Genomic DNA, 54425 nt, shown 5'->3' with positions numbered 1-54425 from the left:
ATCATCGGCTACGGCGCGCCTGATCGGCAGGGCACGGAGAAAGCCCATGGTGCGCCGCTCGGCACCGAGCAGACCGCGGCCGCGCGCCGGACGCTGGGTTGGGATTATCAGCCCTTCGTGGTGCCTGTCACGATCCAGAAGGCGTGGCGGATGATCGGGCAACGCGGGCAGGTGGATCGACTCGCCTGGCTCGATCGCTACGAATGCGCGACGCCCGAGCAGCGCGACATGTTCGTCGAAGGCAAGGCGGTTGCCCTGCCGGCCGCCTATGCGCTGGCCGCGGCGAAATTGCGCGAACGCTTTGCGTCCGAGCGTCCGAAGCTCGCGACGCGGCAAGCCTCGCAACAGGTGCTCGACGGCATCGCCGGGACGATTGGCGGCCTGGTCGGCGGATCCGCGGACCTGACGCATTCGAACCTGACGCACGCCAAGGTGCAAGTCCCCGTCAAGCGCGGGACGTTCGCCGGCGACTACATCCACTACGGCATTCGCGAGCACGGCATGGCCGCCGCGATGAACGGCCTCGCTCTGCATGGCGGCTTCATCCCGTACGGCGGCACGTTCCTCGCGTTCTCCGATTACAGCCGGCCCGCGATCCGCCTTGCGGCGCTGATGCGGCTGCGCGTCATCCACGTGATGACCCACGATTCCATCGGCCTCGGCGAAGACGGCCCGACGCACCAGCCAGTCGAGCACCTTGCCGCGCTGCGGGTGATCCCGAACCTGCTGGTGTTCCGCCCCGCCGACGCGGTGGAGACGCTGGAGGCCTGGGATTGCGCACTCAATTCCGAAGATCGCCCCTCCGTGCTGTGCCTGTCGCGTCAGGCGCTGCCGACCTTCCGCAGCGATGCGCGCGGCAGAAACCGTGTCGCGCACGGCGCCTATCTCGTCGTCTCGCCGGACGGCGGCCGTGACGTCACGCTCGTTGCAACCGGCTCGGAAGTCTCGATTGCACTGGAAGCCGCCCGCCTGCTCGCGACCGAGCACATTCGTGCGGCCGTGGTGTCCGCGCCATGCTTCGCCCTGTTCGAGGAGCAGCCGGACGACTACCGCGCCACCGTGCTCGGTACCGCGCCGCGCGTCGGGATCGAGGCGGCCGTGCAGGGCGACTGGTCGCGTTGGATCGGCACCGAGGGCGAATTCGTCGGCATGCGCGGCTTCGGCGCCTCGGCGCCGGCGCCGGTGCTGTACCGCGAATTCGGCATCACACCGCAAAGCATTGCGGAAGCCGCCCGCCGGGCGATCGCTCGCAAGCGACAATAAGGAGGACTTCTCGTGGCCCGTATCACACTTCGCCAACTGCTCGACCACGCGGCCAGCCATGGCTATGCGGTGCCGGCGTTCAACATCAACAATATGGAGCAGGGTATCGCGATCATGCAGGCGGCGGCCGAGGTCGATGCGCCCGTGATCATCCAGGCCTCGCGCGGCGCGCGCAGCTACGCCGGCGATCTCATGCTCTCGCACATGATCGATGCGCTGGAGCGGACCTATCCGGACATCCCGCTTTGCATGCACCAGGACCACGGCAATGACGAAGCGACCTGCGCCTCCGCCATCGCTCATGGCTTCACCTCCGTCATGATGGACGGCTCGCTCAAGGCCGATGCCAAGACGGCGGCCGATTACGACTACAACGTCGCGATCACCCGCCGCGTCGTCGATCTCGCCCATTGGGTCGGCGCCTCCGTCGAAGGCGAGCTCGGCGTGCTCGGCTCGCTGGAACATGGCGGCGGGGAGCAGGAGGATGGCCACGGCGTCGAGGGCACGGTCAGCCACGACCAGCTCTTGACCGATCCCGATCAGGCGGTCGACTTCGTTCGAGCCACCAAGGTCGATGCGCTCGCCATCGCGATGGGCACCTCGCACGGCGCCTACAAGTTCAGCCGCAAGCCGGATGGCGACATTCTGGCGATGCGGGTTGTCGAGGAGATCCATCGCCGGCTGCCGAATACGCACCTGGTCATGCACGGCTCCTCGTCGGTGCCGCAGCCCCTGCAGGACATGTTCAACCAGTTCGGCGGCGAGATGCCCCAGACCTGGGGCGTGCCGGTCGAGGAGATCGTCCGCGGCATCAAGAGCGGCGTGCGCAAGGTCAATATCGACACCGACTGCCGCCTCGCGATGACGGCCGTGTTCCGCAAGGTCGCCGCTCAAACGCGTTCCGAGTTCGACCCGCGCAAATTCCTGAAGCCCGCAATGGACGCGATGCGCGAGCTCTGTCGCGATCGTTTCGAGCAGTTCGGAACCGCGGGCCATGCCAGCAAGATCAAGGTCATTCCCTTGAGCGAGATGGCGCGGCGCTATCGCGCCGGCGAGCTCGATCCGCGCATCGACGCCCGCGAACCCGTTGCGGCCTAGTCAATCGGAAACAACAGAGAAAACAACAGGAGAGAGACATGAACGCACATGCAGGCACGGTCCGCGGCAAAGAGCGCTATCGCTCCGGTGTGATGGAATACAAGCGCATGGGCTATTGGGAGCCCGACTACACGCCAAAGGACACCGACGTCATCGCGCTGTTCCGCGTGACGCCGCAAGAGGGCGTCGATCCGATCGAGGCCTCGGCCGCAGTCGCCGGTGAATCCTCGACCGCGACCTGGACCGTGGTGTGGACCGATCGCCTGACCGCGGCGGAGAAATATCGCGCGAAATGCTACCGCGTCGATCCGGTGCCGGGCACGCCGGGCTCGTATTTCGCCTACATTGCCTATGATCTCGACCTGTTCGAGCCGGGCTCGATCGCGAACCTCTCGGCCTCGATCATCGGCAACGTGTTCGGCTTCAAGCCGCTGAAGGCGCTGCGTCTGGAAGACATGCGCTTCCCCGTCGCCTATGTGAAGACCTTCCAGGGACCGGCGACCGGCATCGTGGTCGAGCGCGAGCGGCTCGACAAGTTCGGCCGGCCGCTGCTGGGCGCGACGGTGAAACCGAAGCTCGGGCTTTCGGGCCGCAACTACGGCCGCGTCGTCTATGAGGCGCTGAAGGGCGGGCTCGACTTCACCAAGGACGACGAGAACATCAACTCGCAGCCCTTCATGCACTGGCGCGACCGCTTCCTCTATTGCATGGAGGCGGTGAACCGCGCACAGGCGGCCTCCGGCGAAGTGAAGGGCACCTACCTGAACATCACCGCGGGCACGATGGAAGACATGTACGAGCGTGCCGAGTTCGCCAAGGAGCTCGGATCGTGCATCGTCATGATCGACCTCGTGATCGGCTACACCGCGATCCAGTCGATGGCCAAATGGGCGCGGCGCAACGATATGATCCTGCATCTGCATCGCGCCGGGCACTCGACCTATACGCGGCAGAAGAGCCATGGCGTGTCGTTCCGCGTCATCGCCAAATGGATGCGCCTTGCCGGCGTCGACCACATCCATGCCGGCACGGTGGTCGGCAAGCTGGAAGGCGACCCCAACACCACGCGCGGCTATTACGATGTCTGCCGCGAGGACTTCAATCCGACCAAGCTCGAGCACGGCCTGTTCTTCGACCAGAACTGGGCGAGCCTGAACAAGATGATGCCGGTCGCCTCCGGCGGCATCCATGCCGGCCAGATGCACCAGCTGCTCGATCTCCTGGGCGAAGACGTCGTGTTGCAGTTCGGCGGTGGCACCATCGGCCATCCCATGGGCATTGCGGCCGGCGCGATCGCCAACCGCGTGGCGCTGGAAGCGATGATCCTCGCCCGCAATGAGGGCCGCGACTACGTCCACGAGGGTCCGGAGATCCTGGCCAGGGCGGCCGAGACCTGCACACCGCTGAAAGCGGCGCTCGAGGTCTGGAAGGACGTGACGTTCAACTATCAATCCACCGACACGCCGGACTTCGTGCCGACCGCGCTCGAAACCGTCTAGGGAGACGCAGCATGAAACTCACTCAAGGTTGCTTTTCGTTCCTGCCCGATCTCACCGACGACCAGATCTATAAGCAGGTGCAATATTGCCTCGGCAACGGCTGGGCGGTGAATATCGAATTCACCGACGATCCTCATCCCCGCAACACCTATTGGGAGATGTGGGGCCTGCCGATGTTCGACCTCCAGGACGCCGCCGGCGTGATGATGGAGCTCGCGGAGTGCCGTAGGGTGTATGGCAACAAGTACATCCGCATCAGCGGCTTCGATTCAAGCCATGGCTGGGAATCGGTGCGGATCTCCTTCCTCGTCAATCGTCCTCCGCATGAGGCGGAGTTCGAGCTGGTGCGGCAGGAAGTCGGCGGCCGCGCGATCCGTTACACCACCGTGCGCCGGCCGGCGGCGCACGCGCCAACGTAAGTCATCCGCTTCCGCGCGGAGCTCTCCCTGCTCCGCTTCCTTGGCGGACCACTGCTTCGCCGCTGCCTCGCGGCGAAGCTCTTTTCTTCGAGGGTAGCCATGCTCGATGTTCCCCACGCAACCACGACTGAGCCCAACGAGACCCAATTCGATCTCCGCAAGGAAGCCGAAGCGGCCGGGATCACCGACACGCTGCAGCAGCTCGAGCAGGAGCTGATCGGATTGAAGCCGGTGAAGAACCGCGTGCGCCAGATCGCCTCGCTGCTGCTGATCGAGCGCATCAGGCAGCGCGCCGGCTTGGCATCGGCTCCGCCGACCCTGCACATGTCGTTCACCGGCAATCCCGGCACCGGCAAGACCACGGTGGCGCTGCGCATGGCCAAGATCCTGCACGGTCTCGGCTTCGTGCGGCGCGGGCAGGTGATCTCGGTCACGCGCGACGATCTCGTCGGCCAATATATCGGCCACACTGCGCCGAAGACCAAGGAGATCCTGAAGAAGGCGATGGGCGGCGTGCTGTTCATCGACGAAGCCTATTATCTGCATCGCCCCGACAACGAGCGTGACTACGGTCAGGAGGCCATCGAGATCCTGCTCCAGGTGATGGAGAACCAGCGCGAAGACCTCGTCGTGATCCTCGCCGGCTACGGCGAGCGCATGACGAGCTTTTTCGCGTCCAACCCCGGCTTCCGCTCGCGCATCGCCCACCACATCGAATTCCCTGATTATGCCGAAGCCGAGCTGCTCGTCATTGCCGAGCTGATGCTGAAGGAGCGGGGCTATCGCTTTTCGACCACGGCCCGCGAGGCGTTCGAGAAATACATCGCGCTGCGCCGGACCCAGCCGTTCTTCTCCAATGCGCGCTCGATCCGCAACGCCGTCGACCGCATCCGCCTGCGCCAGGCCGATCGGCTGGTGTCCGATCTCGACCGGATGCTCGATGTCGACGACCTCGAAACCATCGATCCCATGGACGTCCTGGCGAGCCGCGTCTTCAGCGGCGGCGCCGATGCGCGGAGTGCAAAGCCATGACCAGAGAAATCATTGTCGCTCCCTCGATCCTGGCCGCGGATTTCGCGTGCCTCGGCGAGGAGATCGCCGCAATCGACACGGCCGGCGCCGACTGGATCCATTGCGATGTCATGGACGGACACTTCGTGCCCAACATCAGCTTTGGTGCCGATGTCATCAAGGCGATCCGGCCGACGACGAAGAAGATCTTCGACGTGCATCTCATGATCGCGCCTGTCGATCCCTATCTCGAGGCGTTCGCGAAGGCCGGGGCTGACGTCATCACGATTCATGCCGAAGCCGGCCCGCATCTCGACCGCTCGCTGCAGGCGATCCGTGCGCTCGGCAAGAAGGCCGGTGTCAGCTTGTGTCCGGCGACCCCCGAGAGCGCGATCGAATATGTGCTCGATCGCATCGATCTCGTGCTGGTGATGACCGTCAATCCGGGATTCGGCGGCCAGTCCTTCCTCGAATCCCAGCTCGAGAAGATCCACCGGCTCAAAACCATGATCGGTGATCGGCCGATCCGGCTCGAGGTCGATGGCGGTGTCACGCGTGACAATGCCGCTGCCGTGGCCGCCGCGGGCGCCGATACGTTGGTGGCCGGTTCCGCGGTGTTTCGCGGCAAAAGCGTTGCCGAATATGCCGCAAATATCCAGGCCATTCGCATCGCCGCCGAGACGGGCCGGGTTCCAAAGCGGCAAGATAATTCTACGCAGCCGCTGCGCGTCAGCGAGGCAGGCCGTATCCGGTAGACTACGGAAGGCGCAAGCCGTGGAAGATCCGCCCGTGCCGGTTGTCCCACGGCGTGGCACTTATCTCCGGGGTTCCACGGAGGTTGCGGCAAAAAGCGATCGCGTCTTTCAGGTCGGGGTAACCAACGCATCCGAGGCGAAAATTCGATTAACGCCCACGCAATGCTGTACATCGCAACCTGCGTGCAGGAATGCCAAGAGAGCGCGGGGATGCGGATCAAGGCTATTGCCAGGCATGAGGCCTGCACGCGGCATGGGGCGATGGCGTGAGCATGCATCGCTTGTTCGCCGAGCAGCTTCGCTGCGCAACCGATGCGGCCGGACGGGTCGACGTCCTCAAGCTGGGGGAGCTCGTCAGCGCGGCCTATGACGCGAGCGATCGCGACCGCCAGCGGATGACCGACGCACGCGCTCACACGCACGATGAGGTCAAGCTTGATCTGCTGCGAACCCAGGAATTCCTCGACACCATCGTCGAAAACATCCCGATCGCCGTCTTCGCGAAATGCGCGAAGGATTCCCGCTACATCCTGCTCAACCGGGCCGGCGAGGACTATTACGGCATTCCGCGCGAACAGATGCTGGGCCGGACGCCGGAGGAGATCTTTCCGGCCGACGTCGCCCGCGTGGTCAAAGAGCAGGACCGCCGTGTCGTCGCCAGCGGCATGCCGATGTTCCTCGAAGAGCATCTGCTCGACATCGGCGTCAAGGGCCACGACCGCGTCGTCAATTCACGCAAGTTGCTGATCACGGATGACGCCGGCGACCCGCAATACCTGGTCGGGGTGATCGAGGACGTCACCGAGCGGCTCAACACCCAGCAACGCATCAGCCATCTTGCGCATCATGATGCGTTGACCGACCTGCCGAACCGCAGCGCCTTCAACGCCGTGTTCGGCGAACGGCTGGAGCGGGCGCAGGAGGCGGCGACCAGTTTTGCCGTGCTCAGCCTCGATCTCGACCGCTTCAAGGAAGTCAACGACGTGTTCGGCCACCCCGTCGGCGATCTGCTGATGCGGGCGGCGGCGGACCGGGGAAGCCGACAGCGCCTTCGTCGCCCGTATCGGCGGCGACGAGTTCATGATCCTGATGCCCGACGACATCAGCCGCGATGACGTTCTGGCGCTCGCCGAACGTCTCGTCGAGACCATCGGTCAGGAACTGGAGGTCGACGACTATCTCTCCCATGTCGGCCTCAGCGTTGGCATCGCGTTTTATCCGGACGACGGCGTGAATGCCGCGACGCTGCTCGCCAACGCCGACTCGGCGCTCTATCGTGCCAAGCGCGAGGGCAGGGGCCGGGTGCGCTTCTTCGAATCCGAGATGGACCAGGAGCTGCGCGACCGCAGGCTGTTGCAGCACGACCTGCGACAGGCGCTGGAGCAGAACCAGTTCCTGGTCTACTTCCAGCCGCAGGCGCGGGTGGATGGTGAGGTCATCGGGTTCGAGGCTCTGCTGCGCTGGGACCATCCGACGCGCGGCTTCGTGCCGCCGGACCAGTTCATTCCGCTCGCCGAGGAGAACGGGCTGATCGTCCAGATCGGCGAATGGGTCTTGCGCGAAGCGTGCCGCGAGGCGGCTTCCTGGCCGCGGCCGCTGCAGGTCGCCGTCAATCTGTCGCCGATCCAGTTCCAGGCCGGCGATCTCGAACGTTCGATCCACCAGATCCTGCTGGAGACGGGGCTGACGCCGACGCGGCTCGAGGTCGAGATCACCGAGGGCGTGCTGATCGGCGATTTCACCCGCGCGCTCAATCTGCTGCGGCGGCTGAAGGCGCTCGGCATCCGCATCGCGATGGACGATTTCGGCACCGGCTATTCGTCGCTGTCCTATCTCCAATCGTTCCCGTTCGACAAGATCAAGATCGATCGCAGCTTCATCTCCAATCTCGAGGCGACGCCGCAATCGGCCGAGATCGTCCGTGCGGTCCTGAGCCTCGCGCACGCCCTGCATATCCCGGTCATTGCCGAGGGGGTGGAGACGGAAGCGCAGCGTGCCTTCCTGGCGCGGGAGGCCTGCGAGGAGATGCAGGGCCATCTGGTCGGCCGGCCCGCCCTGATCGAGCGCTATCTCGACCTGGTCGGCGTGACCGTGGAGCGCCGGCTCTACGCCTAGCCTTCGGGTCCAAGGCGCGGTTCATTTGGAACTTTGGCCCGGACATATATTTCCTAACAACGAGCCGAGGCTAGGCGCGCGGTCGGCGCAGCAAATCTTTTGCACAATCGCCATCGGCCTGACGCAAATCGGGGCAATAAGCCTTGTGAGTGCGAGGGAGGGTCTCATGGAGAACGTACGTCGCTACCGGGCGCTGGCGTCCCTCTGTCGTCAGCAGGCGGCCTACCGGCCGCTACAGAACTGGGAACTCCTCGGCCAGGCCGAACATTTCGAATACCTCGCCGAGGTCGAGCTCAAGGCGCATTTCGACGCGTGTAATGCGCAGCACGACGAGGGCGCCGCTGCGCCCGCGACGTGGGAGACCCCGGTCGCGGCGTGACGGCGCCCGGCGGGCCCGGCTCAATGCGACATCAGCGTCGGGACCGTCATGGCTTCCAGCATGGCGCGGGTGACGCCGCCGAGAACGCGTTCCTGCAATCGCGAATGGCCATAGCCGCCCATCACCAGGAGATCGAGCCCCTCGTCGGCCGCCAGCGACAGGATGGTCGGCTGGATATTGGCGCGCGTCGCCGACAGGTTGACCGTGCGGGTCGACAGTCCACGCCGGCCGAGATGTCTTGCCAGACCGTTCGCTGAAGCTTCGTCGGACGTGGCTTTGGCTTCGTTGATCGTGATGATCACGATCTCATCGGCGCGGGCCAGGAACGGTGCTGCGTCGTGCACGGCGCGGGCGGCGACGCGGCTGCCGTCCCAGCAGATGCCGATCCGGCCCGCCTTGAACGCTCCATGGAAGGTGTAGGGCAGGAACAGCACCGGGCCGCCCGCCTGAAACAGGATCTCGCCCGGTACATCGTTGTCGAATGAACTTTGCGCCGGATCGGGCTGAAGCACGACGCTGAGGTCGTGCAGTCGTGCCATCTCGCCGATCGAGTCCGCCGCATCCACCGGGATCGCGCCGAGCGGACGGCAGCCGTAGGAGATGCCGGCGTTCGCCGCTTCGATGCCAAACACCGCGAGCGCGGCCTCGGCCCGCTCCACCGCGCGCTCGCGTTCCAGTTCGAACACGGCCGCCACCGCGGCGCCGCCCTCCATCACGTAAGCCGCACTGGTTGCGACATAGCCGATCGCGACTGCGTCGAGATGGGCGTTGAACTGCGCCGCGAGCGAAATCGAGCCCTCGATCGCGCAGCGCATGGGGCGTTCGGTGGGGATGTGGACGAGAATGTCTTTGTACATGGCGCGCCTCCGATGAACATCATTCGGTGGTCGCATTTTTTCACTGCCCATAGGGCCCGCGTTGAGCTGCATCAAATGCGCAGGGGACGACTTTCCCGGGGGGCCCCGCGCATTCTTTGCCAAGATTTAATCGGATGGACGGGACGTCGTAAGGTGACGATGGCCATGTTGGATGCAAGGCGACACCTTATCCAACATGGACATTTCGACATGAACGATCGCGTCAATTCCGACACCAAGACGTCCCGCAGGATCCTGAGGCCGCGCCGGCTTGCGTTGCTCGGCACCGTGGCCGCGCTCGGCGTGGCCGTGCTGGCGGCTGCTCCCAGCTCTTCGCCGTTCGGTCCGAGCTCCTTCATTACCCCGGCCCAGGCCGCCGAATCCGCCGCGACCCCGCCGGGCTTCGGTGACCTGGTCAGCAAGGTCAAACCTGCCGTCATCTCGGTGCGCGTCAAGATCGACCAGGACAACGACAAGAGCGCGATGCTGCAGCAGAACCGGATGGATCAGGACGAGGATACCCCGTTCGACCAGTTCTCGCGGCAGTTCGGCTTCCGTGGCCCGGGCGGGATGAACGGCATGCCGCGCCAGCGCCATCAGATGATCACGGGCGAAGGCTCCGGCTTTTTCATCTCGGCCGACGGCTATGCCGTGACCAACAACCACGTCGTCGACCACGCCGAGTCGGTGCAGGTGACCATGGATGACGGCACGAGCTACACCGCCAAGGTCGTCGGCACCGATCCGAAGACCGATCTCGCGCTGATCAAGGTCGACGGCAAGAAGGACTTCCCGTTCGTCAAATTCTCCGACCAGAAGCCGCGCATCGGCGACTGGGTGGTCGCGGTCGGCAATCCCTTCGGCCTCGGCGGCACCGTGACTGCCGGCATCGTCTCGGCCAGCGGCCGCGACATCGGCAACGGCCCTTATGACGACTTCATCCAGATCGATGCGCCCATCAACAAGGGCAATTCCGGCGGCCCGGCCTTCGACATGAGCGGCAACGTGATCGGCGTGAACACTGCGATCTTCTCGCCCTCCGGCGGTTCGGTCGGCATCGGCTTCGACATTCCGGCCTCGACCGCAAAGCTCGTCGTCGCGCAGCTGAAGGACAAGGGCGCCGTGACCCGCGGCTGGCTCGGCGTGCAAGTGCAGCCGGTCACCGCCGAGATTGCCGACAGCCTCGGCCTGAAGGAGGCGCGCGGTGCGATCGTCGACAATCCGCAGGATGGCAGCCCGGCGGCGAAGGCCGGCATCGAGGCGGGCGATGTCATCACCGCCGTCAACGGCACAGCGGTCAAGGATTCCCGCGACCTCGCCCGCACGATCGCGACCCTTGCGCCTGGCAGCTCAGTGAAGCTCGACGTCTTCCACAAGGGCGACAGCAAAACGGTGACGCTCGCGCTCGGCGAACTGCCGAACCAGCGGCAGGCCCAGGGAGACCTCAAGACGGGTGAGGGCAAGACGCAGTCGAACGCCGACACGCCGCGCCTCGGTCTTGCTTTGGCTCCGGCCGGTGACGTCCAGGGCGCTGGCCAGAAGGGCGTTGTCGTCACCGAAGTCGATCCGCAAGGGCCGGCGGCGCAGCGCGGCATCCAGACCGGCGACGTCATCCTCAATGTCGGCGGCAAGGCCGTCGCCAATGTCGGCGATGTCCGTTCCGAGCTGGCGCAGGCCAAATCGTCCGGCAAGCGCAGCGTGCTGTTGCAGGTCAGAAGCGCGCAGGCGACCCGCTTCGTCGCGGTACCACTCGCCTGAGGCGAACGTCGATCGGCATGGATCAAGAAAGGCGGCCCTCGAGGCCGCCTTTTTCGTTCGCCTTCAGGACTCCCGGGAGGCGATCGATAACATTCTCGTTAACGGCAGCGACGATGACGCGGTTCGTCCGAAAAAGCCGTGTTCGCTCATCAAAGTTCCGACTCGTGCAGGTCGCCGGCGGCAACGATGCCGCCGGGACCGTGCAAGCGTGGAACTTCGAACTTGCCGCCGGCTTCTGGAACTGGCCGCTGGTTCGCATTTGATCGGTGCCGACATGGATCGATTGAAGCTCTCGCTGAGGAGGGCGCTACTCGTGGCGCCAATCGTGCTCTGGGGCGGAAACGCTCTCGGGCGGGACGACGGCCGCTACGCGGACTCACCCCTGAAGCCATGGTTCGACAGCCTGCGCAGCCACCTTGGTCCGTGCTGCTCGGATGCGGATGGTTTTGCCGTCGCCGATCCCGACTGGGAGTCGCATAACGGGCATTATCGCGTGCGTCTCGACGGCGAATGGATCGAGGTGCCGGACGAAGCCGTCATCACCGAGCCGAACCGGGCCGGCCGCACCATGGTGTGGCCGGTGAAGACCGCGTTCGGGGTTTCGATCCGCTGCTTCATGCCGGGCAGCATGATCTGACACGGGCCAACGTCAGCGCTTGCTGGATTTGCGCTTCGACGATTTCTTGGTTGTCCTCTTCTTGGTCGTCCTCTTCTTGGACGTCTTCTTGGCAGCCTTCTTCGGGACCTTCTTGCCCTTCTTGCGCGCCTTCGACAGTCCGATCGCGATCGCCTGCTTGCGACTCTTCACGCGTCCGCCACGGCCTTTGCGACCGCTCTTTGCCGTGCCCTTCTTGTAGCGGCGCATCTCGCTTTCGACATCGCTGCCGGAGCTGCGTGAGTAGCGGCGCTTCTTTGCCTTGCGTGCCATGCATGTTCTCCCTTGGCCGGGGAGAACCATTCGACACGGGCATGGTTCCGAAGGACGCGGACAGCGTTCCAGGCGCAGCCTAGAAGGAATTCGCCAGCTCGATCTCCGCTTCCAGCACGTGAATGCGCCGTGCGGCCTCGGTGAAGGACAGATCGCGCGCATATTGTGCTGGCTGATACGCTTCTTCACTCAGCCGTTTCAGCCTCAGCCCCTGCGTCCGTGTCATCTGCTCGGCGAGGAAAACCCTGGCGTCGTATTTGCCTTGAACCTGCATGTCGCTTCTCCGTCCTGAAATCGTGACTTGACTATATGTTCTTATTTTGTTCTAACAAGCCATGGACAACAGAATTAACGAAATTCGGCGTAAAATCAGCGCCTTGAGGGTTGAGATGGCCGGCGTCGAGGCCTCCGTGCGCGATCTCATCAACGGCGACCGCGATTGCGTCCAGCAGGCCCTGGCGCAGATGGATCTGCGCCGGAAGGTCAATTTGCTGATCGGCGAATGGAAGGCTGCCGGCGGCCGCGATGTCCTGCCTGACGTTCGCGACCGGGTGCGCCTTCGTCTCGTGAAGACAGCCGGCAATCCCGAGCGCGCGAGCACGCGGCGCTGAAACCTTTTGGGGGCCGCCGTGGAGGAAGACCCGGACACTTACCGGATCTTGAGGTTGCGCGCCGAGATTCTCGAATTGGGCTCTGCCATCCGGCAATTGCAGCGTGCGGGGCTCGACGATGCTGCGGCCCAACTTCTGATCGGACGCAAGCGGGCGCAGCTCGAGCAACTCGTGAAGACGAATGCTGCGCTCAACTCTGAAACGCGTCGCCCGTAACGAGCTGACGCGGGCGCTCGACGATGTGGCGCTCGATTGCCGATCGGCATCAAGAAACAAGAAAAAAGCCCCGCGTCGCCGCGGGGTTTTTGATGTCATGTCGGCCTGAGCTCACTTGGTATTGCTCATGCCCTTGCTGCTCTTGTTCGTCATGGTGCCGCCCTGGTCCGAGCCGGGACCGGAGCCGCCCTGGCCGGAAGGATCCGCGCCCTTCGAGGCCTTGGTGTTGGCGCCCGTGGTCTGCGAGGACGACATCGATGATCCGTGTTTGGCCTTGTGCGACTTGGCCTGTGCGGCGAGCGGCGCGGCGGCGAGGCCGGTGGCCAACATTGCGGTGAGAACGAGCTTTGCCGTTGTCATGCGGGGAACTCCCTGAGTTAAATTGACGCAGGCAGCCAACCGCCATTTGCCGAAGGAGTTCCCGACAAACGCATCTGCCGCGCCGCACGCACGGTTCAAGATTGCTTGTCCTCTGCGAGGATGAACACGACGCCGGTGAGTGTCGCGCCGATCGCGAACGTCGTCACCAATGTGAGGGCGAAGACGATTGCGGCCTGGCTTCCGCCGTGATCGAGCAGCCTGGCGACGGCGGGATTGGACAGGATCAGCGTGAGGCTGAAGGCGAGGCCGAGGGCTGCCCCCATCATCGCATGCGTCATCAGCTTGATGAGGCCGGTGGGAGAGATCAAGTCCGACGACTTTTTTGCGCGCATGGGAACTGCATCCCGACTGGCATGCAAACGCGGGCGATATTCACCGGTTCCAAACGCATGAAGGAATTGTCATCACCGGCTTCATCCGACGTTCATGCCGGGCCTGCGAGGATAAGCGTCGGCAAAACGGGAACATTCGATATGGGTAAGGTAGTCTTTCTTTACCGCTCGCTGGCCTATCGCAACGCGGCTGCGGACATGCTGCGCAAGGCCCGCAAACTGCCGCGCGGTGCGGAGCGAAGTGCGGCCCGCCGCTACGCGAGGGCGCTACGCGATCTCGCTCAGACGGAAGCCTGGCTCGAAGGACGCCTCGCCGAGGAAGCGCGGCCGCCGCGGCAAACCAGGATGGCGGCGTCTGGCTAAAGCATGATCCGGAAAAGTGCGCAGCGATTCATCCTGATCGCATCGCGCTTTAGCCCGAGGCGCGTTGCAATTCGGCTAAGCTGGGGGCGTCGAATTTTCCGGGGGCGGTCGTCGCCGTCTTGCGTGTCAGCGGCACCTTGAGGCGACACAATAGTCCTTCGGCTCGCCAATCGAATTGCGCCTGTCCTCCGAGCTGGGACTCGACGCTCGCAAGCAGGCTTCGCGTGCCGAAGCCGCGAGATTTCGGCGTCATGACGAGCGGACCGCCGGATTCCTCCCAGCTCAGCGTCAGCAGCTGGTCCTCGACCTGCCAGCCGATCGTGAGCCGTCCCGACCTGGTCGAGAGTGCGCCATACTTGGCAGAGTTGGTGAAGAGCTCGTGCAACGCGAGCGCCAGCGTCTGAGCCGTCGCCGGCACCAACTGGACCTCGGGACCCGCCAATACGATCTGTCCGCCGAGCGAATAGGGCGCAAGCTCCTCGTCGATCAGCTTGGAGAGCTCCGCGCCCTGCCAGCTCGACAGCGACAGGATCGTGTGCACGCGCGCCAGCGCATTGATGCGCCCCTCGACGGCGTTGACATAGGCCTTGACCTCGTCGGCGCGGGTGAGGCGGACGATCGACTGCGCCAGCGCCAGCGCATTCTTGGCGCGGTGATCGACTTCCCGCGCCAGCAAATTCTGCCGTTCCTCGGCTCGCTTGCGTTCGGTGATGTCCACGGTGACACCGCTCACGCGCACGACGCGACTGCTATCGTCGACTGTCGCGGCCGCCGTACCGACGCACCAGCGCACCTCGCCGTCGGGCCGCACAATGCGGAACTCGGTCTCATAGGCCCGCGTGCCCTTGTTGAATTCGGCGATCGCCTTGCGCAACTGATCGACGTCGTCGGGATGCAACAGCGCCTGAACGTTGGCCGGATTGACCTCGAAGCTCTCCGGGCCGACGCCAAAGATGCGATATTGCCCCTCGTCCCACATCCAGTCGCCGCTGATCCAGTCCCAATCCCAGGAACCCATCTTGCCGGCGGCGATGGCCATGCTGCGCCGCTGCTCGCTTTCGCGCAGCTTCGCGGTGGAGTTCTCCAGTTCCGCCGTGCGCGCGCGGACGCGATCCTCGAGCTCCTGGTTCAGCCGTTCCAGCTCGCGGGTCTTGCGGTAGAGCTCGGCAAACACCTTGATCTTGGCGCGCAGCACCTCCGGCACGACCGGTACCGGCACGTAGTCGACCGCGCCCATCTCGTAGCCGCGCAACCGGTCGATGTCGCTGACCTGGATGGCGGAGATGAAGATCATCGCGGTCTTCTGGAAGCGCGGATGCTCGCGGATCATCGCGGCGAGCTCGAAGCCGTCGAGCTCGGGCATGCAGACGTCGACCAGGATCACCGCGATCTCGGTCTTGAGCAGCACCTCCAGCGCCTCGCGTCCGGACGAAGCGATCACGAGATTCTCGCCCAGTTCCTTCAGGATCACCTCATAGGCGAGCAGCTTGGCCGGCTGGTCGTCGACGAGCAGGATGTTGACCTTTTCGTGGTCCATTCGCGGGCCCAACTCAGCGGTGCAGCCACATGCGGATCGCAAGCAGCAATTGATCGGTGTTGACGGGTTTGGCGAGGTAATCGGACGCGCCGGCTTCGAGGCATTTCTCCCGGTCACCCTTCATCGCCTTGGCGGTCAGCGCGATGATCGGAAGGCGGGCGAAGGCCGGGTTTTCGCGAATGACGCCGATGGTCTGGTAGCCATCCATCTGCGGCATCATGATGTCCATCAGAACGATGGCGATCTCCGGATTGGATTCGACCAGGGTGACGGCTTCACGGCCGGTCGTGGCGGTCAGCACCTTCATGCCGCGCCGTTCCAGCACGCTCGACAGCGCGAAGATGTTGCGGGCGTCGTCGTCGACGAGAAGCGCAGTCTTGCCGATCAAATCCTCGTCGGAACTGTTCAGCTTCTCCAGCATGCGCTGCTTCTCGACGGGAAGCTCCGTGATCACGCGGTGCAGGAACAGCGCGGTCTCGTCGAGCAGGCGCTCCGGCGATTCCACGCCCTTGACCACGATACTGCGCGCCATGGTGTGGAGTTCCGCATCCTCCTCCGCTGAAAGCTCGCGGCCGGTGAAGACCACGACCGGAACGTTGGACAGCGCCTCGTCGTTGCGGATCTGGTCCAGCACCTCGAAGCCGCTCATGTCGGGCAGCCTGAGGTCGAGCACCACGCAGTCGCAGGGCGCCTCGCGCAGCGTCGAAAGCGCGCCGGCGCCGGTGTCGGTCGTCACGATCTCGATGTCGTCGTGGTGCAGCAGCTCGCGGATCGAAAGCTGCTCGGCCTCGTTGTCCTCGACGATCAGGAGCCGCTTGCGCCTGGGACGCGCATATTCCTTGATCTGCGTCAGCGCGGCCGAGACGCCTTCGGTCGTCGTCGGCTTGTTGACGAAGGAGAACGCACCACGGGCCAGCGCATGCTGGCGGTCCTCGTCGAGCGTGATGATCTGCACGGGGATGTGGCGGGTCAGCGGATTGTGCTTGAGCTGGCTCAGCACGGTCCAGCCGAGCATGTCGGGCAGGAACACGTCGAGCGAGACTGCTCTCGGCTGGTACTGCTTGGCAAGCTCCAGCGCCTCCGCACCGCGGGCGGCGACCAGAACCTTGAATCCCTTGTCGCGCGCGAGGTCGACCAGCACACGTGCATAATGCGGGTCGTCCTCGACGATCAGGAGGATGCTGTCGCCAGGCTCGAGGTTGAGCCGGTCGTCGGGAAGCTGCTCGATGACGCGCTGCTGCTCCGGCGCGGCCGGCTGCAGCGCTGGCGGCTGATTGTGTTGCTGCGGCGCAGGTGCGGCGCGCGGTGCGAGCGTCGGGCCGGAATATTTGAGCGGCAGATACAGCGTGAACGACGAGCCCTTGCCTGGCGAGCTGCGCAGATGAATCTCGCCGCCGAGCAGGCTTGCCAGTTCGCGGCTGATCGCAAGCCCAAGGCCGGTGCCGCCATATTTCCGGCTGGTGCCGGCATCGGCCTGCTGGAACGCCTCGAAGATCAGCTTCTGCTTCTCCACGGGAATGCCGATGCCGGTGTCGGACACTTCGAACGCGATCACGGCCGGCGCGGAGTTCAGCACCGGGTGATCCGTTCCCCAGCCGCCGACCGCGGCGGTGACATTCAGGCGCACCTCGCCTTCGGCGGTGAACTTGAAGGCGTTGGAGAGCAGGTTCTTCAGCACCTGTTGCAGGCGCTTGGAGTCGGTGACGATGCTGCGAGGGAGGGCCGGATCGACGTCGATCTTGAACGACAGATTGCGGTTGTCCGCCTCATGCCGGAACGGCCGTCCGACGGTCTCCAGCAGGTTCGCGGTCAGGATTTCCTCGGCGTCGACCGTCACCGTGCCGGATTCGATCTTGGACAGATCCAGAATGTCGCTGATGAGATTGAGCAGGTCGGTGCCGGCGCCGTGGATGGTGCGGGCGAATTCGACCTGCTTGGCCGAGAGGTTGCCGTCCGGATTGTCGGTGAGCTGCTGTCCCAGGATCAGGATCGAGTTCAGCGGCGTGCGCAGCTCGTGGCTCATATTGGCGAGGAATTCGGACTTGTACTTCGAGGTCAGGGCAAGCTCGGTCGCCTTTTCCTCGAGGGCGCGGCGGGCCTGCTCGATCTCCTGGTTCTTGCGCTCGACCTCGACGTTGCGCTCGGCGAGCTGCTGCGCCTTCTGCTCGAGCTGGTCGTTGGTCTGCTGCAATTCGCGCTGCTGGGTCTGCAGCTCGCCGGCGAGCTGCTGCGACTGCTTGAGCAGGCCCTCGGTCTGCATCGTCGCTTCGATCGAATTGAGAACGATGCCGATGGAGTCGGTGAGCTGCTCCAGGAAGGTCATCTGCGATGTCGTGAAGGAGACGAGCGAGGCAAGCTCGATCACGGCCTTGACCTGGCCTTCGAACAGCACCGGCAGCACGACGAGGTTCTTCGGCGCGACGCGGAACAGCGCCGAGTTGATCGGCACCGCGTCGGATGGAATGTCGGCGACCACGCGCGGCCGCTTGTCGAGCGCGCACTGGCCGATCAGGCCGTCGCCGAACTGCAGCACGCGCTGATACGGGTAGATGCCGTCACTGGCATAGGAGGCCAGCAGCAGGAGTTGCGGATTGTCCTCGCTCTCGACCTGGTAGATCACGCCGGTATGGGCGTTCACCAGCGGCGACAGCTCGGTCAGCAGCAGCCGGCCCACCGTGGTGAGGTCGCGCTGGCCTTGCAGCATGTTGGTGAACTTTGCGAGGTTGGTCTTCAGCCAGTCCTGCTCGGTGTTCACGTCCGTCGTGAGACGGAGGTTCGTGATCATGGTATTGATGTTGTCTTTGAGCTCGGCGAGCTCGCCGCGGGCGTCGACCTGGATCGACCGCGTCAGATCGCCTTTGGTCACGGCGGTCGCGACTTCCGCGATCGCGCGCACCTGCGAGGTGAGGTTGGCCGCGAGCAGGTTGACGTTACCCGTGAGGTCCTTCCAGGTGCCGGCGGCGCGGGGCACGTCGGCCTGACCGCCGAGACGGCCTTCGACGCCGACCTCGCGCGCCACCGACGTCACCTGGTCGGCGAAGGTCGCGAGCGTATCGGTCATGTTGTTGATGGTATCGGCGAGAGCGGCGACTTCGCCCTTGGATTTCACAGTGAGGTTCTGCTTGAGGTCGCCGTTGGCGACCGCGGTCACAACCTTGACGATGCCGCGGACCTGCTCGGTCAGGTTCGCCGCCATGAAGTTGACGGTGTCGGTGAGATCCTTCCAGGTGCCGGCGACGCCGGGCACCTGGGCCTGGCCGCCAAGCTCGCCCTCGGTGCCGACCTCGCGCGCCACGCGCGTGACTTCGCCGGCGAAGGCGTTGAGCTGGTCCACCATGGTGTTGATGGTGTTCTTCAGCTCGAGGATTTCTCCCTTCACGTCGACGGTGATCTTGCGCGACAGGTCGCCGCGCGCGACCGCCGTGGTCACTTCGGCGATGTTGCGGACCTGGGTGGTGAGGTTCGCGGCCAAAAGGTTGACGTTGTCGGTGAGGTCCTTCCAAGTGCCGCCGACGCCGGGAACCACGGCCTGACCGCCGAGCCGGCCTTCGGTGCCGACCTCGCGCGCCACGCGCGTCACTTCCGCGGCGAAGGAGCGCAACTGCTCGACCATGGTGTTCAAGGTGTCCTTGAGCAGCAGGATCTCGCCGCGCACGTCCACCGTGATCTTCTTCGACAGGTCGCCGCCGGCGATCGCGGTCGCGACCTCGGCGATGTTGCGGACCTGGGCCGTGAGGTTCGAGGCCATGAAGTTGACGTTGTCGGTGAGGTCCTTCCAGGTGCCGGCGACGCCGGGCACTTCGGCCTGGCCGCCGAGCTTGCCTTCGGTACCGACCTCGCGCGCCACGCGCGTCACTTCGCCGGCAAAGCCGTTGAGCTGGTCCACCATGGTGTTGATGGTGTTCTTGAGCTCGAGGATTTCGCCCTTCACGTCGACGGTGATCTTGCGCGACAGGTCGCCGCGCGCGACCGCGGTGGTCACTTCGGCGATGTTGCGGACCTGGGCGGTGAGGTTGCCCGCCATCGAGTTCACGGAGTCGGTCAAGTCCTTCCAGGTGCCGGCGACGCCCGGCACGTTGGCCTGTCCGCCGAGGCGGCCTTCGGTACCGACCTCGCGCGCCACGCGCGTCACCTCGCCCGCGAAGCGGTTGAGCTGGTCGACCATCGTGTTCAGCGTGTCCTTGAGCTGCAGGATCTCGCCGCGCACGTCCACGGTGATCTTGCGCGACAGGTCGCCGCCGGCGATCGCGGTCGCGACCTCGGCGATGTTGCGGACCTGCGCGGTGAGGTTGCCCGCCATCGAGTTCACGGAGTCGGTCAAGTCCTTCCAGGTGCCGGCGACGCCGGGCACGCCGGCCTGGCCGCCGAGCTTGCCGTCGGTGCCGACCTCGCGCGCGACGCGCGTGACTTCGCCGGCGAAGGCGTTGAGCTGGTCGACCATGGTGTTGAGCGTTTCCTTCAGCTGAAGGATTTCGCCCGACACGTTCACCGTGATCTTCTTCGACAAATCGCCCTTCGCCACGGCGGTCGCGACCTCGGCGATGTTGCGGACCTGGCCGGTGAGGTTGGAGGCCATCGAGTTGACGCTGTCGGTGAGGTCCTTCCAGGTGCCGCCGACGCCGCGCACGACGGCCTGGCCGCCGAGCTTGCCTTCGGTGCCGACCTCGCGCGCCACGCGCGTCACCTCGCCGGCGAAGGCGTTGAGCTGGTCCACCATGGTGTTGATGGTGTCCTTCAGCTCGAGGATCTCGCCGCGGACGTCCACCGTGATCTTCTTCGACAGGTCGCCGCCGGCGACCGCGGTGGTCACCTCGGCGATGTTGCGGACCTGGGCGGTCAGGTTCGACGCCATCGAGTTGACGCTTTCGGTGAGGTCCTTCCAGGTGCCGGCGACGCCGAGCACGTTGGCCTGGCCGCCGAGCCGGCCCTCGGTGCCGACTTCGCGCGCCACGCGCGTCACTTCGCCGGCAAACGCGTTGAGCTGGTCGACCATGGTATTGAGCGTCTCCTTCAGCTGAAGGATTTCGCCCGAGACGTTCACCGTGATCTTCTTCGAGAGGTCGCCGCTCGCGATGGCGGTGGCGACGTCGGCGATGTTGCGGACCTGCGCCGTCAGGTTCGAGGCCATGAAGTTGACGTTGTCGGTGAGGTCCTTCCAGGTGCCGGCGACGCCGGGCACCTGCGCCTGGCCGCCGAGCTTGCCTTCGGTGCCGACTTCGCGCGCCACGCGCGTCACTTCCGAGGCGAACGAGTTGAGCTGGTCCACCATGGTGTTGATGGTGTCCTTCAGCTCCAGGATCTCGCCGCGCACGTCCACCGTGATCTTGCGCGACAGGTCGCCGCGCGCCACGGCGGTGGTGACGTTGGCGATGTTGCGGACCTGTGCGGTCAGGTTGCCGCACATCGCGTTGACGGAGTCGGTCAGGTCCTTCCAGGTGCCGGCGACGCCTGGCACGATCGCCTGGCCGCCGAGCTTGCCGTCGGTGCCGACCTCGCGCGCGACGCGCGTCACTTCGGAGGCGAAGGAGCGGAGCTGGTCCACCATCGTGTTGATGGCTTCCTTGAGCTGAAGGATCTCGCCGCGGACGTCGACCGTGATTTTCTTGGAGAGGTCGCCGTTGGCGACCGCGATCGTCACCTCGGCGATGTTGCGAACCTGGTTGGTCAGGTTGTTCGCCATCGAGTTGACGCTCTCGGTGAGGTCCTTCCAGACGCCTGTCACCTCAGGCACCTGGGCCTGGCCGCCGAGCTTGCCTTCGGTGCCGACCTCGCGCGCCACGCGCGTCACCTCGGAGGTGAACACGCCGAGCTGCTTGATCATGGTGTTGACGATGGTCGCCGACTGCAGGAATTCGCCCCGGAGCGGACGGCCATCGACGTCGAGCTTGACGGTCTGAAGCAGGTCGCCTTGCGCGACCGCCGCGACCGCACGCGTCACCTCGCGGGTCGGCCACAGCAGGTCGTCGATCAGCGTGTTGACGGAGCCTTCCATGTCGGCCCAGGAGCCCGAGGCGAGGCCGAATTTCACGCGCTGGCGCGTTTTGCCTTCACGGCCGACCACCTGGCCGACCAGCTCGAGCTGCTGCGCCATGCGCTGGTTGGCGGCGATGATTTCATTAAAAGTGTCGGCGATCTTGCCGTCGATGCCGAGATAGTCGCCGCTCATGCGGACGGAGAAATCGCCGCTGCGCATGGCCTGCAGGGCGAGCAGCAATTCGGCCCGGGAATCCGGATCCGATACACCGTTGGGTTTTGGCTTTGGGACGCGACGACCGGACCGTGATGCAGATCCGGGATCGAGGTCGCTCATACTGATTCCCCCGCAGGTGTCGGCCGAATCCACGGCAAGACGCAATTGGTCAAAATAGAGCGTCAGCCAAATTCGAAATCAAGCGCCAACGTGTGACGCGAGGTATGGAACCTGTCTTGCTCAGCCCGACGGCAATAACCGCAATCCGCTGAATTGGTTCCATTGCGGTTCAAAAAAGAAACGGCATCGGCGACCCCGCCCCATTGTCGGTCCCCGGAAGGCCCCTTCGGAACGGAGCGCCGAGCCTCGCGGTTAGCTCCAAAACAGGGAGAAGGGATATGAAAGCAGGATTTGCCGCGATCGTCGTCATGCTGTTTGCCGGGTCAGCCTTGGCGCAGGGCGGAGCGCCCAGCGGCCGCGGGGCGGTGACCGGCGATCCCGCCGCGAGCTCAGCCAGCCCGAAGGCGGATACACCGACCACGGGGGCGGCGACCCGGTCGAACCCGAGCGGCAGCGGCACCTCGTCTTCGGGCGGCAAGGACGACAATGGCGATGCGGGCCGGGACAGGATGCCGGAGAGCGACCGCACCGTGCGACCGCAGAGCCAGCAACATCATCCGAATGATAAATAGAGGGGGCTACTTGTCCGCCATGGTACGCCCGGCGTCCTTGACCTGCGCACGCAGCATCGGGAGCTGCTCGCGCGCGAACGTTGCGAGCGCCGCGTTGTCGGGCGCCTTCAGATAGCGTTCGAGCAGCTCGATGGCCGATTCATATTCGGGAATCTGCGAGGCATAGAAGCTTCGGACGTAAGTCGGTCCGTCCGACGTTTCAGGCTCGACCAAGCCCGCGCTGACCGACGTCGTCTTGCCGACGCGCGGCTCCGCGCCGATCGCCTCCTGGATCTGCTTCAGCGCCTTGTCGCGCTTGGCAGCTTCCTCGGCACGCAAGGCGGCGAGGTTCTTGACCTCGGCGTTGCCCTTCAGATCGGTGCTCTCCAGCAGGCCTTGCTGGAAGCGGCTGAAATTATAGAGGCCACTGATGACGTCGATTGCGCTCGGAGGGCGGTCGCCGGACTTTCGTTCACCGGTGCTGTCGGCAAGCGCTGCGGTGCTGATGAATGCCAGGACGATCGCGACAGGAACTCGCATCGATATCAAACAGCCAATGGCGGGCGAAGTTCCCTGAACATTACGATCCGGCAACCGGGTTGCGACGCGAGAGTTCCGTCCCCACGTCTTCAAAATGAAACAGTCTGACATCTTCAGGGATAATGCGGACAACTGTCTTCAGCTCGCTGAGCGCGCCGAGGGACAACCCGCCCACAAGCGCTTCTCGCGCATGGCGGACGCCTGGACGGCGCTCGCTCACGAGCAGGATTGGCTCGATGGCGAAATTCCGCCCGTCGTGGTTCGTTTCCCTCAAAAGCGGGATGCGTGAGGGCTCTTCTTTTCGTGAATCCGCGTGTGAGACTGCTCACGGAACGCAAGCGACCAATCCAGGATGATCAGGGAACAGTCGATCGTTGGTTTTCGCTTCCAGAAGGAGGTTTTGTGATGGCTCCACGTCTGGCTCTTCTTTCACTCATTCTCGCCTTTGGTGTGTCGGTCGCGTTCGCGACGGTGACGACGGTGCGTCAGGTTCATCTGGAGAACGCATCGGCTGCGGTCCACGCGACGCACAGCTAGCGCCGCGCCGGAACATTCGACGCCGCAGTGCGTAAGCGCTTCGACACATCAGAGAGAGGCGAAGCACATCATGGCCCATTCCGACCACGGCATCGTCAAGGACAAACGGGCGGAGGAACAGCCGCGCGACAAGCAGCGCGCGCAGTCCGTGCACAAGACGGATCCGCAAAAGACGGGTTCGAAAGGCTCACCGTCGCGGGAGGCGACGCGCGATCCCAAGCTGAACGACAACAGCAAGACCCCGGGCTCAGGCATGACGCCGGACGATTCCGGCGACGCGCCGAGCGGCTAAAGCATGATCCGGAAAAGTGCGCGGCTCCGAAAAGACCATGCTTGAACAACCTAAAGCGCGATGACGATTCATCCTCATCGCATCGCGATTTAGACGCAACGGATTAGCGCGAGGAACAAATCCTTGCGCGAGGCGTCGACAGGTTGCTTCCGGTTGTCATGCCCCCGGTGCGCCGGAAGCAATCTCCAAGGACGGCCCTGGCACCCACCGTGCCGGGGTCGTTCGCTTATGGACGGTTCTTGCGGGTCAGCCCCCGGTGCCGTTCTCGGGATCTTCCTGCGTATGTCCCTCGGGCCCGCGGCCGAACACGCCGAAGCTGCTCGACTTCACACCCGCGGCTGCGTCGACGCCGACGGCGGCCAGTCCGAACTTGAGCAGTTCGCGGACCGCTGCCGCCCGCGTCGGCATGCGATGCTTGAACCGGAAATCGTCAACGGCGGCCAACTCTTCCGGCGAGAGCATGACCTGAAGGCGCTCGGCGCGAAGGTCGTTCATGGTCGATCACGCAAATTGAGTAGGTTGAGTAGGTTACTCAACGAACCAACTTGGCGGGAGTTCCACAAGAGTCGATAAAGACGCCAAATGAGTATGAAAATATAGCAAAATCAATGACTTATTATTGAAACGACTTTGGCGGTGGCGCATTCTCATGGAAAGGGAGTGAAGCCATGACGGACGAAGTCAGGTTACCCCGGAAACTTTCCGAAGAGCCGGAAGGCCCCAAGCCGGTGCGTCCGAGCCACCAGAAGGTCATCGAGCAAGTCGAGCGCTGGGCCAACAGCCCGGGTCTGCAGCCACCGAGGACGGAAGATGCGAAGACGATATGAGCCACATACATTCGAGCAGCGTCTCAGGGCGCAGAAGCTGCGGCTTGAGCACGAATTGTCGGACCTGCCGGACGGCCGCCAGCGTGACGTTGTTCTCGCGCGCATCGATCAGCTTCAGACGGCCGCCGAGATGTATGGCTTTCTGATGCTACGGGAAGAGGCCGCGGCCCCTCGCTGATGGCCCCATGCGTTCGGTCTGCGTGGTGCGCGAGGTGATGCGAAGCTTTCGCCGCAGCCACCACCCCGACACCGACACGGCCGCCCATACCAGGATGGCGGCGATGAACGCTCCGATCACGGTTGTCGAAACCACGATGTAAAAGACTGCAGCGAATGCCGCCAGGCCGATGCTTCCCAGGCCGGCACCGGCGGCATCGACGGCTGCGGCCTGCCGCCCGCGTCTGTCTCCGCTGAGGCCGGCCTTTTCCTTGGCGCGGCGCTCATGGCTTTCGATCAGCGTTGCGCTGGCGCAGAAGATGGCGGGGAGCGCGAGGAAGAGGCCGCCGACGGAGACGCCGAAACCCGTGGTCACGGCCCCCGCGAGGACCGTCGCCAGTCCGCCGAGCAGAAAGCGGATACCATACTCGTACCACCGCGTCTGTTTGAGCGCCGATGAAGACAGTTTGACCAGCATCAGGCAGCACCTCCGAAACCCGCGAGCAGAGCGAAGGCGACGACGAGCCATGCGGCAAAAGCGAGGATGGTGGCTGGCAGTGCGGAGAAGTGAAACCTCATCAGGAGATGGCAGACGACGATGCTGTAGCAGCCGAGAGCGATGGCACCATAGATCATCGTCCAGCTTTCGGCGGCGACATATTGCGGGCCGTGCTGGACGACGGCGATGCTGAGGGTGGCCAGCGCGACTGACGGCGCCGCGCCGAGCAGGCCGGCAAAGCTCTTCGGTCGAAGCATGTCGCCCAGGATCGCGAAGGCGGAGACGATCATGCCGCCGGCGATGAAGCGCAGGAGATATTCGGTCATGACCGGACTCGCGGGGCTTTAGGCCGCCGCTTCGCCAGCGTGAACGGCCTGAACAGTCGCTCGACGGCGACGCCAAGCGTAAAGCCCGCCACCACATCGCTGGCCCAATGCGCAAGCACCACGACGCGCGTCAACGACAGCGCCACGGCAAGGACGCGGACCGCCCGACGCCGGGCAGGCGGCAACAGGCCGGCCGCCGAGGCAAGCGCGCCCATATGCACGGCGTGACCGGAGGGAAATGCGTCGCGGGATCGCCCCGAGAAGGGGACGCCGCGCCAATGGCCGGTGACCGTCAGCCGGTCCGGCCTGGTCTGGTCGAACACGGACTTCAGAACATGCGGCAGTATGGCCGTCGCCAGCGAGACCATCAGAACGTGATCTGCAACGGGACGCTGCTGCGGGTGCCGCAGCCGGGTGTAGAGCCATCCCGCAGCGGCCAGCGCGATGAGCACATGCTCGTCGGCCCCCCAGGTCAACGTCTGGGCGGCATGCTCGAGCCCCGAGTTGGTGTTGTGTGCGATCTCGTTCGCGATCGCCGTGTCGATCCGGGTGGGTTTGACTGTTACGAGCGCCATCGGTCAGCAGGCGAGATGTTCTCAATGACAAATTTGTAAAGCCCGGAAACAAGGAAGGTTCCTGAGCTCCGCCGCGTGGCATCAGGCCCGCGGCGCTGCGACTATGGCTGCCCGGATCCGCCAGCAGCGCCATAGACCTGGCCGGTCGCATAGCTGGCGTCGGCGGCGGCAAGCTGCACGTAGATCGAGGCGAGCTCGACCGGCTGGCCGGGGCGGCCGAGCGGCGTCATGCCGCCAAATTTTTCGAGCTTCTCCATCGTGGCGCCGCCGGAGACCTGGAGCGGCGTCCAGATCGGCCCCGGCGCCACGCCGTTGACGCGGATGCCCTTGGACGCGAGCTGCTTGGCCAGCGCCTTCACATAGTTCATCGTCGCCGCCTTGGTCTGCGCATAATCGTAGAGATCGGGCGAGGGATCGTAAGCCTGCTCGGAGGTCGTGCCGATGATGCAGGATCCGGGCTTGAGATGCGGCAGCGCCGCTTTGATGATCCAGAACGGCGCGTAGATGTTGGTCTTCATGGTCGCGTCGAAGTCCTGCGAGGAGATGTCGAGGATGGAGGCGCGCGCCTGCTGCCGGGCGGCGTTGTTGACGATGATGTCGAGACCGCCAAGGCCCTGCACGGTCTGCTCGACCAGCCTTTTGCAGAAGGCTTCCTCCTGGAGATCGCCGGGGATCGCCAGCCCGGTGCGACCTTCCTTCTTGATCAGCGCGATCACCTCCTGCGCATCAGGCTCTTCTGCCGCCAGATAATTGATGGCGACGTTGGCGCCTTCGCGCGCATATGCAATGGCGGCGGCGCGGCCCATGCCGGAATCGCCGCCGGTGATCAGCGCCTTGCGGCCGGCGAGCCGACCGGAGCCCTTGTAGCTGGTCTCGCCATGGTCCGGCCGCGGCTCCATCTTGCCGGCGAGGCCCGGCCAGGGCTGCGACTGCTTTTTGAACGGCGGCTTCGGAAAGCGGCCGACGGGATCAATCAGCGCATGCTCGCCCATGTGCGTATCTCCTTTCGCGGTCGAAGACGCCAGCGCAGCCGTGGCGAGCGTCGTGCTCGCGGCGCGAACGATGTGCCGGCGGGATATTGAGGTCCTGTCCTGCTGCGCCATGATGTCCTCCGCGATGGTGTGATCTCCATGCGCGGAGACAGGCATCGTTGCCAGGACGCAGAGGACGCCGGCCAAGCCGGCGCCCTCGTTCGAGGTTTACTTCGCCTGGCCGACACTCGGCGCCTTGCCGAGCTCCTTGGCCATGTCGAGATGGTGCTTGAGCGCCGGCAGAGTCTTGCCGGCCCAATCCTTCAGCGCGGAATTGTCGCCGCCCTTGGCGTAGCGCTCGAACAGCGACACGGCATCCTCATGGGCGCTCACCTGATAGGAATTGTAGTCCGAGCTGAAGTCTTTGCCGTTCGCACTCTTGAGCTTGTCGAGCTTGCTCTGGTGCGAGCTGTCGAGCGCCGTCGGAAGGGTCGCCTGCATCTTGCCGTCACCGACGAGGCCCTTGAGCTCGGTGCTGGTCTTGGTGTGGTCGGTCACCATCTGTTGCGCGAAGCTCTTCTCCTGCGCGTTGCCCTTTTGCGTGGCAAGTCTGCTCGACTCGATCTCGAACATGTCGCTGATGGCGACCTGCTTGACGAAGTCGGCAGTCGTTGGCGCGACGCCGAGCGCCGAATTGACGCCGGTCTTCTCGCCAAGAGATTGGGCGAGCGCGGGCCCTGCGACAAGCACGCAGGCAAGGGCGATGATGGTACGTTTCATGGTTCGGTCCCTCCGAGTGCGGCGCGCGGCCTCTTGCCGCGCGGTGTTGCGCCGATCAACACGTCGCATGCGCCGAGGTTCCTAACGGCTAATCCGTCGGATTCCGCCCGGTGCGCGGATTGACGGGATCGGTCGGCTTGCGTCGAAGCCGCTCCGGCAGAAACGGCTCGGCGGGGGCAGCCGTGGCGTCGGCACGCACATCGGCATGGTGCTGCGCGCGCTCGTGCGGAGTCTTGTTGTCGTTGAAATGGTATTTCACGTCGACGCCGTCGACGGGATCGTTGACGCCGTGCTGGATGTCGCGAAAGTCGCTCATGGTTGACCTCATTGCTTTCCGGGCAGGATGGTTTCGAGCACCTGCCGCGCTGCCCCCTTGATCATCCCGCTCTCGTTCGGATCGCCCTTCAAGAGGGCGAGCGAGAAGTTCTTGGCCTGCTGAAGCGTGATATGCGGCGGCAGCGGCGGCACTTCGGGATCGGTCTTCACCTCCAACACGACGGGCATCTCGGTTCCCAGCGCCTGCTCCCAGGCCGAGCCGAGCAGCTGTGGGCTGTCGACGAAGATGCCGCGCAGACCGATGAGCTCGGCGAAGCGGGAATAGGAGACGTCGGGAATGCGCTGCGAGGCTTCGAATTTGGGATCGCCATTGATGATGCGCTGCTCCCAGGTCACCTGGTTGAGATCCTCGTTGTTGAAGACGCAGACGATGAAGCGAGGGTCGCGCCAGGAGCGCCAGTATTTCGCGGCGGTGATCAATTCGGCCATGTTGTTCATCTGCATCGCGCCGTCGCCGACCAGCGCGATCACCGGACGGTCCGGATGGGCGTATTTGGCGGCGAGCGCATAGGGTACCGCGGCGCCCATCGAGGCGAGGCCGCCGGAGAGCGAGGCCGTCATGCCGCGGCGCATCTTCAGATCGCGGGCGAACCAGTTGGCGCAGGAGCCGGAATCGCTGGTGATAATCGCACGGTCGGGCAGGCGCGGGGACAATTCCCAGGCGACGAGCTGCGGATTGACGGGCGCTGCCGGCTGATGTGCCCGGCCATCCAGCGTTTTCCACCAGGTCGCGACGTCGTCTTCGATACCCTGGCGCCAGGCGCGGTCGCTCTTGGGCTTGAGCCGCGGCAACAGTGCGCGCAGCGTCTCGGCGGCGTCGCCAACGAGGCCGACCTCCATGGGAAAGCGGATCGACATCATGCCGGCGTCGATGTCGATCTGCACGCCGCGCGCTGCGCCTTCCTGCGGCAGGAATTCGGCGTAGGGGAAGGCAGAGCCGACCATTAGCAGCGTGTCGCACTCCATCATCATGTTGTAGCTGGGCTCGGTGCCGAGCAGGCCGATCGAGCCGGTAACCCACGGCAGGTCGTCGGGCAGCGCGGCCTTGCCGAGCAGCGCCTTGGCGCAGCCGGCCGAGAGCCGGTCAGCGACGGCGATCACCTCGTCGGTGGCGCCAAGTGCGCCGGCGCCGACGAGCATCGCGACCTTCTTGCCGGCATTCAGCACTTCCGCGGCGCGATCGAGATCGGCCTCACGCGGCATGATGCTGGGCGCGCTATAACCGATGCCGGAATGCAGCGTGCCGTGTGCACGTGGCGGGCTCTCGAAAGCTTCTTCCTGCAGGTCGTTGGGCAGGATGATCACGGTCGGGGTCCGCCGCGCCAGCGCGATCCGCACGGCTCGGTCGATCAAGTGTCGCACTTGCGCAGGCGAGGATGCCTGCATGACGTAGGCACCGGCGACGTCCTTGAACATCGAGAGAAGGTCGATCTCCTGCTGATAGTGCCCGCCGAGGGCGTTGCGGGCCTGCTGGCCGACAATCGCCAGCACCGGCTGGTGGTCGAGCAGCGCGTCGTAGAGCCCGGTGATGAGATGCGAGGCACCCGGGCCCGAGGTCGCGATGCAGACGCCGAGCTGCCCTGAGAATTTTGCGTAGGCGCTGGCCATGAATGCCGCCATCTCCTCGTGCCGCGCCTGCACGAAGCCGATCTTGTCGTCCTTTCCTTGGGCCCGGTTCATCGCGCCGAACACGCCGTTAATGCCGTCGCCGGGATAGCCAAAGATGTGGCGCACGCCCCATTGATGCAGACGCTGGACGATGAAGTCGGAGACGGTCTGGGACATCGCGCGTGGCTCTCGGTTGTGCATGAAGTTCAGAGAACGGCTCCTTCCCTGCGATGTTCCTGGTCCGCTTCCGGGAACATCGGCGCCGGAACGATCGCTTGCTCATCCGGTTGATTCACATTGTGGCTGAGTGGAGGATTGAGATGCTGAATCAAGGCGAGCTGGGCCGCAGCGAGATGGGACGGCTGATCGGCAGCGACAAGGTCGAGGGAACGTCGGTCTACGGCGCCGACCGCAACCGGATCGGTTCGATCGAACGCGTGATGATCGACAAGGTCAGCGGCAGGGTGTCCTACGCCGTGCTTGGCTTCGGCGGATTCCTGGGCCTCGGCAACGACCACTACCCGTTGCCCTGGCAGTCGCTGAAATACGACACGGAGCTTGGCGGGTATGTCACCGGCATCACCACCAAGGAACTGGAAGGGGCGCCGAAATACGGCGAACGGAGCGATTGGAACTGGGGCGATGACGCCGCGGTGCGCGGCATCAACTCCTATTACGGTGTTCCCTTCGCTTGACGTTCACGGAAAGGGAGATCGATGAGCAAGGAACGGCCTAACGACGATCCCCGGCAGCAGAACGACTGGGGTTCGCACCGGCAGACGGACAAGCCCTGGAAGGGCAATCCGGAGAAGGAGCAGGGATCGGACGAGGAGAAGCCCGATCTCGAGAAATGGCACGAGACGAAGACGCACTGAAACAGGCGGGCTTCCCGTGAGACGTCAGAGACGAGCGCGGCACCCACTGTGCCGCGCTTCTTTTTGAGCAGGCGTTCACGAATGGCCGCGTGGCTCTCGCAGGGCGGAACCATGCTTCGGCGCTGCGGTTAGGCTCGCGGCGGGCGAAGCGGCTCATCGCCGCCTGCCGCCGGTTGAGTCCCGAGAAAGGTGTTGGCCGTGGATGCTCAAACCCGGGAGCGTGGGCCGTCCGCGGAGCAGCCGCAGAGGGCGAAGGAAGCTCCAAAAACGCCTCCTGATCATACAAGCGAGACCAGTCAGCCGGCGAAGGCGCCGTCGCTGCGAGACCGGCTTCGTCAGCATTGGCTGCTGGCAACCGCCGGCGCCTTCGTGCTGATCGCCGCGCTCGTTGGCGGTCTGCTCTATTGGCTGCAGGTGCGCCACTATGAATCCACCGACGATGCCTTCGTCGCCGCGCGCAGCTTTTCGGTGGCCTCGAAGGTCGGCGGCTACGTGACCGACATCCCGGTGACGGACAACCAGCACGTCAGTGCGGGCGATCGCCTCGCCAGGATCGACGAGCGCGACTATCGTATCGCCATCGATCAAGCCAATGCGCAGGTTGCCAGCGCCAGGGCGAACGTCGCCAATGTCGAGGCGCAGATCGATTCGCAGCAGGAGCAGATCAAGCAGGCCCAGGCACAGCTCGAACAGGCGCAGGCTCAGCTGCAGTTCTCGCAGGAGGAGTTCAAGCGCGCCGAGGATCTCGTCGAGAAGGGGGCCGGCACCGTGCAGCGCCAGCAGCAGACCCGTTCCGACCTTCAGGCCCAGCAGGCCAACACCGAGCGCGCCAAGACCGCGGTGACCTCAGCGCAACTCGGCATCAAGACGCTGCAAGCCCAACTCGAAGGCGCCAAGGCGCAGCTTGAGCAGTCGCAGGCGCAGCTCGATCAAGCCAAGCTGAATTTGCAGTACACCAACGTCGTCGCGGCGCAATCGGGCCGTGTCGTCAAGCTCTCGGGCGCCAAGGGTACCTTCGTCACGGCGGGACAGAGCCTGATGATGTTCGTCCCCGACGAGGTCTGGATCGTCGCCAACTACAAGGAGACGCAGCTGGGCGACATGCGTCCAGGCCAGCCGGTCGAAATCCGCATCGATGCCTATCCCGGCCGCAAGCTCACCGGCCATGTCGATTCCGTGCAGCCGGGCTCCGGCACCGCGTTCAGCTTGCTGCCGGCGGAAAACGCGACCGGCAACTACGTCAAGGTGGTGCAGCGCGTGCCGGTGAAGATCGTGGTCGACAACTGGCCGGCCGATCTGCCTGTTGGTCCCGGCATGTCGGTCGTGCCCTGGACCAGGGTGCGATGACGGACGCTGCGCAAGGTGGCGCATCCGCAGGCGGCTGGTCGCCGGAGCGCTCCGCGGCCGGCGGACATAATCCTTATCTCATCGCCTTCGTGGTTTCGATCGCAACCTTCATGGAGGTGCTCGACACCACCATCGCCAATGTCGCGCTGCGCCATATCGCCGGCGGGCTGGCGGTCGGCATCGACGAGAGCACCTATGTCATCACCAGCTATCTCGTCGCCAACGCGATCGTGCTGTCGATCTCGGGCTGGCTGTCGACGGTGATCGGCCGCAAGCGCTTCTATATGATATGCGTGGCGATCTTCTCGATCGCATCGCTGCTGTGCGGCTTCGCCTGGAATCTGCAGTCGCTGGTGCTGTTCCGCATCCTGCAAGGCCTCGGTGGTGGCGGCATGGCCACCAGCGAGCAGGCGATCCTCGCCGACTCCTTTCCGCCGCACAAGCGCGGCCAGGCTTTCGCCATCTACGGCGTCGCCGTCGTGGTCGCGCCCGTGATCGGACCGACGCTGGGCGGCTGGATCACCGATACCTACAGCTGGCACTGGGTGTTCCTGATCAACGTGCCGATGGGGCTGCTCTCGCTGTTCCTGGTCGGTACGCTCGTCAAGGAGCCGTCGGGCGCGGAGGAGGAGAGGGAGAAGCTGCTGAGCAAGGGCCTGCGCGTCGACTATATCGGCTTCCTGCTCGTTGCGATCGGGCTCGGCTCGCTCGAATTCGTCCTCGACGAGGGCCAGCGCAACGACTGGTTCGGGTCGAACATGATCGTCGTCTTCGCGGTGCTGGCCGCGGTCTCGCTGGTCGCGCTGATCCCGTGGGAGCTGACGCGGGAAGATCCCATCGTCGATCTTCGCTTGCTCGGCCGGCGCCAGTTCGCCGCCTGCTTCCTGGTCATGCTCGGTACGGGCGCGGTGCTGATCTCGACCACCCAGCTGCTGCCGCAACTGCTCCAGACCGAGCTGAACTATACGGCGATGCTTGCCGGCCTCGCGCTGTCGCCCGGCGGCATCGCGACCCTGGTGCTGATGCCGGTGGTCGGCCGTCTCGTCAGCACGGTACAGCCGAAATATCTGATCATGTTCGGCGCTGCCATCGTCGCGTTTTCGATGTGGCATCTCACCGGGCTCACCGGCGACATCACCTATGGTTACGCGGCGCTGTCGCGCATCTTCCTCGCGCTGGGCCTGCCATTCCTGTTCCTGCCGGTGACGACCGCGTCCTACGATGGCGTGCCGCCCGACAAGACCAACCAGGCTTCTGCGCTGATCAACGTCGCCCGCAACATCGGCGGATCCATGGGCGTCGCGCTGGCGCAGACGGTTCTGGCGCAGCGCCAGCAATTCCACCAGAGCCGCCTGATCGAGCACGCCGCGCCGTCCGATCTCGGTTATCAGCAGACCATCGACGCGATGACGCGCTACTTCCAGGCCCAGGGCTCGAACGCGAGCGATGCCGCGTCACAGGCGCTCGCCTGGGTCGGCCGCACCTTGCAGCAGCAGGTTGATTTGCTCGCCTATATCGACGTGTTCTGGACGTTGGCGATCATTGCGGTGCTGATGATCCCCACGGCGGCAGTGCTGCGGCCGATCAAGCTGGGCGCGCCGGCGCGGGGACATTGACCGACGCGGGTGGTCAGGCGAAGGCCGAACCCATGCCAAAGCGCTTGGGCCTTCGAGATGGAGATCAGGCCGTTCGGAGAGAAATGGTGACCGCGGCGCAAAAGTCCGGCTAGACTGAACCCAACCTGAGCAAATTCCGGGAGGCGAATTAAGTGAAGACCGCGATCACCGAACTGTTCGGCATCGAACACCCCATCATCCAGGGCGGCATGCATTTCGTCGGCTTTGCCGAGCTGGCCGCCGCCGTGTCGAATGCCGGCGGGCTCGGCATCGTCACCGGCCTGACGCAGAAGACGCCGGAATTGCTCGCCAAGGAGATCGCGCGCTGCCGCGACATGACCGACAAGCCGTTCGGCGTGAACCTCACCTTCCTGCCGACCTTCGCGGCGCCGCCTTACCCGGAATACATCGCGGCCATCGTCGAGGGCGGCATCAAGGCGGTGGAGACGGCGGGCCGCAGTCCCGAACAATACATGCCGGCGCTGAAGGCGGCGGGCATCAAGGTCATCCACAAATGCACCTCGGTGCGTCACTCACTCAAGGCCGAGCGGATCGGCTGCGATGCCGTCAGCGTCGACGGCTTCGAGTGCGGCGGTCATCCCGGCGAGGACGACATTCCCAACATGATCCTGCTGCCGCGCGCGGCGGAGGAATTGAAGATCCCGTTCGTCGCCTCCGGCGGCATGGCCGACGGGCGCAGCCTCGTCGCGGCATTGTCGCTGGGTGCCGCCGGCATGAACATGGGCACGCGCTTCATCGCCACCAAGGAAGCGCCGGTGCATCAGAACGTGAAGAACGCGCTGGTCGCGGCGACCGAGCTCGACACCCGCCTGATCATGCGGAGTCTGCGCAACACCGAACGCGTGCTGAGGAACGCCAATGTCGATCGTCTCATCGAGATCGAGCGCGAGAAGGGCGACAAGTTGAAGATCGACGACATCCACGACCAGGTCGCGGGCGTCTATCCCAGGATCATGCTGGAGGGACAGATGGATGCCGGCGCCTGGAGCTGCGGCATGGTCGCCGGGCTGATCCATGACGTCCCCTCCTGCAAGGAACTCATCGATCGCATCATGACCGAGGCGGAACAGATCATCCGCAGCCGTCTGATGGGGTTCCTGGATGGGACGGGCGCGACACGAAAGGTCGCGTGACACCGCCAAACTTCTTAACCACGGCGGCAGATGGCCGCTGGAATTGCGCGCGACGCCTCCTAAATAAAGGTAAATTACCTCTTTCAGAATCAATTTCAGGAGGCGTCCGTGGTCCTGAAAAGCGTTCCTTTTGCAGTTGCCGTTGCCCTCATGATCGCATGGGGCGGCTTCGCGCGCGCTGACGACTACAAGCCAGACGAATATCTCGGCCTCGATCTTTCGAAGGCAGTTCTGTCGCCGAAACGGCTCGGGCCCGAGACGCAATTTGCGCCGGTCGCACTCGAGGCGAGGGGTGGCAATGAGGCGCAGGCCCGCGCCGAGCCGGTCGACGTGCCGAAGAAGGTTGCCGCCGAGCGCGTCCGTGTAGCCGAGCCGAAGGTCGCGCACGCCAAGCCCGCGCAGCCGCGCGGTGCAGCCCGCGCCAAGCTCGCGCACCGCCGCGGCAATCCGCTGGATGCACAGGCGAGAGATACCCGCATCCAGACCTGGCCATGCCGTTCCGGCGGCATCTGCAACTGGCAGCGCTAGACGCTTGTTTCGCCTCTCCCCGCATGCGGGGCTGCATCTCGCCCGTCATCCGCACGTCGCAAAACCGTTGGCGCGGGGTCAAGAAACCGTAAGGGTAGGAGTCAAGGAGCGCAGGCACCTTCCGTCGCGATTCGACGAAGGTTTCCTGAATGGCAACGCTCCGCGCTTCGCGCGCATGGACCCGGCGGCAATTCCTGGTCCGCTCGACCTCCAGCCTCGCCGTCGCCTCGCTCGGCACGCTCGCAACGCCACGCCTCAGCCGCGCCGCCGATCGGCCGCAGATCGCGGGCGGCATCCAGTCCGGCGATGTCTCTGGCGACTCCGCCGTGATCTGGGCCCGCGCCGACCGGGCCGCGCGGATGCAGGTGGAATGCTCGACCGTCGAGAGCTTCAAGACCATCATCGCGTCAGCTTCGCGCGACACTCTGCTTGATGCGGATTTCACCGCAAAGCTGCTGCTGAACGATCTGCCGCCCGGCCAGGATATCTTCTACCGCGTGCGCTTCGACGACGTCGCGACCGGCATTGCCGGCGAAAGCCGCGTCGGCCATTTCCGCACCGCGCCGTCCGCTGGCCGCTCGATCTCGTTCGTGTGGTCCGGGGATGTCGCGGGGCAGGGTTGGGGCATCGACATCTCGCGCGGCGGCTATCGCAGCTATCGCACCATGCTCGATAACCACCCGGATTTCTTCATCCACTCCGGCGATCACATCTACGCCGACTGCACGGTTCCTTCCGAGCAGAAGCTGCCGAACGGCGAGATCTGGCGCAACCTCGTGACCGAGGAAAAGTCCGAGGTCGCGCACACGCTGGCGCAGTTTCGCGGCAACTACAAATACAACCATCTCGACGAGAATTTCCGCGCCTTCCACGCCGAGGTGCCGATGTTCGCGCAATGGGACGACCACGAGGTCACCAACGACTGGTCACCGGCCGGCAGCCATGACGAGGCCGGTCATGAGGACGACGGCACCCCGCGCCTGGTCGCGCGCGCCCGCCGCGCCTTCTTCGACTTCATGCCGATCCGCGATATCGGCGCGCAGCAAGGCCGGGTCTATCGCAAGATCGCCTACGGCCCGCTGCTGGACATCTTCATGCTCGACATGCGCAGCTATCGCGACGACAGCTGGAACAAGGGCGGCGATCACCGCGGCTGGATTTTGGGTGCCGAGCAACTCGCCTGGCTGAAGCGCGAGCTCGCGGCCTCGCGCGCAACCTGGAAGGTGATTGCGGCCGATTTGCCGATCGGCCTTATCAGCCTGGACGCCGTCGCGCTCGGCGATGGGCCGCCCGACCGGCGCGAGCACGAGATCGCCGACCTTCTGGCCTCCATCAAGCGCGCCGGCGTGCGCAATATCGTCTGGCTCACCGCCGATATGCATTACACCGCCGCGCATTATTACGATCCCGGCAAGGCGCAGTTTCAAGACTTCGAGCCGTTCTGGGAGTTCGTCTCCGGCCCGCTGCACGCCGGCACCTGGGGCCCGGGCGAGCTCGACAACACCTTTGGTCCGGTCGCGATGTACCAGAACGGCTGCAGCGCGGTGCAGGGCGAGAACCTCGCGCCCTGCTTCGGCCTGCAGTTCTTCGGCCGCGTCGACATCGACGGCGCCAGCGGCGTGATGACTGTGACCTTGAAGGACGTCGACAATCGCGACCTCTGGTCGGTCGATATCGTGCCGCAACAGCGGATCCGCCCGGCCGTGGTGGCGCAGCATTCGTGAGGGGCGGATACTCTGTGCGCGGGTCCCGCCATGACGAAGGATAGGCATGGCGCGCCTCTAACCCGATCTTGATTGGCCGCGCTGCTCATGCCGGGCTATGCTGCTCGCTCCCGCCACCTCTTTTCCATCACCAAAGGGTCTGCCCACGCGGCAACGCCGCGTGCTTCCAGCGGGTTGAACGACGTCAGGAGCCTGTTCATGGACAATCTGAAGACCCAGGGCATCAGCATGCCCAAGCTCGGCCTCGGCACCTTTCGCATGCAGGGCGATGCCTGCCGCGCCGCGGTCGAGAGCGCGCTGTCGATCGGCTATCGCCATATCGACACCGCCGAGATGTACGCCAACGAAGAATCCATCGGCGCTGCCCTTGCCGCGGCTCGCCTGCCGCGCGGCGAGCTGCATGTCACGACCAAGGTCTGGCATGAGAACCTCAGCCCCGACGCGATCCGCGGAGCCTTCGACGCCAGCCTGAACAAGCTCAGGCTCGATCATGTCGATCTCTATCTCGTGCACTGGCCGTCGAAGGCTGCGAACTGGGGCGCGGTGTTCGAGACACTGATGAAGCTGAAGCAGGAGGGGCGCACGCGGGCGATTGGCGTTGCCAATTTCACGACGGCGCTGCTCAAGACCGTGGTCGAGGACATCAGGGCGCCGATCGCCTGCAACCAGATCGAATATCACACGATGCTCGATCAATCGAAGGTGCTGGCCTATCTCGCCGCGAAGTCGATCCCGCTGGTGGCCTATTGCCCGCTCGCGCAAGGCCGCATTGCCTCGGAGCCGGTGCTGGCCGAGATCGGCGCCAGGCACAACGCAACCGCCGCGCAGGTGGCCCTGAAATGGCTGCTTGACCAGGACGGCGTCGCCGCGATTCCGAAGGCCTCGCGCCGGGAGAGCCAGCAGGCCAATCTCGATGCGCTGAAGATCACGCTCGACGATGCCGACCGCAACAAGATCGCGGCGCTGCCGAAGGACCGCCGCTGCGTCAATCCGGGCTTCGCGCCGGCGTGGGACTAGCTTCGTTTCAAACGCGCATGGCAGGAATCGTAGGGTGGGCAAAGGCGCACTTGCGCCGTGCCCACCACCTCTCAATCACTATGGAAGCGGTGGGCACGCTTCGCTTTGCCCACCCTACAAGACTGACGACACGACAAAATGGCCCCGTGAGGGGCCATTTCCATATGCGTCTCGGTTAGTCCCAGTGATGGTGACGATGGCTGCGCTTGATCACCACGACCTTGTCGCGATGGTGGCCGCGATGCCAGCCGTAGTCGCGATGGCCGCGGAATTCGGCGCGGGCGCCGTAGGGGCCGTGATGGTGATGATGATAGCCACCTCGCTTGATCACCACCGTCTCCGCGTTCGCCAGCGTCGGCGCCGCGATCACAAGCGCACCCAGAGCCGCAACCACATAACCAAGCTTCTTCATGATGTCCTCCTCCAATCGAATGCACATTTAAACCGCGCATTCGCGCGAACGTTCCGGAGGAAACGCGGGAGAATTCTGAACAGCTGTTCAGGTGACTAATCGCAGCGTTGCTGCGCCGGCGTCGGCGCGCCGGTGGCGACGTACTTGCCGTCCCTGATCGTGTACTCGCCGCGCTCGCTGCGATTGTAGATCGCGCGCAGGCTGCCGTCCTTCGCCAGCAGCAGCCCGAACTCACGGGCCTGGTGCAGGGAGGGGAAGTACACCATCACATTGAGCAGGCCCTCGGCGCTGACCCTGGCCGACACCACCTCGTTCTCGTCCTTGGCCTCGCCGAAATTGCGCCGGTACATCACCCGGCCGTCCTTCCGGATTTCGTAAGTCAGGAGCGCGCCCTTGTCGCGGTCGGGCCGGGTCGCGCAATCGACCGCCCACGAGCCGAGCAGGCCCCATTGCTCGACCGTCGCGGTCAACGTCTCGGCACCTGCCGTGGAGGTGATCGCCGCCCACAGCATCGCAGCCGCGATCCAGCGGCTCAAACAACGCGTCATGTCCTGAAGAAACCCCGCCTCGAAGAATTCCAAAGTGTAGCATCCCGCCCGCTTCCGTCCATGGCCGCCGCCGATCGCTCGCGAATTTGATCCGCGTCAATGAGGCCGGTCTTTTCCGGGGTAGGATGGCGTTTCCCGAAGGCGAACCTGGATAGACCAATGCTGAATCAAGTCATGGATTTTGCGGGCGAAGTGCTGCCGGGGAGCTGTGCCGTGCCGCCTTATTCCGAGACCGCGTTTCTGACCGAGCTGGGCGATCGCTTGCGGTCCTCGCGCATGCGCTGCGACCTGTCGCGCCGCGAGCTGGCCCGCCGTTCCGGGATTTCCGAGCGCTATATCGCACAGATCGAGGCCGGCAAGGGCAACGTCTCGATCGTCCTCTTGCTGCGGCTGGCCTCCGCGATCCACGGCAGCCAGCCACAGGCGGCCTGACGCTTCGGGGTGACCGCCATGGGGCAACTCGTACTCGCGGCCAAGGTCACCCACGTTCCATCGCTGATGCTGTCGGAGCAGCCCGGCAGCCCGTTACGCGATGCGCGCGAGCCCGCGGTCAGGTCTTTGCGCGAGCTCGGCCGGCGTGCGAAAGAGCGCGGCGTGACCTGCTTCGTGGTGTTCGACACCCACTGGCTCTCCAATTTCGGCTACCACATCAATGCCAATGCGCGGCATTGCGGCTCGTTCACGAGCCACGAGGCGCCGCAGATGATCCAGGATCTGCGCTACGATTTGCCGGGCGACACGCGCCTGGCCGAAGCCATCGCTGACAGGGCCGGGGACGCCGGCCTGAACGTGATCGCCCATCAGGTGGCCAGCCTCGGGCTCGAATACGGCACCGTCGTGCCGATGCACTACCTGAACCGGGACGGCTTCGCGAAGGTCGTCTCGGTCGCCTCGCCGCTATTCACCTCGTTCGAGGAGAGCCGGATCCTCGGTGAAGCGACCCGCCGCGCGATCGACGAATCCGGTGAACGGGTCGCAATCCTCGCCAGCGGTTCGCTCTCGCATCGGCTCTGGCCGAACAAGAAGCTGGGCCCCGAGGCCTGGACGTCGGTCGCCAGCGAGTTCAACCGTCAGGTCGATCTGCGCGTGCTCGAGCTGTGGCGGAGCCGCCGCTACCGCGAATTCCTCGACATGCTTCCGGATTACGCCACCAAGTGCAACGGCGAAGGCGGCATGGCCGACACCATCATGCTGTTCGCCGCGCTCGGCTGGTATGATTATTGCGGCGCCGCCGAACAGCTCTGCGACTATTTTCCGTCCTCCGGGAGCGGCCAGGTCAACGTGGAATTTCACGTCGAGGCGTGAGGCCGCGGCCTCAGGCCCGCTTCTCCACATTGGCACTCCGGGCCGGCACCCCGAATTCCTTGCGGCAGACTTCGGCCAGCACGGCGACGCCCTCGCGGATCTGCTGATGCGTCGGGCTTGCAAAACACAGCCTGAGCCGCGAGCGGGAATGGCTCTTGTCGGTCGACCATTCCGGCCCCGGATTGATCGAGACTCCGGCGGCGAGTGCGGCCTGATAGAGTTTCAGCGTATCGACCTGGTCGGGCAGCTTCACCCAGAGGAAGATGCCGCCCTTGGGCTCCTCGAACTCGGCGGCCGTCCCGAACTGCTCGTTCAGCGCCTCCATCAGCGTGTCGAGCTTGGTGCGCAGCGCCTTGGTCAGGGCCGGCACGTGGCTTGCGAAATGCGGCTTGCAATAGGCGGCGAGCACCATCTGCTCCAGCGCGCCGGAACCCGCATCCGTCTTCAGCGCCAGCATCCGCGACATCACCTCCCAGGGCGCCACGATGAAGCCGACGCGCAACGCCGGCGCGATCGACTTGGAGAACGAGCCGATATGAACCACGCCGCCGCTCTCGCTCATCGCATGAATCGCCGGCGGCCGCTGTCCTGACCAGACGAGGTCGGCATAGCAATCGTCCTCGAAGATGGGCACGCCATACTCGGTCGCGAGCCGTACCAGCTCAGTGCGGCGGCTCTCGGGCATGATGCTGCCGGTCGGGTTCTGCACCGTCGGAATGGTGTAGATGTATTTCGGCCGGATCCCGCGGCTCTTCAGGTCAGCCAGCGTCGAGGCCAGCACGTCCATGCGCATGCCGTCCTTGTCGAGGGGGACGCCGACTACATTGACGCCGAGCCGTGCCAGGCGGGTCAGCGAGCCCTGATAGCTGTCCTGCTCGAAGATCACGGTGTCGCCGCGGGTCAGCAGCGTCGCGTTGACGAGGTCGAGCGCCTGGAGCGAGCCGGACACGATCAGGAGATCGTCGACGGTGCAGTTGATGCCGGCATCGCGCTTGAGCTTCGTCACCAGGAATTCGCGCAAGGGCAGGTAGCCCTGCGGGCCATGCGCCAGGCCGTAGGTCGCGAGCGACCGGCCTTCGCGCTGTAACGCTGAGGTGGTCGCCTCGATCAGGCCCTCGAGCGGCAGTTGCTCGGAATCGTTGTTGCCGCCCACGAAACTGTATTTGGCAAGGCCCGTCCAGCGCGCGGAAGGGGCCGGCAGCCCTGCCGGAAACAGGGGTGCGAAATCGAAGCTGGACGTCATGGGAGTGTTCCTCGTTTTGTTCTTGTTGAGCCAGCCGGCGTTGCGCCGGCCAGTCTTGTTTCTTGGCCAACCGTCCTAGTCGGACGGCCTTACTTCTTGCCTGCCGTCCGGGTCGGACGGACTCACTTCTTTGTGGCCGTCCTGGTCGGACGGCCCTGGCTGATGAAAGCGTAATGCGCATTGGCGACGCCGCCAACCATCAGGGCCTCGACCACGGGCTCGGCGATCTCGCCTGTCGCGGCCCAGTCGACCAGGAAATTGGCCCCGGTCCCGCCGCGCACGTCGTCGGTCGGAATGAAGATCGAGACGGTGGCCAGCGGCCTCACGGCCACCGGCGCCTTCAGATAACTCTCGACCTGCTTGCCTGCGGTGTCGAAATAGGCGATGCGTTTGATCACCAGTGCTTGCGTCTCGGAGGCGTTGTGAACACTCAAGGTCACCGAGAAGTCGACGCGCAGCTTGCCCTGGCTCATTGCGACGCTGGAATAGGCAGGCACGTAGAATCCACCGGAGATTGCGAGTTCCTCCTTCGGCAGCGCGGTGAGGGAATCGGCGAAGTTCTGTTCAATATTGACCTTGGATTGTGCGACGGCGGGCACGGCAAAGGCGAGGGGGCATAACAGCATTGCTGCGAACAGCCCTTTTCGCATGTGACGAATTGCTCGCTTGCCGCGCCGCAACCCGTCTCTAGGGTGCGGCAAAACGGACCAATTTGGCATGCATGAGCTCATTCGCGACATCACTCTCTGTATTCTGTTTGCCTGGATGCTGGGCCTGCTCGCCCATTTCTCCCGTCAGCCGCTCATTCTGGCCTATCTTATCGCCGGCTTTTGCATAGGTCCATTCGGCGCCGGCTGGGTCCATTCGCAGGAATCGATCGGCGTCATCTCCGAGCTCGGCCTGATCTTCATGCTGTTCATGATCGGCCTGGAGATCGATCTGAAGAAGATCGTGCGGGCGGGAAAGGTGATCCTGTTCGCGGCGGGCGGCCAACTGCTCGGCGGCTGCCTGCTCGGGGTCCTGTTCTTCGTCGGCATCGGCCTGTCGCTCGGCGGCGGGCACTTCGATGCGGTCTATCTCTGCGTCGCCTGCGCGCTGTCGAGCACCGTCATCATCGTCAAGGTGCTCTACGAGAAGCGCGAGCTCGATACGCTGCCAGGGCGCATCACGCTCGGCGTGCTGGTGCTGCAGGACATCTTCGCCATCCTGTTCCTGGCGGTGCAGCCGAGCCTTGCCAATCTGCAGGCCAGCGTCATCCTGCTCTCGATCGGCCGTGTCGCGGTGCTGGTCGCCGCAGCTCTGCTGATCAGCCGCTACGTGCTGCCGCGGCTGTTCCACCAGATCGCCCGGCGGCCCGAGTTGATCCTGCTCGGCGCGCTGGCCTGGTGCTTTCTCGTCGCCGAGACCGCCGAGCGGCTGTCGCTGTCGCGCGAGATGGGCGCCCTGATCGCCGGCGTCTCGCTCTCGACCTTTCCCTACGCGCTCGACGTCACCGCCAAGGTCACCACGCTGCGCGACTTCTTCATCACGCTGTTCTTCGTCGCACTCGGCATGACCATTCCCGTCCCCGGCCTCTCCGTGATCGGGCTGGCGCTGATGATCGCGGCTTTCACGGTAGTCAGCCGCCTCGTCACCACCTTCACGCCGCTCTATCTGATGAAGCAGGGCCTGCGCGCCAGCCTGTTGCCGGCGCTGAACCTCGCGCAGATCTCCGAGTTCTCGCTGGTGGTGATCCAGACCGGCGTCGCCGATCACCATATCGCAGCGCAGACGGCGAATGCCGCCTCCTTCGCCTTCGTGGTGCTCGCGGTGCTCTCGACCTTCGCGATGAGCCGCAGCGACGAGATCACCCGCTGGGCCATCGGTCCCCTGAAGCGGATCGGCCTGCGCGACCTCGACCACGGCAACGGCCATGCCGAGGAGGGGCACGAGGGCGGCCATGGCGAGGCCCGCCGTATCGTCATCCTCGGCTTTTTCCGCGCGGCGAGCGCGCTGCTGGCCGAGATCGAACGGCAGACGCCGGTGCTGCTCGAGCAGATCACCGTGGTCGATTTCAACCCCAATGTGTACCAGACGTTGCTGTCGCGCGGCCTGCACGTGATCTATGGCGACATCAGCAGCGCGGATACGCTGCTCCATGCCGGCGTCGGCAAGTCCGAGATGATCATCCTCAGCGTGCCGGATTCGCTGCTGAAGGGCGCCAGCAACGAGAAGCTGGTCCGCCACGTCCGCGCGCTCAATCCGACCGCCCTGATCGTGGCCACGGCCGATCTCCTGTCGGACGTGGACGAGCTCTATGCGGCCGGCGCAAGCTACGTCACCGTAACCCGGCTCAGCGACGCTCATGAGCTGTTTACCGTGATCGAGGCCGCGCAGGCCGGCCTTCTGACCGACAAGCGCGCCGAGCTCGACCAGCGGCTCGGCGAGCGCCGCGAAGTGCTGCCCTGACGGGGACCGGCCGCCTTCCACCCCGGCAATCCGCGCCTATATCCCTGGTATCTTCGGTGCAAGCCCTGCCCACCTTGGCAGGCCTGCCGTCAGGCATATGCGGTTGCGTCCAGGACACTAGCGCCCCGGCCCAAGTCCGGCTAAGCCTCCCGGCATAACCGATAGAGATTGGGACATGCCCGATAGCGTTCAGGAAGTCTTGCAGGCCTTTGCCCGGGGTGAGCTCGTGGTCGTCACCGACGACGAGGACCGTGAGGGCGAGGGCGATCTGATCGTCGCCGCCTCGCTCTGCACCGCCGAGAAGATGGCGTTCATCATCCGCCATACGTCAGGCATCGTCTGCGCGCCGGTGACCACCGAGGATGCGCGCCGCCTGCGGCTCGATCCGATGGTGGCCCACAACGATTCCGCGCACACCACCGCCTTCACGGTGTCGATCGACTACAAGCCCGATGGCGGCACCGGAATCTCCGCCGAGGAGCGCGCCTCCTGCTGCCGCGCGCTTTCCAATCCCAATGTCGGCGCCAATGACTTCGCCCGGCCCGGCCACATCTTCCCGCTGATCGCCAAGGATGGCGGCGTGCTGCTGCGCTCGGGCCATACCGAGGCCGCCGTCGATCTCTGCAAGCTCTCCGGCCTGCCGCCGGTCGGCGTCATCAGCGAATTGATGAACGACGACGGCAGCGTGATGAAGGGCGAGCAGGTCGCTCGCTTCGCCGCCCAGCACAAGCTCAAGCATGTCACCATCGCGGACATGATTGCCTACCGCCAGGCGCGCGAGAAGCTGATCGAGCGGGTCTCGACCTTCGTCACCGAAAGCCCGATCGGCCCCTTGCAGGGCTATGCCTATCGTTCGCCGTTCGATTCCATCGCCCACGTCGCTTTCGTCTACAACGGCGTCGGTGACGGCAAGAACGTGCTGACGCGCTTTCACAAGCCGAACATCGTCAAGGACACTTTCACCGGCCACAAGCGCATGGCGACGGTGCTCGAGCACTTCAAGAAATCCGGCCGTGGCGTTCTGGTTTATCTGCGCGACGGCGCTGCCGGTGTCCCTGTGGCCCCGCTGCCCGACGAGAGCGCGACGGAGGCAGACCGCAACCGCCAGTGGCGCGAAGTCGGCGTCGGTGCGCAGATCCTGCGTGATCTCGGCGTTACCTCGATCCGGCATCTCACCTCGTCGGTGCACGACTACAAGGGCCTGTCGGGCTTCGGCATCGAGATCGTCGCCAACGAGCAGCTCGAAAGCTGACGAGGCCGTTGCTGGGTTCGCGCCGTTGCGCGACCCGGAATGACCGAAACCAGGATGCAATTGCACTTGTTGCCGCGGCGCTTTAGTTTGTCGGGTAAATTTTGACGGAACCAGACGAAAGGACGTTTCATGAGCGTGCGCCCTCAGGCCAAGGACAAGCCGGCTGCGGCCTCTTTCCAGTGGGACGATCCGTTCCTGCTCGACGAGCAACTCACCGAAGACGAGCGCATGGTGCGCGACACTGCCCGTGCCTACGCCCAGGACAAGCTGCTGCCGCGCGTCACCAAGGCCTATCTCGAAGAGACGACCGATCGCGAGATCTTCAACGAGATGGGTGAGCTCGGCCTGATCGGCATCACGCTGCCGGAGGAATATGGCTGCGCCAATGCGAGCTACGTCGCCTATGGCCTGGTCGCGCGCGAGATCGAGCGGGTCGATTCCGGCTATCGCTCGATGAACTCGGTGCAGTCCTCGCTGGTGATGTACCCGATCTACGCCTATGGCGACGAGAACCAGCGCAAGAAGTACCTGCCGAAGCTCGCCAGCGGCGAGTGGGTCGGCTGCTTCGGCCTGACCGAGCCCGATGCCGGCTCCGATCCGGCTGGCATGAAGACCCGCGCCGAGAAGGTCGCGGACGGCTATCGCCTCACCGGCAGCAAGATGTGGATTTCGAACGCGCCGATCGCCGACGTGTTCGTGGTGTGGGCCAAATCGGCCGCGCACGACAACCAGATCCGCGGCTTCGTGCTGGAAAAGGGCATGAAGGGTCTGTCCGCGCCGAAGATCGGCGGCAAGCTGTCGCTCCGCGCTTCGATCACCGGCGAGGTCGTGATGGACGGCGTCGTGGTTCCTGAAGACGCGCTGTTGCCCAACGTCTCCGGCCTGAAGGGCCCGTTCGGCTGCCTCAATCGCGCCCGCTACGGCATCTCCTGGGGTGCGCTCGGCGCCGCCGAGGACTGCATGCATCGCGCCCGCCAGTACACGCTCGACCGCAAGCAGTTCGGCAAGCCGCTCGCCGCGACCCAACTCGTGCAGAAGAAGCTCGCCGACATGGAGACCGAGATCGCGCTGGGTCTTCAGGGCTCGCTTCGCGTCGGCCGCCTGATGGACGAGGGCAAGTTCGCCCCCGAGATGATCTCGATCATGAAGCGCAACAATTGCGGCAAGGCCCTCGACATCGCCCGCGTCGCGCGCGACATGCACGGCGGCAACGGCATCTCGGCCGAGTACCACGTGATGCGCCACGTTCATAACCTCGAGACGGTCAACACCTACGAGGGCACGCACGACGTCCACGCGCTGATCCTCGGCCGCGCGATCACGGGCATTCAGGCGTTTTTCTGAGCCGCGTATCCCGTGGCCGTTGTCTTGCTCAGCTGTCATCGCCCGCCTTGTGCGCAATTGCGCACTGGGGGCGGGCGATCCAGTATTCCAGAGACCTCGCCTTTGCCACCGGCGTCACGGCGTACTGGATACCCCGCCTTCGCGGGGTATGACGGCAGAGAGTGTGGCGGCACGTACAGGAAGTCCGATGTCCGACAATGACGACGTCCCGTTCAACCGCAACTTTCCGCTGAAGCCGGGCGTCGTCGAGGAAGTCCGACCCGGCGTGCGCCGCGTGCTCTGTAACAATCCGAGCCCGTTCACCTTCACCGGCACGGTCAGCTACATCGTCGGCAAGGGCAATGTCGCGATCATCGATCCCGGTCCGGACGATGCGGCGCATGCGGCTGCGCTGCTCGATGCCGTGCGCGGCGAGACGGTGAGCCATATCTTCGTCACCCACACCCATCGCGACCATTCGCCGAACACCGCGCGGATCAAGCAGGCGACCGGCGCGCCGGTTTATGCCGAAGGTCCGCACCGGGCTTCGCGTCCGCGTTTCGAGAGCGAGAAGCACAATCCGGAATCCGGCTCCGATCGCGATTTCGTACCCGACATCCGGATCGCGCATGGCGACGTCGTCGAAGGCGACGGCTGGCGGCTCGAGGCCGTTGCGACGCCCGGCCATACCGCCAATCATCTGGCATTCGCCTGGCCGGAGCGAAAGTTCAACTTCGTCGGCGATCACGTGATGGGCTGGTCCACCTCGATCGTGGCACCGCCCGACGGCTCGATGATCGACTACATGGATTCGCTCGATCGGCTCGCCGCACGCGAGGAGGATCTCTACTTCTCCGGCCATGGCCCCGAGATCCCCGACGGCCAGCGCTTCGTGCGCTTCCTGATCCGTCATCGCAAGGCGCGCGAGGCCTCGATCCTGCACCGCCTCGCCAAGGGCGAGACCGATATCCCGACCATGGTCCGCGCGATCTATATCGGCATCGACCCGAGGCTGACGACGGCCGCCGGCTACTCCGTGCTGGCGCACCTGGAAGACCTGGTCGCCCGCGGCGTGGTGGCGACCGACGGCGATCCCGTGATCGGCGGGACATATCGGATGGCGTAGGGGCGAATAGCGAATGGGGAGTAGCGAGTGGGCGGCTCCGTTCGCCATTCGCTACTCCCCATTCGCCAGTTTCATTTCTTCACCGTCTTTGCCGGCGCCTTCGGCGGCGCCACCGGCGTTTTCTTCACCGGCTTGAGCGCGTCGGCATCGGCGGCGGTGTTGAGATCGTCGATGAATTTCTTGACCCGCGCGGCATTGCTGCCGAGATCGCTGTCGAAATTGCGCGAGGCCGAGCGGATGTCGACGCGGGAATCATCGCCGTCCGGCACGAACCTTATCGAAATGTCCTCGCGAAAACCCATGATCGGCGTGCGCGCCACCGCCTCGATACGGCCGATGCGGCGCGGCGGCTGCGGTGCTCGCTCGTCGATGACGATCCATTTGCGCTTGTTGACGAGCTGGAGCGCGATCGCATAGGCGCGGTCGACGGAAATCTCGAGCTCGACGGGCTCGATATCAGGGTAGAAGTGGCGCTGCTGCTCCGCCGAATAGAGGCCGGCATAGACCGCGGTGTTGGTGCCCTCGCCGGTGCGCAGGCGAGCCAGCGCGTCGAAACGCGGCGGATCGATCGGGTCGGTGGTGATGTCGTAGATCGCCGGCAGCTTGCGATATTGCAAGGCCAGATAGGCGGGATAGGCGAGGATCGCCCCGTCGATGAGCAAAGCGAGCAGGATGCGCGCCATGCCACGCGAGCCGTTCTGCCAGATCGCGGCAAAGCCGGCGAGCCCGAACAGGATCGACAGGCCGGATATCGCGAGCCCGCCGAAGAAGGTCGCAAGGGCCGGCTTCGGCTCCAGGAAATCGAAGCGGACGATGATGATCGAGACCACCACCGCCACCACCGCGAACACGGCCAGATTGCGCGCCCAGCTCGCGAGGCTGGACACGGGCTCCGACTGATAGGGAGCGGAAAACCTGCGGGCCATCGAGTGAGCTCTGCCGGGGTTGGCGATGCCGGCCGATCTGGCGCGACGATGGGCCGTTGAGACCACGGCGCGGGGGCAAATTCAAGGGAGACCGGGCTGTTATGACCGGTCATTCCGGGGCGGCTCAAAGAGCCGAACCCGGAATGCTTCCGGGTTCGATGCTTCGCATCGCCCCGGAATGACGTTGCTTGCTTTGCCGTTACGCCGCCGCGTTCGGGAAGCGATAATCCCTAAACTGGTCGCGCAGCGCCGTCTTCAGGATCTTGCCGGTGGCGGTGTGCGGAATACCGTCGACGAAGGCGACGTCGTCGGGCATCCACCACTTGGCGATCTTGCCGTCCATGAATTTCAGAATGTCCTCGCGGGTGGCCTGCTGGCCCTGCTTGAGTTGCACGATCAGGAGCGGCCGCTCGTCCCATTTGGGGTGGAACACGCCGATCACGGCAGCTTCCGCCACGGCCGGATGGCCGACCGCGAGGTTTTCGAGGTCGATCGAGGAGATCCACTCGCCGCCGGACTTGATCACGTCCTTGGAGCGGTCGGTGATCCGCATGTAGCCGGCCTCGTCGATGGTCGCGACGTCGCCGGTGTCGAAGAAGCCGTCCTCGTCGAGGATGTCGGTGTCGATCCGGAAATAGGCCTTGGCGACGGCCGGGCCTGAGACCTTGAGGCGGCCGAAGGTCGTGCCGTCCCAGGGCAGTTCCTTGCCGGCATCGTCGGTGATCTTCATCTCGACCGCGAAGGGCGCATAGCCCTGCATCTGCAGCACGTCGAGCCGCGCATCGCCGGTGGCGTTCTGGAACGGCGGCTTCAGCGCCGCGACGCTGCCGATCGGGCTCATCTCGGTCATGCCCCAGGCGTGACGCACGTTCGAGCCCATGTCGAGGAAGGCCTTGATCATTGAGCGCGGCATCGCCGAGCCGCCGCAGATCACCATCTTCAGGTCCGGCAGCTTGAGATTATTGGCACTCATGTGCTGGAGCAGCATCAGCCACACCGTGGGCACGCCGGCGGTGTGCGTCACCTTCTCGGTCGAGAGCAGCTCGTAGACCGAGGCGCCGTCGAGCTTGGCGCCGGGCATGACCAGCTTGGTGCCCTGCGAGGGCGCGGAGAAGGCGATGCCCCAGCTGTTGGCGTGGAATAGCGGAACCACCGGCAGCATCGTCTCGGACGCACTGGTGCCGAGCGCGTCGACATTGTTGGCCATCAGCGCATGCAGCACGTTGGAGCGATGCGAATACAGCACACCCTTCGGGTCACCGGTCGTGCCCGACGTGTAACACATCGCGGCTGCCGTGTTCTCGTCAAAGTCCTTCCATTTGAATTTGCCGTCGGCCTCCGCAATCCAGTCCTCGTAGGCGACCACATTCTTCAGCGTCGTCTGCGGCATGTGCGCCTTGTCGGTGAGCACGACGTAGCGTTCCACGCTTGTCAGCTTGTCGGCGATCTTCTCCAGGACCGGAACGAAGGTGATGTCGGTCATCACGATGCGGTCCTGCGCATGGTTGATGATCCAGGCGATCTGCTCGGGGAAAAGGCGGGGATTGACGGTATGGCAGATGGCGCCGATCCCCATGATGCCGTACCACACCTCGAGATGGCGCCAGGTATTCCAGGCGATCGTTGCGACACGGTCGCCGAGCTTGATGTCGTCGCGCTCCAGCATCTGCGAGACCTTGAGCGCGCGCTTGTGGATCTCGGCGTAATTGGTGCGATGGATCGGTCCCTCGACCGAGCGAGTAACCACCTCCTGCTTGCCATGAATTTTGGCGGCGTGTTCGATGATCCGGTGGCAGAGCAGGGGCCAATCTTGCATCAAACCAAGCATTCCGACGTTCCTCCGAGAAGTCGCTGGGCGCGTTGTCGCTCTCAGCGTTGGGCCAAAGAATTGTCATGAGTTTTAGCCTGCCGGACTTTCGCCGCAAATGGTCTTGTCGCGGCTATATGTCCGCTGGCGCGGCAATGGTTACCGCTGCGCTCGGGCTGTCGCTCGTGCTCGCCGAGAGGGCAGAGGCGCGAAAATATACGTCCCCGCTGGATATCTTCGGTATCGCCGCACCACGGCCGCGCCCCGCGGTTCATTCCGCCCGGATCCCGCTGCCGCGACCGCGCCCCGAGGAGGCGCCCAAAGCATCGGACGAGGCTCCGCCGGGGGCGGACGGCAAGCCTTCGGCGGACAAGCCCGGCGCCGACAAGCCGGCCGAGGCTGCGGCACCAGCCCAGAAACCGGTCTCGGCCTGCCGTCTCGCGCTGACCGAGGAGATCGCGATCGCGCCCTCGATTCCGGATATCCGCGGCCCCGGCGCCTGTGGCGGCGAGGATCTGGTGCGGCTGGAAGCCGTCGTTCTGCCGGACAAGCGCAAGGTGACGGTCAAGCCGGCGGCGATCCTTCGCTGCACCATGGCGTCGGCGATCGCCGATTGGCTGCGCAAGGACATGGCGCCGCTGGCCACGAGCCTCGGCTCGACCATTGGCGAACTCGACAATTTCGACAGCTTCGAGTGCCGCGGCCGCAACCGCGTCGTCGGCGCGCTGCTGTCCGAGCACGGCAAGGCCAACGCCCTCGACGTTCGGGCCATCAAGCTGGCCAACGGGCAGTCGATCGGCCTCACCGACCGCACCATGTCGCGCGAGGTGCGCGAGCGCGTGCTGCACTCGGTTTGCGCGCGGTTTTCCACCGTGCTCGGCCCGGGTTCGGACTGGTACCATGAGGACCATATCCATCTCGACCTGGCGCAGCGGCGCAACGACTACCGGATCTGCCAGTGGAACGTCTGGGATCCCCTGCCGCAGGTCGCCCCGTTGCTGCCGGCGGAACGCCCCGAGGAGGCGCCACCGCGCGAGGTCGCGGCCAAGCCCGAGGTCAAGCCCGAGGCCAAGTCTGAAGAAAAGGAAGGAGCTGACGACGAGGCGGCGGAGAAGTCCGCGGCGCCCGCGAAAAAGCCGGCGGCCGACGGCAGCAAGTCCCAGCCGCGCAAGCCGGCAACAAAAAAGCGCCGGTGAAACCGGCGCTTTTGGATCTCAGAGATCAGCAGGCGATCAGTAGCTGCCCGCCTGGCCGGTCTGGCTGCCACCGAGCGCCAGCCGCGAATTGTAGGGCGAATCGCCGTGCTTCGGCTCGAGCACCACGACGAGGGTGCCGAGTTTGACGCGATCATAGAGATCGATCGCGTCCTCGTTGGTCAGGCGGATGCAGCCCGACGAGATCGAGGCGCCGATATATTCCGGCTGGTTGGTGCCGTGGATGCGGAACAACGTGTCTTTTCCGCCGGAATAGAGGTAAATCGCGCGAGAGCCCATCGGATTGTCCGGGCCGGGTGCGACATAGGTCGGCACGCCCAGGCGCGAAATCTCGCCGGGGGTGGGGTGCCAGGCCGGCCACTCGGTCTTGCTACCCACCTTGGCGATGCCCGACCAGGCCATGGCCTCTTCGCCAACGGTGATGCCGTACCGGATCGCCTTGCCGCCATCCAGCACGTAATAGAGGTAGTGATTGTCGGAATCGACCACGATCGAGCCGGGCGATTCCTTGCGGTGGTATTGGACGATGGCGCGACGGAACGGCTCCGCAACCGGGGTGTTCTCGTACCGAACTTTGGCGAGCAGTTCCTTGTCCTTCGGCTTGAAGGCTTTGGTGTCGGTCGCCTCGAAATGCGTGGCCTGCATGCAGCCCGACAGCATCAGGCCGGCGGCCAGAATTCCTAACTTAACTTTCAGCGACGACATGATTTGGTTCCAATCAAAACAATACCGTGCGGAAGGCCTGAGCTTACCGCCCAAGTTCCTCGACTCCGTTAATCCCATTATCGTTGAAATCTGCCACAATTCCAGCACTGAAGGCCTTATCCCGCGCTGCGAGACCCAAGCTGTGGCTTTTCTGCCGCAAGTTTTGCGGCCCCGTGAAGATTTTTGGGCCAAAAGGGGCCGGACTGTCGATTCCGTGCCACAGTTGAGCCATGCCGCCGCCACAAATGCAAACGCTTCGTTAATGTGGTTGTCATCGTGAACTTGTCAGAATCGCGCTAAGGGCTGTCATTCTGTCGCAGGTTCTCTGGAGTCGTGCATGTTTTCGGTGTTTGTTCCCTCCGAGTCCGTCCTGAAGAAGGTTGTTATCGAAGATCTCACCGCGTTGCCCGAAAGCGCGGTCTGGATCGATCTCGTCAACCCGAGCGCGGCCGAGGACAAGGCGGTGGAGCGGCTCGCCGGCATCGCCATCCCGACCCGGGAAGACATGCAGGAGATCGAGATCTCCAGCCGTCTCTATATCGAGAACGGCGCGCGCTACATGACCGCGACGCTGATGTGCCACTCCGATACCGACATGCCCCGGACCACGGCGGTGACCTTCATCCTCGGCGACCACCGCCTGGTGACGGTGCGCTACGACCTGCCGAAGCCGTTCGCCCTGGTCGAGGCCAAGCTCGCCCGCTCCTGCACGCCTTCCATCACCGGCGAGATGGTGCTGATGGAGCTGCTGGACGCCGTGATCGACCGCTGCGCCGACATCCTGGAGCGCTGCGGCGCCGAGATCGACCAGGTCAGCCACGACATCTTCGAGCCCGAGAGCGAGCGCCACGGTCACGCCAAGCAGTATTCCCAGATCCTGATCTCGATCGGCCGCAAGGGCGATCTGACCTCGAAGGTTCGCGAGAGCCTGGTGTCGATCGGCCGCGTCGTCACCTTCCTTTCGGCGGTGGTGGAGGGCGTGAAATGGTCGAAGGACATGCGCGAGCAGCTCAAGACCATGCAGCGTGACGTTTCCTCGCTGACCGACCACGCCTCCTATCTCTCCAGCAAGATCACCTTCGTGCTCGACGCCATGCTCGGCGTCGTCAATCTCGAGCAGAACAACATCATCAAGCTGTTCTCGGTCATGGCCGTCGTGCTGATGCCGCCGACGCTGATCGCCTCGATCTACGGCATGAACTTCAAGATGATGCCGGAACTCGAATGGGCGCACGGCTATCCGATGGCGCTGGTGATGATGCTTGTCGCCGCGATTCTTCCGTACTGGCTCTTCAAGTGGAAGAAGTGGCTCTGATCTCGTCGCGCTCGGAAAATAGCTACCGAGACCTTACGCCGGTCGCACAGACACGGTGAATCGTGTCGCAGAATAGATCGGGATTGCGGCCGCGCCGTGATGTGTTCGCCGTGCCGCAATTCCTCCGGTAAAATTTGAGCGGTGGGCTGAACGTTTGCGCGAAACTTGTCTGCGATAAGCAGTGCGTAGCCGCGAGGAACAACCATGGTTGAAAAACACATAACGTCGCCCCGCAACGTCATCGACCTGGCGAACTATCGTCAGGTCCTGGCGAGCGGCAAGGCGTCGTCGATGTCGGCACGCATGTGCCGGCACTGTGGTGCTCCGCTGCTCGACGGTGAGAACGACGACGACTGCTCGACCGCATTCAGCACGGCCGCTCCGCGGCCGCGCGACAGGTCACGTCGGATTCGAATCGATTGAGGAACGGAAGGCGAGGGCGATCCAGGTCCTGCGGCGGCGTTGTCTGGATCGCCTTGCTTCCCTTTCTTTTCAGGACAATCGGCTGCGACGTCCGATTGGCGGGTGCGCTAGAGAGCGACTGAACCGCCCATCCAGCCAAAACGGGCCTGTGTCGCGCTCTGTCAATCCTCGTCGCCGAAAATATTCCACTTTACCGAAATTCGGTTTAGTCGTATGTGTCGCCCATCCCGGCTCACCAAGAGGGGCGATCATGTGTCGTCACGCATCGCGAGCCGGGCTTGCGGTGG

General features: G+C 64.6%; 60 protein-coding genes (1 of these 60 running past the window's edge). 37 read left to right on the top strand and 23 right to left on the bottom strand.

What is annotated here, in order from left to right:
- From tkt to RAD10_RS39205, 9 genes are all read left to right on the top strand, one after another.
- Positions 1–1263 carry the 3' portion of a transketolase gene (gene tkt / locus RAD10_RS39245; protein ID WP_461621657.1) on the top strand. It extends 756 nt beyond the left edge of the window, so only the last 1263 of its 2019 coding nucleotides appear in the window; its start codon lies beyond the left edge, outside the window; it ends in the stop codon at positions 1261–1263.
- 12 nt (positions 1264–1275) lie between these two features.
- On the top strand, positions 1276–2361 hold the full coding sequence (gene fba, locus RAD10_RS39240; protein WP_092262535.1) for a class II fructose-bisphosphate aldolase: 1086 nt from the start codon (positions 1276–1278) through the stop codon (positions 2359–2361).
- A 38-nt stretch (positions 2362–2399) separates the two neighbouring features.
- A complete protein-coding gene (locus tag RAD10_RS39235) occupies positions 2400–3860 on the top strand; it encodes a form I ribulose bisphosphate carboxylase large subunit (RefSeq protein WP_091964799.1) in 1461 nt (486 codons plus the stop codon).
- 11 nt (positions 3861–3871) lie between these two features.
- The gene (locus RAD10_RS39230) at positions 3872–4279 is read left to right on the top strand and encodes a ribulose bisphosphate carboxylase small subunit (protein WP_028144064.1); all 408 of its coding nucleotides are present in this window, start codon (positions 3872–3874) and stop codon (positions 4277–4279) included.
- Between the two features lie 99 nt (positions 4280–4378).
- Positions 4379–5311: a CbbX protein gene (gene cbbX / locus RAD10_RS39225; protein WP_461621656.1), complete on the top strand. Its 933-nt coding sequence runs from the start codon at positions 4379–4381 to the stop codon at positions 5309–5311.
- The gene (rpe, locus tag RAD10_RS39220) at positions 5308–6045 is read left to right on the top strand and encodes a ribulose-phosphate 3-epimerase (RefSeq protein ID WP_461621655.1); all 738 of its coding nucleotides are present in this window, start codon (positions 5308–5310) and stop codon (positions 6043–6045) included. Before cbbX ends, rpe begins: the two co-directional genes overlap by 4 nt.
- Before the next feature lie 272 nt (positions 6046–6317).
- Complete coding sequence (locus RAD10_RS39215; protein ID WP_461621664.1) at positions 6318–7160, top strand: PAS domain-containing protein; 843 nt, start codon at positions 6318–6320, stop codon at positions 7158–7160.
- Positions 7126–8160: a putative bifunctional diguanylate cyclase/phosphodiesterase gene (locus RAD10_RS39210; protein ID WP_461621654.1), complete on the top strand. Its 1035-nt coding sequence runs from the start codon at positions 7126–7128 to the stop codon at positions 8158–8160. The genes RAD10_RS39215 and RAD10_RS39210 overlap by 35 nt, the downstream gene beginning before the upstream one ends.
- Before the next feature lie 166 nt (positions 8161–8326).
- A complete protein-coding gene (locus RAD10_RS39205; protein WP_461621653.1) occupies positions 8327–8539 on the top strand; it encodes a hypothetical protein in 213 nt (70 codons plus the stop codon).
- 20 nt (positions 8540–8559) lie between these two features.
- Here the strand turns inward: RAD10_RS39205 and RAD10_RS39200 are convergent, their stop codons facing one another.
- Positions 8560–9396: a universal stress protein gene (locus RAD10_RS39200; protein ID WP_461621652.1), complete on the bottom strand. Its 837-nt coding sequence runs from the start codon at positions 9394–9396 to the stop codon at positions 8560–8562.
- A 210-nt stretch (positions 9397–9606) separates the two neighbouring features.
- On the opposite strand from RAD10_RS39200, the gene RAD10_RS39195 reads away from it, so the two are divergent.
- The 3 genes from RAD10_RS39195 to RAD10_RS39185 all read left to right on the top strand — a co-directional run bounded on the left by RAD10_RS39195 (position 9607) and on the right by RAD10_RS39185 (position 11791).
- Positions 9607–11154, top strand: coding sequence for a Do family serine endopeptidase (locus tag RAD10_RS39195; RefSeq protein WP_461621651.1), 1548 nt, complete (start codon positions 9607–9609; stop codon positions 11152–11154).
- Between the two features lie 113 nt (positions 11155–11267).
- Positions 11268–11417, top strand: coding sequence for a hypothetical protein (locus tag RAD10_RS39190; protein WP_461621650.1), 150 nt, complete (start codon positions 11268–11270; stop codon positions 11415–11417).
- 11 nt (positions 11418–11428) lie between these two features.
- Complete coding sequence (locus RAD10_RS39185) at positions 11429–11791, top strand: hypothetical protein (RefSeq protein WP_461621649.1); 363 nt, start codon at positions 11429–11431, stop codon at positions 11789–11791.
- Positions 11792–11803: 12 nt separating this feature from the next.
- Here RAD10_RS39185 and RAD10_RS39180 read toward each other — a convergent pair whose 3' ends face one another.
- Together RAD10_RS39180 and RAD10_RS39175 are read right to left on the bottom strand one after the other, a co-directional pair.
- The gene (locus tag RAD10_RS39180) at positions 11804–12082 is read right to left on the bottom strand and encodes a DUF6496 domain-containing protein (RefSeq protein WP_461621648.1); all 279 of its coding nucleotides are present in this window, start codon (positions 12080–12082) and stop codon (positions 11804–11806) included.
- Between the two features lie 79 nt (positions 12083–12161).
- Positions 12162–12356 carry a DUF3072 domain-containing protein gene (locus tag RAD10_RS39175; RefSeq protein WP_461621647.1) on the bottom strand — a complete coding sequence of 65 codons (195 nt, stop codon included), beginning with the start codon at positions 12354–12356 and terminating at the stop codon, positions 12162–12164.
- Between the two features lie 115 nt (positions 12357–12471).
- Here RAD10_RS39175 and RAD10_RS39170 point away from each other — a divergent pair, with 115 nt between their 5' ends.
- Together RAD10_RS39170 and RAD10_RS39165 are read left to right on the top strand one after the other, a co-directional pair.
- On the top strand, positions 12472–12693 hold the full coding sequence (locus RAD10_RS39170) for a hypothetical protein (protein ID WP_104462970.1): 222 nt from the start codon (positions 12472–12474) through the stop codon (positions 12691–12693).
- A gap of 18 nt (positions 12694–12711) precedes the next feature.
- Positions 12712–12909 (top strand): hypothetical protein, encoded by a 198-nt coding sequence (locus tag RAD10_RS39165; protein WP_104463008.1) that lies wholly within the window; start codon positions 12712–12714, stop codon positions 12907–12909.
- A gap of 111 nt (positions 12910–13020) precedes the next feature.
- Here RAD10_RS39165 and RAD10_RS39160 read toward each other — a convergent pair whose 3' ends face one another.
- Together RAD10_RS39160 and RAD10_RS39155 are read right to left on the bottom strand one after the other, a co-directional pair.
- Positions 13021–13269 (bottom strand): hypothetical protein, encoded by a 249-nt coding sequence (locus RAD10_RS39160; protein ID WP_038972655.1) that lies wholly within the window; start codon positions 13267–13269, stop codon positions 13021–13023.
- A gap of 95 nt (positions 13270–13364) precedes the next feature.
- Positions 13365–13622 (bottom strand): hypothetical protein, encoded by a 258-nt coding sequence (locus tag RAD10_RS39155; protein ID WP_091964781.1) that lies wholly within the window; start codon positions 13620–13622, stop codon positions 13365–13367.
- 141 nt (positions 13623–13763) lie between these two features.
- On the opposite strand from RAD10_RS39155, the gene RAD10_RS39150 reads away from it, so the two are divergent.
- Positions 13764–13985 (top strand): hypothetical protein, encoded by a 222-nt coding sequence (locus RAD10_RS39150; protein WP_028144049.1) that lies wholly within the window; start codon positions 13764–13766, stop codon positions 13983–13985.
- 49 nt (positions 13986–14034) lie between these two features.
- On the opposite strand, the gene RAD10_RS39145 is transcribed toward RAD10_RS39150, so the two are convergent.
- Together RAD10_RS39145 and RAD10_RS39140 are read right to left on the bottom strand one after the other, a co-directional pair.
- On the bottom strand, positions 14035–15522 hold the full coding sequence (locus RAD10_RS39145; protein WP_461621646.1) for an HWE histidine kinase domain-containing protein: 1488 nt from the start codon (positions 15520–15522) through the stop codon (positions 14035–14037).
- 13 nt (positions 15523–15535) lie between these two features.
- On the bottom strand, positions 15536–21832 hold the full coding sequence (locus tag RAD10_RS39140; protein ID WP_461621645.1) for a HAMP domain-containing protein: 6297 nt from the start codon (positions 21830–21832) through the stop codon (positions 15536–15538).
- A gap of 278 nt (positions 21833–22110) precedes the next feature.
- On the opposite strand from RAD10_RS39140, the gene RAD10_RS39135 reads away from it, so the two are divergent.
- Complete coding sequence (locus RAD10_RS39135) at positions 22111–22404, top strand: hypothetical protein (protein WP_461621644.1); 294 nt, start codon at positions 22111–22113, stop codon at positions 22402–22404.
- 6 nt (positions 22405–22410) lie between these two features.
- Here the strand turns inward: RAD10_RS39135 and RAD10_RS39130 are convergent, their stop codons facing one another.
- Entirely contained in the window at positions 22411–22923 is a 513-nt protein-coding gene (locus RAD10_RS39130; RefSeq protein ID WP_461621643.1) for a DUF4142 domain-containing protein, read from the bottom strand.
- Positions 22924–23017: 94 nt separating this feature from the next.
- Between RAD10_RS39130 and RAD10_RS39125 the strand changes: the two genes are divergently transcribed.
- The 3 genes from RAD10_RS39125 to RAD10_RS39115 all read left to right on the top strand — a co-directional run bounded on the left by RAD10_RS39125 (position 23018) and on the right by RAD10_RS39115 (position 23752).
- On the top strand, positions 23018–23212 hold the full coding sequence (locus RAD10_RS39125) for a hypothetical protein (RefSeq protein ID WP_018321739.1): 195 nt from the start codon (positions 23018–23020) through the stop codon (positions 23210–23212).
- A gap of 116 nt (positions 23213–23328) precedes the next feature.
- Positions 23329–23460 (top strand): hypothetical protein, encoded by a 132-nt coding sequence (locus RAD10_RS39120; RefSeq protein WP_256467012.1) that lies wholly within the window; start codon positions 23329–23331, stop codon positions 23458–23460.
- Between the two features lie 70 nt (positions 23461–23530).
- A complete protein-coding gene (locus tag RAD10_RS39115; protein ID WP_028144043.1) occupies positions 23531–23752 on the top strand; it encodes a hypothetical protein in 222 nt (73 codons plus the stop codon).
- A gap of 246 nt (positions 23753–23998) precedes the next feature.
- Here RAD10_RS39115 and RAD10_RS39110 read toward each other — a convergent pair whose 3' ends face one another.
- The gene (locus tag RAD10_RS39110; RefSeq protein WP_091964774.1) at positions 23999–24247 is read right to left on the bottom strand and encodes a hypothetical protein; all 249 of its coding nucleotides are present in this window, start codon (positions 24245–24247) and stop codon (positions 23999–24001) included.
- Positions 24248–24420: 173 nt separating this feature from the next.
- Between RAD10_RS39110 and RAD10_RS39105 the strand changes: the two genes are divergently transcribed.
- Positions 24421–24579, top strand: a complete 159-nt coding sequence (locus RAD10_RS39105) for a hypothetical protein (protein WP_461621642.1) — start codon at positions 24421–24423, stop codon at positions 24577–24579.
- A gap of 148 nt (positions 24580–24727) precedes the next feature.
- Here the strand turns inward: RAD10_RS39105 and RAD10_RS39100 are convergent, their stop codons facing one another.
- From RAD10_RS39100 to RAD10_RS39070, 7 genes are all read right to left on the bottom strand, one after another.
- A complete protein-coding gene (locus tag RAD10_RS39100; RefSeq protein WP_461621641.1) occupies positions 24728–25213 on the bottom strand; it encodes a hypothetical protein in 486 nt (161 codons plus the stop codon).
- Complete coding sequence (locus RAD10_RS39095; protein ID WP_461621640.1) at positions 25213–25560, bottom strand: DUF3147 family protein; 348 nt, start codon at positions 25558–25560, stop codon at positions 25213–25215. The genes RAD10_RS39100 and RAD10_RS39095 overlap by 1 nt, the downstream gene beginning before the upstream one ends.
- Positions 25557–26135: a phosphatase PAP2 family protein gene (locus tag RAD10_RS39090; protein WP_461621639.1), complete on the bottom strand. Its 579-nt coding sequence runs from the start codon at positions 26133–26135 to the stop codon at positions 25557–25559. The genes RAD10_RS39095 and RAD10_RS39090 overlap by 4 nt, the downstream gene beginning before the upstream one ends.
- A 101-nt stretch (positions 26136–26236) precedes the next feature.
- Positions 26237–27238 carry an SDR family oxidoreductase gene (locus RAD10_RS39085; protein ID WP_461621638.1) on the bottom strand — a complete coding sequence of 334 codons (1002 nt, stop codon included), beginning with the start codon at positions 27236–27238 and terminating at the stop codon, positions 26237–26239.
- A 96-nt stretch (positions 27239–27334) separates the two neighbouring features.
- Positions 27335–27886, bottom strand: coding sequence for a DUF4142 domain-containing protein (locus RAD10_RS39080; RefSeq protein ID WP_461621637.1), 552 nt, complete (start codon positions 27884–27886; stop codon positions 27335–27337).
- Between the two features lie 88 nt (positions 27887–27974).
- On the bottom strand, positions 27975–28202 hold the full coding sequence (locus tag RAD10_RS39075) for a hypothetical protein (protein WP_461621636.1): 228 nt from the start codon (positions 28200–28202) through the stop codon (positions 27975–27977).
- An 8-nt stretch (positions 28203–28210) separates the two neighbouring features.
- Positions 28211–30007, bottom strand: a complete 1797-nt coding sequence (locus RAD10_RS39070) for a thiamine pyrophosphate-requiring protein (RefSeq protein WP_461621635.1) — start codon at positions 30005–30007, stop codon at positions 28211–28213.
- Positions 30008–30150: 143 nt separating this feature from the next.
- Between RAD10_RS39070 and RAD10_RS39065 the strand changes: the two genes are divergently transcribed.
- From RAD10_RS39065 to RAD10_RS39030, 8 genes are all read left to right on the top strand, one after another.
- Positions 30151–30525, top strand: coding sequence for a PRC-barrel domain-containing protein (locus tag RAD10_RS39065; protein ID WP_028144036.1), 375 nt, complete (start codon positions 30151–30153; stop codon positions 30523–30525).
- Between the two features lie 21 nt (positions 30526–30546).
- Positions 30547–30705 carry a hypothetical protein gene (locus RAD10_RS39060; RefSeq protein ID WP_018321727.1) on the top strand — a complete coding sequence of 53 codons (159 nt, stop codon included), beginning with the start codon at positions 30547–30549 and terminating at the stop codon, positions 30703–30705.
- Between the two features lie 198 nt (positions 30706–30903).
- Complete coding sequence (locus RAD10_RS39055) at positions 30904–32052, top strand: HlyD family secretion protein (protein WP_461621634.1); 1149 nt, start codon at positions 30904–30906, stop codon at positions 32050–32052.
- Complete coding sequence (locus tag RAD10_RS39050) at positions 32049–33668, top strand: DHA2 family efflux MFS transporter permease subunit (protein ID WP_461621633.1); 1620 nt, start codon at positions 32049–32051, stop codon at positions 33666–33668. Before RAD10_RS39055 ends, RAD10_RS39050 begins: the two co-directional genes overlap by 4 nt.
- Before the next feature lie 152 nt (positions 33669–33820).
- Positions 33821–34822 (top strand): NAD(P)H-dependent flavin oxidoreductase, encoded by a 1002-nt coding sequence (locus tag RAD10_RS39045; protein WP_461621632.1) that lies wholly within the window; start codon positions 33821–33823, stop codon positions 34820–34822.
- A 108-nt stretch (positions 34823–34930) separates the two neighbouring features.
- Positions 34931–35350 (top strand): hypothetical protein, encoded by a 420-nt coding sequence (locus RAD10_RS39040; protein ID WP_461621631.1) that lies wholly within the window; start codon positions 34931–34933, stop codon positions 35348–35350.
- A gap of 149 nt (positions 35351–35499) precedes the next feature.
- Positions 35500–37074 carry an alkaline phosphatase D family protein gene (locus RAD10_RS39035; protein WP_461621630.1) on the top strand — a complete coding sequence of 525 codons (1575 nt, stop codon included), beginning with the start codon at positions 35500–35502 and terminating at the stop codon, positions 37072–37074.
- Positions 37075–37272: 198 nt separating this feature from the next.
- Complete coding sequence (locus RAD10_RS39030) at positions 37273–38091, top strand: aldo/keto reductase (protein WP_461621629.1); 819 nt, start codon at positions 37273–37275, stop codon at positions 38089–38091.
- A 175-nt stretch (positions 38092–38266) separates the two neighbouring features.
- On the opposite strand, the gene RAD10_RS39025 is transcribed toward RAD10_RS39030, so the two are convergent.
- Positions 38267–38503 (bottom strand): hypothetical protein, encoded by a 237-nt coding sequence (locus RAD10_RS39025; RefSeq protein WP_461621628.1) that lies wholly within the window; start codon positions 38501–38503, stop codon positions 38267–38269.
- 95 nt (positions 38504–38598) lie between these two features.
- Entirely contained in the window at positions 38599–39051 is a 453-nt protein-coding gene (locus tag RAD10_RS39020; RefSeq protein ID WP_461621627.1) for a hypothetical protein, read from the bottom strand.
- Positions 39052–39210: 159 nt separating this feature from the next.
- On the opposite strand from RAD10_RS39020, the gene RAD10_RS39015 reads away from it, so the two are divergent.
- Both RAD10_RS39015 and hpaD read left to right on the top strand, forming a co-directional pair.
- Positions 39211–39483 carry a helix-turn-helix domain-containing protein gene (locus RAD10_RS39015; RefSeq protein WP_026202606.1) on the top strand — a complete coding sequence of 91 codons (273 nt, stop codon included), beginning with the start codon at positions 39211–39213 and terminating at the stop codon, positions 39481–39483.
- An 18-nt stretch (positions 39484–39501) separates the two neighbouring features.
- On the top strand, positions 39502–40356 hold the full coding sequence (hpaD, locus tag RAD10_RS39010) for a 3,4-dihydroxyphenylacetate 2,3-dioxygenase (RefSeq protein WP_461621626.1): 855 nt from the start codon (positions 39502–39504) through the stop codon (positions 40354–40356).
- A gap of 10 nt (positions 40357–40366) precedes the next feature.
- Here the strand turns inward: hpaD and RAD10_RS39005 are convergent, their stop codons facing one another.
- Together RAD10_RS39005 and RAD10_RS39000 are read right to left on the bottom strand one after the other, a co-directional pair.
- Positions 40367–41599: an aminotransferase-like domain-containing protein gene (locus RAD10_RS39005; RefSeq protein WP_461621625.1), complete on the bottom strand. Its 1233-nt coding sequence runs from the start codon at positions 41597–41599 to the stop codon at positions 40367–40369.
- Positions 41600–41721: 122 nt separating this feature from the next.
- Positions 41722–42249, bottom strand: a complete 528-nt coding sequence (locus tag RAD10_RS39000; RefSeq protein WP_212476647.1) for a DUF3124 domain-containing protein — start codon at positions 42247–42249, stop codon at positions 41722–41724.
- 67 nt (positions 42250–42316) lie between these two features.
- On the opposite strand from RAD10_RS39000, the gene RAD10_RS38995 reads away from it, so the two are divergent.
- From RAD10_RS38995 to RAD10_RS38980, 4 genes are all read left to right on the top strand, one after another.
- Complete coding sequence (locus RAD10_RS38995; protein ID WP_461621624.1) at positions 42317–44047, top strand: cation:proton antiporter domain-containing protein; 1731 nt, start codon at positions 42317–42319, stop codon at positions 44045–44047.
- Positions 44048–44222: 175 nt separating this feature from the next.
- A complete protein-coding gene (ribB, locus tag RAD10_RS38990; protein WP_091964758.1) occupies positions 44223–45299 on the top strand; it encodes a 3,4-dihydroxy-2-butanone-4-phosphate synthase in 1077 nt (358 codons plus the stop codon).
- Between the two features lie 129 nt (positions 45300–45428).
- Complete coding sequence (locus RAD10_RS38985) at positions 45429–46643, top strand: acyl-CoA dehydrogenase (RefSeq protein ID WP_104462986.1); 1215 nt, start codon at positions 45429–45431, stop codon at positions 46641–46643.
- 187 nt (positions 46644–46830) lie between these two features.
- Entirely contained in the window at positions 46831–47748 is a 918-nt protein-coding gene (locus RAD10_RS38980) for an MBL fold metallo-hydrolase (RefSeq protein WP_092263357.1), read from the top strand.
- A gap of 71 nt (positions 47749–47819) precedes the next feature.
- Here the strand turns inward: RAD10_RS38980 and RAD10_RS38975 are convergent, their stop codons facing one another.
- Positions 47820–48674: a DUF1499 domain-containing protein gene (locus tag RAD10_RS38975; protein ID WP_028144022.1), complete on the bottom strand. Its 855-nt coding sequence runs from the start codon at positions 48672–48674 to the stop codon at positions 47820–47822.
- Between the two features lie 199 nt (positions 48675–48873).
- Positions 48874–50502, bottom strand: a complete 1629-nt coding sequence (locus RAD10_RS38970) for a fatty-acid--CoA ligase (RefSeq protein ID WP_461621623.1) — start codon at positions 50500–50502, stop codon at positions 48874–48876.
- A 65-nt stretch (positions 50503–50567) separates the two neighbouring features.
- On the opposite strand from RAD10_RS38970, the gene RAD10_RS38965 reads away from it, so the two are divergent.
- On the top strand, positions 50568–51677 hold the full coding sequence (locus tag RAD10_RS38965; protein ID WP_461621622.1) for an extensin family protein: 1110 nt from the start codon (positions 50568–50570) through the stop codon (positions 51675–51677).
- Positions 51678–51713: 36 nt separating this feature from the next.
- Here the strand turns inward: RAD10_RS38965 and RAD10_RS38960 are convergent, their stop codons facing one another.
- A complete protein-coding gene (locus tag RAD10_RS38960; RefSeq protein ID WP_018321707.1) occupies positions 51714–52400 on the bottom strand; it encodes a L,D-transpeptidase in 687 nt (228 codons plus the stop codon).
- Positions 52401–52737: 337 nt separating this feature from the next.
- Between RAD10_RS38960 and RAD10_RS38955 the strand changes: the two genes are divergently transcribed.
- Complete coding sequence (locus RAD10_RS38955) at positions 52738–53715, top strand: magnesium transporter CorA family protein (RefSeq protein ID WP_028144018.1); 978 nt, start codon at positions 52738–52740, stop codon at positions 53713–53715.
- 204 nt (positions 53716–53919) lie between these two features.
- Positions 53920–54138: a hypothetical protein gene (locus RAD10_RS38950; RefSeq protein ID WP_038972668.1), complete on the top strand. Its 219-nt coding sequence runs from the start codon at positions 53920–53922 to the stop codon at positions 54136–54138.
- Positions 54139–54425: the final 287 nt, after the last annotated feature.

The sequence above is a fragment of the Bradyrhizobium sp. 23AC genome, from assembly GCF_054863025.1.
Note: the sequence above shows the minus strand (reverse complement) of the source record. Positions and strands in the feature narration are given on the sequence as shown.

Excerpts from the sequence above, each read along its gene's own strand:
- RAD10_RS39235 (WP_091964799.1), top strand. The coding sequence starts at position 2,400 with ATGAACGCACATGCAGGCACGGTCCGCGGCAAAGAGCGCTATCGCTCC.
- RAD10_RS39230 (WP_028144064.1), top strand. The coding sequence starts at position 3,872 with ATGAAACTCACTCAAGGTTGCTTTTCGTTCCTGCCCGATCTCACCGAC.
- cbbX (WP_461621656.1), top strand. The coding sequence starts at position 4,379 with ATGCTCGATGTTCCCCACGCAACCACGACTGAGCCCAACGAGACCCAA.
- rpe (WP_461621655.1), top strand. The coding sequence starts at position 5,308 with ATGACCAGAGAAATCATTGTCGCTCCCTCGATCCTGGCCGCGGATTTC.
- RAD10_RS39215 (WP_461621664.1), top strand. The coding sequence starts at position 6,318 with ATGCATCGCTTGTTCGCCGAGCAGCTTCGCTGCGCAACCGATGCGGCC.
- RAD10_RS39210 (WP_461621654.1), top strand. The coding sequence starts at position 7,126 with ATGATCCTGATGCCCGACGACATCAGCCGCGATGACGTTCTGGCGCTC.
- RAD10_RS39205 (WP_461621653.1), top strand. The coding sequence starts at position 8,327 with ATGGAGAACGTACGTCGCTACCGGGCGCTGGCGTCCCTCTGTCGTCAG.
- RAD10_RS39200 (WP_461621652.1), bottom strand. The coding sequence starts at position 9,396 with ATGTACAAAGACATTCTCGTCCACATCCCCACCGAACGCCCCATGCGC.
- RAD10_RS39195 (WP_461621651.1), top strand. The coding sequence starts at position 9,607 with ATGAACGATCGCGTCAATTCCGACACCAAGACGTCCCGCAGGATCCTG.
- RAD10_RS39190 (WP_461621650.1), top strand. The coding sequence starts at position 11,268 with ATGACGCGGTTCGTCCGAAAAAGCCGTGTTCGCTCATCAAAGTTCCGA.
- RAD10_RS39185 (WP_461621649.1), top strand. The coding sequence starts at position 11,429 with ATGGATCGATTGAAGCTCTCGCTGAGGAGGGCGCTACTCGTGGCGCCA.
- RAD10_RS39180 (WP_461621648.1), bottom strand. The coding sequence starts at position 12,082 with ATGGCACGCAAGGCAAAGAAGCGCCGCTACTCACGCAGCTCCGGCAGC.
- RAD10_RS39175 (WP_461621647.1), bottom strand. The coding sequence starts at position 12,356 with ATGCAGGTTCAAGGCAAATACGACGCCAGGGTTTTCCTCGCCGAGCAG.
- RAD10_RS39170 (WP_104462970.1), top strand. The coding sequence starts at position 12,472 with ATGGCCGGCGTCGAGGCCTCCGTGCGCGATCTCATCAACGGCGACCGC.
- RAD10_RS39160 (WP_038972655.1), bottom strand. The coding sequence starts at position 13,269 with ATGACAACGGCAAAGCTCGTTCTCACCGCAATGTTGGCCACCGGCCTC.
- RAD10_RS39155 (WP_091964781.1), bottom strand. The coding sequence starts at position 13,622 with ATGCGCGCAAAAAAGTCGTCGGACTTGATCTCTCCCACCGGCCTCATC.
- RAD10_RS39150 (WP_028144049.1), top strand. The coding sequence starts at position 13,764 with ATGGGTAAGGTAGTCTTTCTTTACCGCTCGCTGGCCTATCGCAACGCG.
- RAD10_RS39145 (WP_461621646.1), bottom strand. The coding sequence starts at position 15,522 with ATGGACCACGAAAAGGTCAACATCCTGCTCGTCGACGACCAGCCGGCC.
- RAD10_RS39140 (WP_461621645.1), bottom strand. The coding sequence starts at position 21,832 with ATGAGCGACCTCGATCCCGGATCTGCATCACGGTCCGGTCGTCGCGTC.
- RAD10_RS39135 (WP_461621644.1), top strand. The coding sequence starts at position 22,111 with ATGAAAGCAGGATTTGCCGCGATCGTCGTCATGCTGTTTGCCGGGTCA.
- RAD10_RS39130 (WP_461621643.1), bottom strand. The coding sequence starts at position 22,923 with ATGCGAGTTCCTGTCGCGATCGTCCTGGCATTCATCAGCACCGCAGCG.
- RAD10_RS39125 (WP_018321739.1), top strand. The coding sequence starts at position 23,018 with ATGAAACAGTCTGACATCTTCAGGGATAATGCGGACAACTGTCTTCAG.
- RAD10_RS39120 (WP_256467012.1), top strand. The coding sequence starts at position 23,329 with ATGGCTCCACGTCTGGCTCTTCTTTCACTCATTCTCGCCTTTGGTGTG.
- RAD10_RS39115 (WP_028144043.1), top strand. The coding sequence starts at position 23,531 with ATGGCCCATTCCGACCACGGCATCGTCAAGGACAAACGGGCGGAGGAA.
- RAD10_RS39110 (WP_091964774.1), bottom strand. The coding sequence starts at position 24,247 with ATGAACGACCTTCGCGCCGAGCGCCTTCAGGTCATGCTCTCGCCGGAA.
- RAD10_RS39105 (WP_461621642.1), top strand. The coding sequence starts at position 24,421 with ATGACGGACGAAGTCAGGTTACCCCGGAAACTTTCCGAAGAGCCGGAA.
- RAD10_RS39100 (WP_461621641.1), bottom strand. The coding sequence starts at position 25,213 with ATGCTGGTCAAACTGTCTTCATCGGCGCTCAAACAGACGCGGTGGTAC.
- RAD10_RS39095 (WP_461621640.1), bottom strand. The coding sequence starts at position 25,560 with ATGACCGAATATCTCCTGCGCTTCATCGCCGGCGGCATGATCGTCTCC.
- RAD10_RS39090 (WP_461621639.1), bottom strand. The coding sequence starts at position 26,135 with ATGGCGCTCGTAACAGTCAAACCCACCCGGATCGACACGGCGATCGCG.
- RAD10_RS39085 (WP_461621638.1), bottom strand. The coding sequence starts at position 27,238 with ATGGCGCAGCAGGACAGGACCTCAATATCCCGCCGGCACATCGTTCGC.
- RAD10_RS39080 (WP_461621637.1), bottom strand. The coding sequence starts at position 27,886 with ATGAAACGTACCATCATCGCCCTTGCCTGCGTGCTTGTCGCAGGGCCC.
- RAD10_RS39075 (WP_461621636.1), bottom strand. The coding sequence starts at position 28,202 with ATGAGCGACTTTCGCGACATCCAGCACGGCGTCAACGATCCCGTCGAC.
- RAD10_RS39070 (WP_461621635.1), bottom strand. The coding sequence starts at position 30,007 with ATGTCCCAGACCGTCTCCGACTTCATCGTCCAGCGTCTGCATCAATGG.
- RAD10_RS39065 (WP_028144036.1), top strand. The coding sequence starts at position 30,151 with ATGCTGAATCAAGGCGAGCTGGGCCGCAGCGAGATGGGACGGCTGATC.
- RAD10_RS39060 (WP_018321727.1), top strand. The coding sequence starts at position 30,547 with ATGAGCAAGGAACGGCCTAACGACGATCCCCGGCAGCAGAACGACTGG.
- RAD10_RS39050 (WP_461621633.1), top strand. The coding sequence starts at position 32,049 with ATGACGGACGCTGCGCAAGGTGGCGCATCCGCAGGCGGCTGGTCGCCG.
- RAD10_RS39035 (WP_461621630.1), top strand. The coding sequence starts at position 35,500 with ATGGCAACGCTCCGCGCTTCGCGCGCATGGACCCGGCGGCAATTCCTG.
- RAD10_RS39030 (WP_461621629.1), top strand. The coding sequence starts at position 37,273 with ATGGACAATCTGAAGACCCAGGGCATCAGCATGCCCAAGCTCGGCCTC.
- RAD10_RS39025 (WP_461621628.1), bottom strand. The coding sequence starts at position 38,503 with ATGAAGAAGCTTGGTTATGTGGTTGCGGCTCTGGGTGCGCTTGTGATC.
- RAD10_RS39020 (WP_461621627.1), bottom strand. The coding sequence starts at position 39,051 with ATGACGCGTTGTTTGAGCCGCTGGATCGCGGCTGCGATGCTGTGGGCG.
- RAD10_RS39015 (WP_026202606.1), top strand. The coding sequence starts at position 39,211 with ATGCTGAATCAAGTCATGGATTTTGCGGGCGAAGTGCTGCCGGGGAGC.
- hpaD (WP_461621626.1), top strand. The coding sequence starts at position 39,502 with ATGGGGCAACTCGTACTCGCGGCCAAGGTCACCCACGTTCCATCGCTG.
- RAD10_RS39005 (WP_461621625.1), bottom strand. The coding sequence starts at position 41,599 with ATGACGTCCAGCTTCGATTTCGCACCCCTGTTTCCGGCAGGGCTGCCG.
- RAD10_RS39000 (WP_212476647.1), bottom strand. The coding sequence starts at position 42,249 with ATGCGAAAAGGGCTGTTCGCAGCAATGCTGTTATGCCCCCTCGCCTTT.
- RAD10_RS38995 (WP_461621624.1), top strand. The coding sequence starts at position 42,317 with ATGCATGAGCTCATTCGCGACATCACTCTCTGTATTCTGTTTGCCTGG.
- ribB (WP_091964758.1), top strand. The coding sequence starts at position 44,223 with ATGCCCGATAGCGTTCAGGAAGTCTTGCAGGCCTTTGCCCGGGGTGAG.
- RAD10_RS38985 (WP_104462986.1), top strand. The coding sequence starts at position 45,429 with ATGAGCGTGCGCCCTCAGGCCAAGGACAAGCCGGCTGCGGCCTCTTTC.
- RAD10_RS38980 (WP_092263357.1), top strand. The coding sequence starts at position 46,831 with ATGTCCGACAATGACGACGTCCCGTTCAACCGCAACTTTCCGCTGAAG.
- RAD10_RS38975 (WP_028144022.1), bottom strand. The coding sequence starts at position 48,674 with ATGGCCCGCAGGTTTTCCGCTCCCTATCAGTCGGAGCCCGTGTCCAGC.
- RAD10_RS38970 (WP_461621623.1), bottom strand. The coding sequence starts at position 50,502 with ATGCTTGGTTTGATGCAAGATTGGCCCCTGCTCTGCCACCGGATCATC.
- RAD10_RS38965 (WP_461621622.1), top strand. The coding sequence starts at position 50,568 with ATGAGTTTTAGCCTGCCGGACTTTCGCCGCAAATGGTCTTGTCGCGGC.
- RAD10_RS38960 (WP_018321707.1), bottom strand. The coding sequence starts at position 52,400 with ATGTCGTCGCTGAAAGTTAAGTTAGGAATTCTGGCCGCCGGCCTGATG.
- RAD10_RS38955 (WP_028144018.1), top strand. The coding sequence starts at position 52,738 with ATGTTTTCGGTGTTTGTTCCCTCCGAGTCCGTCCTGAAGAAGGTTGTT.
- RAD10_RS38950 (WP_038972668.1), top strand. The coding sequence starts at position 53,920 with ATGGTTGAAAAACACATAACGTCGCCCCGCAACGTCATCGACCTGGCG.